Genomic DNA, 57117 nt, shown 5'->3' with positions numbered 1-57117 from the left:
GACACGCGTAGATCAGCTCGGATGCTCAGTCGATTGTTCACCTTACTTTTTGCCACGACCGTTCTGGTAACGGGCTGTAAAAAAGAATCCGAAGTAGCGCCCGACAGTACCCTGCTTGCCGCGGCTGGTGCCGATCAGAACGTTCAGGTTGGCCAACCCGTTACGCTCGACGGAAGCGCATCGGCCGACAATCAGGGCAAACCGCTTACGTTTCAGTGGAACCTCGTCCGCAAACCCGCCAAAAGCAACGTAACGCTGGGTGGCCCGACAACGCCCAAACCCACGTTCACTCCTGACGAAGTTGGCGAATACGAAGTGGAGCTAACCGTTTCGAACGGTACGGCACGCAGCACCGACAAAGTTCTGGTAACCGCATCCGTCGCCGAGCCGCTGGCCATTACCCAGAACATTACGGTTAAAACGGTTTTAACGGACCGCGTCCTCAATCCCGAACTACCTGATTACATCGTCACCAAGAGCGTGGCCGTTACGTCGGAACTGACCATCAATCCAGGCGTAGTGATTGCTTTCGAGCGGGACGCCCGCCTGGACATCAACAGTGAAGGGCTGATTGTAGCGAAAGGCGAAGCCGACAAGAAAATCAAGTTCGTAGGTGTTCAAAAAACCAAAGGCTTCTGGGTCGGCATTATGGTGTATTCGGGCAGCAACGCAAACGTATTCGAGAACATTGAAGTGCATCACGCAGGCAGCCGGGCTTTGCTCAGCAGCGTTAAAGCGGGTATGGCGCTTTTTGGCAACGGCAAAGCGCAGATCGCGCTGAAGAACAGCCTGTTTGCGGATAATGACGGCTACGGTCTGTTCGTCAACGAAGGGGCGATTCTGCGGGAGTTCAGCACCAACTCGTTCAAAAACAACACGGAAGCCGGTATTTTACTGGATGCAGTGAACGTAATAAAACTCGATGCTGCATCCGTATTCACGAGTGGCAATGGACGTAACGTTGTGGAAGTGAGCACGTCAGCTATTCAGGACAGTAAGGATGCCGAAACGGTCTGGACCGGTTTTGCCGACAAAACACCGTACCGGCTAAATGGCGACCTCACCGTGAATACCGGCTGGAAGTTAAACCCGGGCGTTACAATTGAAGTGGGCCGCGACGCAGCTATCCGGATTAACGGCGAGGGCTATCTATCGGCTAAAGGCACCGCAACGGAGAAGATTACGATTACGGGGGCAAGCCGCACGCCCGGTTACTGGAGAGGGCTGATCTGTTACTCAACCAGCCCGCAGAACGTTATCGAATACGCCGAGATCAGCAATGCCGGCAGCAACGCGATTGTATCGGGCAAGAAAACGAACATTGCGGTGTACGGGGCCAAGGCCGCTCTGTCGATTAAAAACACGAAAATCAGCGGCAGCACCGGGCACGGTATCTACGTCGGCTACAACTGCGTACTGAATGCCGACGCAGCGACAATCAATACGTTCGAGGCCAACGGCGCAGCAAATATTATGATTGATAAATAGCCTTTGCAACAACGTACCACGCGCGCAGGCGGTTCGGATTCGGTTCTGAGCCGCCTGTTCGTTTATAGACATCTGAGCGCGCTCTTGTTACGAAAATTGTATTTTGCAGAGATGCTTCCTGCTCAGAGTATCCAAGCGATCCAGCCGAACGAAGCCATGCGAGCAGCCAAACAACAGAGCAATTTTCAGTATTTCCGGATTATCATCACGCGCTGGCGGGATAACGATACGTATGGCCATGTCAATAACATGCTAATACTTGATGAGGATAATACCGGCTTCAATCGACTCGCCAACGGCGAAGCTATTCAGCAGGTCATTAGGTGCTCATTCAAACGATGCAATAGCCAGACTGATCGGGTGCGTTAGAAACTGAGTACGTATTGCACAGTACCCTGTTGTTCACGGATAGGCTGCGGGCCCCGATTAAGCATGGTATTAGCGCTCACCGACAATCGATGCTGAGTTGACAATTGATAGTTGATCGAAAAACTGGTATTCAGCAGAAGATCTACCTGGGTGTAGTCAGTGATCTGCTCAAGACTTTTCAGATAACTGACAGCCAGGCTTATCTCCAGCTTATCATTCTTACCTACCTTCTGGTCAATACTCACCAAGGTGCCGTAGAACATACTGGTGATGGCCTGCATCCTGGTATGAGTATAGCTATAACCAGCGGTTACGTTCAAGCCGGTGGGCAGATGCTGAAAAGAGTACGTCAGGCTATAACTCCAATTCTTGTACTGGTTAGTTTCGGCGGTAAATGAGTTTAGATCCTGCAACTCCTGACACGTAGCCAAGCCGGTTACCGTGTGCACCTGCGTCGGGCCGGTCCAGCTTTTAAACACACTACCCGATATTGTTCGGTTATTTTGGGCCACGCGGATCGTATCGTTCAAGGGCCGGAAACCCGCTCGCTGCGTAATGCCGTGGTTAGACACAGTCAGATCAAGAGTTAAGTCACTGTCTGATACATAGGACGCACTGAACGAGCCAATCATACGGTTCAGGCGAATTTTCTTCTGGTTACACAGATTATCGTGCTGCCAGCCCGCACTGACCTGCACATTGAGCCTCTTTTTAAAAAGTCGCAGCGAAGGAACCACCGTCATACTTTCAATATCCTGCTGAACGGAGTACACACCCATCGATTTATAGCCGGGTTCAATGCGTTTGTATCGTAGTTTCAGATCACCCCATTTCCCCTTGTAACCAAGTGATGTTTGCAAAGCCGTCCGAAAATCCGTCGACGGTCGGACCGCGACAAACTTCTCCAGCCAATTGATCCCTTTCCAACATCCGGATTGACTGCTGGCAAAAGCAGACGTACTAAAGCTATGCGTATCGGTAGTATATGCACTGCTGGCCGCGTCGAGTGTAATCAGCAGTTTTTTATACAACCGTATCCGACCACTTAGGCCCAGCACCGTGTTCTCGGCAGGAGTTAACTGCCCCCAGCTGTCAGGCCTGGCCGATGAGCCATCGTCAGCAGCACGGAGCAGAATCAGATCTATGTAGTTTTCGGTGTTACCAACCCCTACTTTGGCGCTGTAGCCGGTTCGTCGGAACGAAGCCAGTCGGTTAAGGTCGGTATCACTCGCATACACAGCCTTGCCAAACCGTCCCACAATGTATCCAAAGCGAAACAAACCGGGATTCAGTTCGACTCCTATGCCGACTACAGACTGGCCCGCCAGTGTAAAAGGCGAAAATATAAGGCTGCGGTAGCCGCCGTGCAACGTAAGCCAGTCCTTATACTGCGGACTAATACTAATCTGGTTATAGGCTTGTGGCCCCTGACTTCGCTGTGAACTCCCAACGATCTGAAGCGGAATGCGCCAGCCCGAAGGCGCTATCAGCATCAGCACACCGCTTAAATTGCAGGGCGTTAGTTGAGCATGGTCTGTTTCCAGGCCACGCACTGCATAACCTCCCGCCGAGAGACTCAACTCGCCCGCGAACTGCACGGCTGGCTGCTGCAAAAGGGTAGAATCAGGTCGTGTACTGGCGTAGCTCGCGGATGAATCGGGCTGGCAAATCTGAGCCTCAACCGGCCTGGACAACAAAATTAACCAGAAGAGAACGAGGAACCGTAAAGCAACATTCATGGGGTTGGTCATGGTGAAGAACATCACAAAGTTGGCCGCTTCAGCGGGGCAGTTTCAATACCGACTTGTTTGTATTTTATGGCCTTCAGCTCTATGAAATTCACACCATTCTGCACCAGCTCTGTTATGTGTAAGCACGTACAGCCGTTCAGCGATCTGCCCTGAATAAGGTGACTATCGGGCAGGAACCGAAGGGAATCTGTTTACGGCCGGTAAAGGCAACGGCCAGAGCTTCGTGCTCTGGCCGCTCTAAACAATGATCATCTGATTTATTAATTACCCAGCTGCAGGGACTGTGGACCCGACGGCACATAGATCAGGAATTTCAGCGTGTCGGAGGTTGTGGCACCAACCAGGAAATAAAAGACAACATTGGTAAATATATTGCGGCAGGCATACGCTTCTACCCCCCCCGTGTTGGGCGTATTCAGGTATAAATGACTGATATGGGTCACATTGCTCATACAAAGCTCACCCTTGATCGTAGGTCCGCTCAAATACACGTAATTACTGGCTAGTTTATTTGCAGTGATATCGATGGAGGCCCTGACCTTGTACTTAGGTGCACCATCGTCACCTTCAATGTCTGACGAATAGACCGTCACCACTTTCGTTTTCTCGCGGGGATTGTAGGATACCTCCTCGAAGGAGTATTTAACCTGTTGGGCGTAGCCTGAGATTGTAATCAGGCATAGGATTATAATGCTACATGCAACTTTCATTGTACTGGCGATTTTTAAAGGTTGATTAAATTAAGTAGACTGGTACAGACGGAACGTGGTTGGTTCGACTCGCTCTGGACAGCGAGTCGATGCGCTGAAGAAATTACTTGTCTGCCGAAAGCGTCCTGACAGAGCGAACTTAACGAGCAGATTTCCAGGCGTTAAAGTTTTGCTGCGAAATTCTGGATAGGTGGTTTGTACAGGTAAATAATGGGGCTACCACTCTGATCGGGTACGGAAACATAAACAGCCAGGTTCGTGCCGACGCCTTTGTGGATTCGCATACCCGTCGATGTCAAATCACCTGCCTTGCACTGAAACGGAACGGGTGTGGTTAGCATAGCAACTTGGTTCATCAGCCACTTTTTGCCCGTTTTGATTTCTGTAACCACCAGATTGCTTACCTTTTTTGCTGTAAAATCCGCCTTCATTGTAACAGAATAAATCGGATCTCCCTCAGCGTCCGAAATTCCGAGCAGAGGAAGTTCACCGAGTTGCATGACTGGCTGCTTTTCTTCCGGCGTAATGTAATAGATGTTTACGGCGCACTGCCCCTGGCCGACCTGAGCGAATCCTTCAGCCGCAAAGCCGAGCAGAATAGCGAGTATTGCGATGCCTTTTTTCATTGAATTCAATTAGTTTGTTTGGTTTAACTCACGAAAAGGTTTGTCCCTTTGAGCGATACAAAGGTGGGGGTTCAGAAAGGGGAGAATCCATACAAACTAGTTCGTATTTTCAGCGCAATGCCCGTTTTTCTTTTCCCATTACCGGTCACGATTATAGCTGTTTTGTATAGAGCCTGACCGGAGCAGGATAGTAAAAGAGAGGAGTAGGCCCGGCAAAGCGTGTTCAGGAGGAAGCTGTATTGGTTAGCTTACTAGCAGGATAACCTCCTGATTCATTGAGCGATTGAACGACGAAAAATCCGATCGAATACGTTTATACCTGCGCCTGATGATTAAGTATGGTAATTACTCAACCCGCAAAATCTCACGCTCATCGGGCGGATTCGGGCGCTCATCGCCTTTTAGTTTCTGACCTGGCGATCTCATGGCAATTTTGTCTCACCGGCCGCCAATAAGGCCTGCCGGTCGAACGGGATAAACAAATACTTACGTCAAAAAGCCATGAAAAAAGTCTTAATTCTCATGCTGGGCCTGGTAGCCAGTACCGCATCATTCGCTACGGAATCAACGCCACAACCGTCAACCGCTCAGACCCATCTGGTCATGACCTCCGAGCATAAAATCAGGCTATACGTTCAACCGTATCAGACCAAAGGGCAGCTTGCCATTCTGAACGATAAAGGGCAGTCTCTCTACGCATCAAACGTGGCCCTTCAAAAAGGATTGAGCCGCCAGTTCGATTTCTCAAATCTGGCCGCCGGTACGTATCGCCTGACGCTGAAAACCGACAAAGAAACCTTCGTTAAAACGTTTGTTGTGCAGACTGACCCCCACGAAAGCTTTGTTGTTCAGGAATCCTGATGCTCGAAGAGTGGTTGCTGGTTTGGCCAATACGTATTGGCCAAACCATACGAAAAGGCAACTGGTCAGCCAATCCGAATACGACCGGCAACAGTGTCCTGGCTGAACCAACGAACGGTTCGGCCCCTTTTTTCGCACTCAGCAGTAGTAGCCCGTCGGTTGCTTTGCCTTTGACAACGTAGCATGGTCGCAACGCTTACGTACCGACAAAAATGGCAGTTGGCCATTCGGTTACTCGTGCTGTATTCTCCCTTACTGCTTTATATCAACCTGCCTCAGTCGGTTCGCACCCCGGCTAAGCTGGTAGAGCTTTTGCCGTTTATAAGCATTGTTGTTCTGATTGCGCTGGGTTTATACTTTATCTGGATTATCATCACGGATTGGCTGCAACTTCAGCTGTTTCGCCTGTTTGGCGACGATTTTCTACTGGATTTCAACTGGGGAGCGCTCGTAGTGAGCATGATTATCTCGCTCGCACTAGCCCTGCTCTACGCCCAGGTTTTTCAATGGATCATTTTAACGATCTTTTCCTTTATTTTCCAGCCGGATGCCGGTCATCACCAGACGCATACCCCACCGTTCAGCCCGGACGTATTCGCTTATTTGCAGCGGGTGAATAAGGTATTCAACCTTGTTGTGATGTTATCCGCCTTTTACCTGACCATTATCTCCCGCTCCTACCAGCAACTGAAAGAGGTGAAGCTTCGGGCCGAGCAGTCGGAGAAAGAAGCGGCTTTGAGTCAGGTTGAAGCGCTGAAACATCAGCTCAGTCCCCACTTCCTCTTCAACAGCCTGAGTATTCTGATTTCCATGGTACACGAGGACGCGGATCTCTCCGAGAAATACATAAAACAGCTCTCCAGGGTGTACCGCTACATCCTCGAGCAGCGGGATCAGGAACTCGTTTCCCTTAAGACGGAAGTGGAGTTCATTCAGGCCTATACATTTCTGCTGGAGATCCGGTTTGAGCATAAATTCAATGTCTCTATAGAACTGGATCAGGCCCAGCAGGAGCAGTACCGGATCGCGCCCTTGGCCCTTCAGCTATTGCTCGAGAATGCGATCAAACACAATCGAATGTCCATAAAATCGCCCCTGCACATTCGGATCTACTGCCAGGCGGATGTGCTGTTGGTGGAGAATCCGCTGTTACCCCGCGATCAACCCGAAACGTCGACGGGTGTAGGGTTACGAAATATCGTTAACCGCTACGCGCTGCTTACCCCTCGAACCGTGACCTACGGCCAGCAAGACCAATCGTTTTTTGTTAAACTTCCCCTTTTATGATGAACGTCGTCATTATTGAAGATGAAGATCGTAACGCCCGCCAACTGGAGCGACTGCTGAAAAAATACGACCCAACGATCCATATTCTGACTCAGCTCCCTTCGGTAAACGAAGCGGTGGAGTGGTTTACGCACCACCCAATGCCCGATCTGGCGTTTATGGATATTCACCTCGAAGACGGGCTAGCCTTCCGTATTTTTGAACAACTGACGATCAGCCTGCCGGTTATTTTCACGACTGCCTACGACGAGTACGTCCTGAAAGCGTTTAAGGTGAACAGCATCGATTATTTGCTCAAACCGGTCGACTACGACGAGTTAGTAGCCGCTCTTGAAAAATTCAAAGCCCTCCGCAGCCAACCGGCACTGCCAGACCTGACTACATTGCTCCAATATATCCAGAAACCTCCCTCGAATGGTTTTAAAGAGCGGTTTATGGTTAGCCTTGGCACCAAAATACACAGCGTGGAAGTGACCGATGTCGCGTATTTTTTTTCGGAGGAAAAAGCTACGTTTCTGCTTACCAAAGCCGGTCAGTTGCTGCCGCTCGAATACAGCCTCGATCAGTTATCGGATTTGCTGAATCCAACCCATTTTTTTCGGGTGAACCGCCAGTTCATCGTCGCCCGGGCTGCCATCCAGACGGTTCATGCTTATTCAGCCGGAAAACTCAAACTCGATTTGCTGCCTGCATCTCGCCAGGAAGTGTTCGTCAGTATGAGTCGGCTATCGGAGTTCAAAGACTGGCTGGGCCGTTAAGCTACATTTCCTCATTATCCCGAGCACGAACGGACTACGTTACTCAGGCGAGTATGAACCCGGTTGGGTGTGATAGTAGAGGCTTCAGCAATTGGTTACTATTCATTCTAAACCGATCCGCATTACGTTCTTTTATAGCAATTCAGCGTACCACAGCTAGCTCTTCGCTCAGATTTTGACCGAGTGGCTTCGGCTTCGGCTTTGTTTGTAGCCGGAAAGTTGTTGCTTTGCGGCCATGAAACACGTATTGACTGCGCTATTGGTTAGCCTTGCCGCGTCCGCCTTTGGTCAGGCATCGGTGGCCTACTACCCCTTCAACAACCTCATTTCTGTCAGCTCAAATGCTGAACGCGCCCTCTGGCTCGACGCCCGTGTTCAAACGAATACGGTGTTTGGCTCGCTCAGCACCACCTTTTGCCCGATGGTGAACGTAGTCCGTAAAGAACAGGTCAACTACTACACGGGGCTGGGCGTTCGGTTCAATTTCCTGAACAGCATCGACGACCGGGACGTACTGGAAGGGTACTCGCTGCATGTTGGCGTACGTATTAAGCCGATTCCGTTCGTACCGAACCTGCGGGTTGCGTTTGAGCTAGCCCCGTACGCCCGCAAAGACTTCAAGACGGGCAACCTGCAATCGTTTCTGGGACTGGTGTATCAGTTCAGCAAGAAGCAAACGCTCAATTAAACACGTAGAAACAGCGAAGAGCGTGCAGAAAGTAAATTGGTCTACTTTCTGCACGCTCTTCGCTGTTCCGATTCTTCCGGATCTATTTCCGCTCGGTCTGATTGTACGTAAACGTACCGTGTTCGAGCTTGTTAGCCCGGTCGAAGAGCTTCAGGGCCTTCTGATACGTATCATCTACCTCACCGGCAACTTTGAAATACTCGTTGTTCTGACCGGCTTTGTTACTCTTCTGATAAATGTACCGGGCTACCAAGGCTTTCACCTGCGTACGGATGTAATTCTTCGAGCGCTGGAATTCCTTATCGTTGTACTTGATACCCTCGGCCGTAGCGTCTTTCACCAGCCGGGCCAGCAGCTCATCGTTGATGTTTACGGCCTGGTTGAACTCATCGAAGGAAAGTTTGTCGAGCTTCTTCCGGTTGTCGTTCGCATACTCCATCGCAAATTCGCGGATGATGTTCTTGCCGTACAGTTGCAACAGATACGGTGTCTGCCAGCTCGAATCGCGTGGGATAAAATAGTCTGGCGTAATGCCGCCCCCACCGTAAACAACCCGGCCACCGTCGGTCTTAAATTTCAGTTTCGGGTCGTTTTTGATAGAGTCCGCGATGTAGTACTCACCCCGCTTCGAGCGTAGTTCAAGGTCTTTTTCGTAGTCCCCTTCCTGACCGGGTATGTAGGGCTTCTGAATGCTACGTCCGCTCGGCGTGTAATACCGGGAAATGGTCAGGCGTAACTCCGAACCGTCGGAGAGTTGAACCGGCATCTGCACCAGCCCTTTCCCGAACGACCGCCGACCCGCGATCAACGCCCGGTCGTGGTCCTGCAAAGCACCCGCTACAATCTCCGAAGCCGAAGCACTTCCCTCATCCATCAGCACCACCAGTGGCCCTTCTTCAAACTGACCCGTCACCCGCGCGTGCGTCTGGCGATCGTAGCGACTGTCTTTGCCGTTGGTATAGACCAGCAGCTTGTTGCCCGAGATGAACTCGTCGGCTATACTCGTCGCGCGGTCCATGTAGCCACCCGGATTATTCCGCAAATCGAGCATCAGTTGGGTCATGCCCTGTCCCTTTAAGGCGTTTAGCGCCGTCTTAAACTCATCGTAGGTGGTTTCGGAGAAGCGGTTCACCTTAATGTATCCCGTTTTTCCATCGACCATGTAAGCCGCATCAACCGAGTAAGTCGGAATCCGTTCGCGGGTAACGGTAAATACCCTGCCTTCTTTTTCGCCTTTACGGAGAATCGTCATTTTCACCTCCGTACCGCGTTTACCCCGAAGTGCTTTAAACACCGCGCTATTCTCAACTTTTCCACCGGCCAGGGGCGTATCGTTTACTTTAATGATCTTATCCCCGCTCTGAATACCGGCGGCCTCTGATGGGCCACCCGCCAGGGGCGTCACGACGTAAACGGTATCTTTATAAATGTTGAACTCAACCCCGATGCCGTCGAATCCGCCTTCCAGCTGCGACCGCGCTGCTATCGCGTCCTGCGGGTTCATGTAGGCCGTGTGCGGATCGAGCTTATGGAGCATTTTCTCGATCGAGAAATCGACTAATTCATCCGTATTGACCGTATCAACGTAGTTGTTTTCAATCAGTTGCAGAATTTCGCGGTATTTGGCATAGCCACGCCCAATGTTATTAATACTTTTAGCGCCCCCAAAAAATGTGGCACCAACCAGCATACCACCGGCCAAGGTTATCCCCAGCAGCATAGGTAATCGAACCGTTGCTTTATCGTTTTGAATCTGGCTGTTAGCGCCCGGGCGCCCGGTGCCTTTGTGCCCGGCCGATTCATCGTTGACGTGTTGTCCTGCTTCCATTCTGTTCTAGCCCTCCTTACATCAGATAATATCTATCCCCTAAACGAGCAGAAGATAGCGAAATGTTTGCCAGAAGGTCTTGTATGGTATAAAAATTTAATGAATAAATAAACTTGAGGAAATCAGCCTGCATTTCAGCCCATTTCATGTTCGCTGCAGACCTTATTGTTCCATCGAAAATTCCGTGAACTGGTCCAAAGCCGCCGGGTTACGGAGGGTATCTTTGCTGGTCACCAGCGAAGCATCGACGCCCGATAAAATCTTCTTGACCGGTGTTTCGAGTTTCTTGCCGCTGATCGTATACGGGATGTCGCTGACCGGGTAAATCGCGTCGGGAACATGGCGCGGACTGAACTGACTACGTAACGTTTGCTTAATGCGGGTGATGAGGTCGTTGTTTAACGTAAAGCCATCGCGCAAAACCACAAATAAAGGCATGAAATAGCGGCCACCGGGCCGCTCCAGACCCACCACCAGACTATCTGCAATTTCGGGCAACTGCTCCACGGCGCTGTAAATCTCGCTCGTCCCGATCCGAACGCCATCCCGATTCAGGGTAGCATCGGAGCGACCGTAGATGATTACGCCGTTCCGTTCGGTAATGCGTATGTAATCACCGTGCCGCCAGATTCCGGGATACTCCTCAAAATAGCTCTTTCGGTACCGTTCGTTGTTAGGGTCGTTCCAGAAATAAATCGGCATAGACGGCATCGGCTCCAGGATAACCATTTCGCCCAAAGCGCCCCGAACCGGCTTAGCATTTTCATCGAATGCTTCAACTTTACAACCCAGCAGCCGACTCTGAATTTCGCCTTCATAGACTGGCAGCAGCGGATTGCCGCCCACGAAGCCGCTGCACACATCGGTACCGCCACTTAACGAAATCAGCCATACGTTCGACTTAACCGACTCATAAACCCAGCTGAACCCTTCGGGCGGCAGGGGCGAACCCGTGGAGCCGATCGTGCGCAGATACGCCAGCCTGTTTGTCTGGGAAGGTTTTATGCCCGCCCGGTGGCAGGCCAGCAGATAAGCCGCCCCACCCCCAAAATGATTGATTCGGGCTTCGTCGGCCAGGTTCCAGAGCACGTTCAGATCCGGATAGCCCGCAGCGCCGTCGTAGAGCACCAACGTAGCGCCAGCCAGCATCGAGCCAACCGCATAATTCCACATCATCCAGCCCGTCGTCGAATACCAGAAATAGCGGTCGCCCACGCGGACGTCCTGGTGCAGCGCCAGCGCCTTCAGGTGTTCGAGCAGGCAACCGCCAACGCTATGCGTAATGGCTTTGGGTTTGCCGGTTGTGCCCGACGAATACAAAATCCAGATGGGGTGGCTGAACGGTACGGGCTCAAACGTTAATCCATCGGGTGCGGGCGTGTTCAAGACGTCCTGCCAGAGCGTAGCCCGTTCGAGTCGGCTATCGGGGTTCAGGTATGGCACCCACACCACGCGCTGAAGCGTGGGCAGGTTGATTCTCAGCTCACGGGTAGCCTCGGTTTTGTCAATGGCCTTGCCGTTATAGGTGTAGCCATCGGCCGCGATGAGCACTTTAGGCTCGATTTGCTGAAACCGGTCGAGCACGCTGGCGGTACCAAAATCAGGCGAACAACTCGACCAGACGGCCCCGATGGCGTTGGTCGCCAGAAACGCAACAACGGCCTCCGGAATGTTCGGCAACACAGATACGACCCGGTCGCCGATTCCAACACCCTGCAACCGCAGGTACGCAGCCACGGCCGCAACCTGGTCCTCTAGTTCATCCCATTCGATCGCTTCCAGCCGCTGCCGCTCCGACGCGAACAGCAGAGCCGGTGCCCCGTCGGTACGTCCCCCATCCGTTCGACGGGATGTCGATTTATGCCGAAAAATGTGTTCAGCATAGTTGAGCGTTGCACCGGTGAACCATTCGGTACCGATCATCTCCCGGGGATTCGGTTTAAAGAAAACCTGGCGGTACGGTGTATGGCTCTGAACGCCGAAGAACTGCCAGATGCTCTCCCAGAAGTCTTCCAGATCCGTCACCGACCAATCCCAGAGATCGTCGTAATCCCGGAAATACAAGCCTTTTTTTATAAATAACCAGTTAATGTATTGTTTCATTAGCGACTGCTCGATGGCGCGTCGGTCGGGCGTGTATAAAGGCGTCAGAGTTGGGCGAGGCATGATCCAGTTGGGCCGTTGGTTCTAGGTTCGAGTCTCAGGTCAGCACTTGCCGCCGGTACGTCAATCTGATTTGGGCAGGTTAAACCGGTGTGCGGACACGGGAACTCACGAGTTAGTAACGACTTCTGTGGTCTGCGGATTGTTTTTACCCGAAAAAGCGTTGGAGAGACAACGGACATAGTACGGTTCCGGCGAAAAGCCGTAACTTTGCATCCCTTTTGAACTACGCTTCAGCCCACGCACTGATAATCAGCACTTCATAAAAATAAAATAAGACAATTTACTGGATTATTCCATGAATCAGGATTTTGACTCGAACGACAGCCGGGACGGTGATCGTCGTTCATCGGGTCGTCGGGATGACGACCGCAACCGCGGAGAGCGCCGGAACGACGGCCCACGTTTTAACCGGAGCAGCAACACTGACCGCCGGGATGCTTCAGCGCCCCGCTATAACCGGGACAACGACCGCCCCAACCGGCCCACCGATCGCCGGAATGATGGTCCTCGCCCGGACTTTAACCGGAACCGGCCGACTGACAATCGCTCAGGTGGTTCCGACGACCGCCGTCCCCGATTCGACCGGGATACCAGCCGTGGTGGCGATGCGGGCGACAGAGCCCGTCCGCGCTTTAACCGGGACGACAACGACCGGACAGACCGGCGTCCTTCGCGCCCGGGCTTCGACCGGGGCCGTGATGAGAACCGTTCCGGTGATCGTCGTCCTTCTTTCGACAGAAACCGACCTGATGGGGACCGCCCTCGTTTTAACCGCGAACCCCGCTCCGATAATTTTAATTCAGACAAACCCCGGTTCGACCGTGGCACTGACCGTCCCAACCGGGATAGCAGGCCGGGCGACCAGCGGTCGACGAACCGCCGGGACCGCGACGATGAGGCCCGCCCTCGTTTCAACCGGAACGATCGGGGTGATCGTGACCGGAGAGATGATAAACCCCGGTTTGACCGGAACGACCGGCCCCGATTCGAGCGCGATGGAGATCGCCGGGATTCGGACTCTTCCCGTTTCAGCCGTGAGCCTCGTTCCGACAATTCCAATTCAGAAAGACCTCGTTTTAACCGGGATAACGATCGCCCCAACCGGCCTGCCGGGTCACGCGACCGGAACGACCGGCAGGATAAGCCAGCGTTCAAACGGGTAGGTGGTTTTCAGCGCGATGCTGACGAGCGCAACCGATTTGGTGGCGATGACCGTCGCAACTCACGTAACGAGTCCACGCGATTCTCACCCGAACAGCGGAAGGAATCGGGCGAACGGCGCACGGGTTTCTATGCCAAAGCGCCCAACTACGATCTGGAGGAGAAGCGGCATAATGCCCCCATGCAAAGACGGGAGCGCCAGGAAAGCGATCAGCCCAAACGCAAAGCAGCCGATGATGGCCTGACGCGCCTGAACCGCTATATCGCCAACTCAGGCGTTTGTTCCCGCCGGGAAGCCGATGAACTCATTGCCAGAGGTGACATTTCTGTTAACGGCAAAGTCGTGACTGAAATGGGTTATAAAGTAAAAGAAGGCGATACGGTTAAGTATGGCACCAAAACTCTGAACCCCGAACGGTTCGTGTACGTCCTGCTGAACAAACCGAAGGATTACATCACCACTACGGATGATCCCGAAGAACGGAAAACCGTGATGGAACTGGTAGCCGATGCGGGTAACTTCCGGATGTATCCGGTAGGCCGCCTGGATCGCAACACAACGGGGCTGTTGCTGCTGACTAACGACGGAGAACTGGCCGATAAGCTCACCCACCCGTCCCATAACATCCGCAAAATCTATCAGGTTGAGATCGATAAGCCCATTACCGATGAGCACTTCGAAGCGATCCAGCGCGGTATTGAGCTCGAAGACGGTCTGATCAAACCCGATGCGCTAAGCATTGTTACGCCCGATGCACACGTCATTGGCATAGAGATTCACTCGGGTCGCAATCGCATTGTCCGCCGTATTTTTGAGCATCTGGGCTATGAGGTTACCAAACTCGACCGCACTACGTATGCGGGTCTTACCAAAAAAGAACTGCCCCGCGGCAAGTGGCGCTTCCTCGACCCTAAAGAGGTGGTGAAGCTGAAGTACTTTAATTAAAGAGTGAATGAGTGGAAGAGTGAATGAGTGAGAGAGCGTTTACCGTATGGATATTTGAATATTCATTCTTTCACTCATTCGCTCTTTCTCTTTTCTGCATCATGAATCACCTCTTCCCCTATACCGAACGCACACTGCTCCATCCGAACGTAACGCTCAATAAGCAGTACGATGCGCTCGATGAAGTGACACAACTGGGCATGGCCGGGCTAACGGTGGCTCCGTTCTGGGTGAAGAAATTTCGGCGTGAGCTGGGCGACAACCACCCGGTGGCTTTGTCGACGGTCGTTGGTTATCCGTTCGGGTATCAACGTACCGAAGCCAAACAAACCGAAATCGAATGGGCTCTGAAAGACGGTGCCAGCGACATTGAAGTGGTTTTGAATACGTCCGCGCTCTTTTCCCCTGCCTCCGTCTGGCTAAAAATCGAACTGGCCAAGCTCGTTAGTCTTATCCACGCGCAGGAAAAGCTGTTTACAGTCATCCTGGAAACGTCGCTGCTCGATCCGGAGCAAACAACGAAGATGATTAAACTGGCTGCCGATACCGGGGCGGACTTCCTCAAAAACGCAACCGATGCCCTTACTACTTCCTTTTCGCTGGAAGCCGCTTTATCCTTTCGCCAGGACGTACCGAAATCGGTGGGCGTCAAGATCGTCGCCGATGGCGCAACACAGGAGCAGCAGGAACAACTCGTCGCGGCTGGTGTCGAACGGCTCTGCCTGCGTTATGAGCCGAGTTCAGTCCGCTCAATTGATCGATAAGCACGTAATCACCTTTTTCAGCTAATTGTTTACATAATAGCCTTGACAAATAAGATTTTCTCTATCTAATTTGGAGACCTTATTCGTCAACTCATTTATGAAAACCTATCTCTTAGCGTTTCTTTTCTTTTTACAACTTCCGGCATTCAGCCAACAATCTATTTATCAACCCTTCGAGGTCGACACAGCCGCCGAGCCCCGTGGTGGCATGGCGTATTTAACTACCTATTTGCAGGCAAACCTGCGTAAACCCGTCGCGGCCGAAGCTAAAGGGATTGGGGGCCGGGTCATTGTCACGGCTGTGGTCGAGCCAGATGGTCGCCTTACCGACGCTAAAGTTATGCAGGGTTTCCGCCCCGACTGCGACCGGGAAGCGTTACGTGTTTTTAAGGGTTTCAACGCCTGGAAACCCGCTCAGAAAGGAGGGCAAGCCGTTCGGCAGCTCGTCACGATCCCGATTACCTTCAAGCCTAATCCGCCCTTTACGTATGCGAATGGCACGCGGGTAAGTTATTATGATATTGACCGAAAACCTCTTCTGGATAGTAACGAGCGGGTTCGCTACAAGCAAGTCTCACCTGTAGATACAAATGGCTTACCGACGGGTGACGTCTTAATCTTTGAACGAACGAATCGAGGGTGGAAAGAATATAACCGTCTGTCGCTAGTTCGTAGAGCCGAAAGGAATTGGGGTCGGTTCACTGATCAACCCTCTTACTCGCTTGGCTATGTAGGAGCTAATACGGGCGTATGGCAAGGCCTTGTTTACACCATAGGTCAACGGTCCGAAAAGCTGCTACGTCGGTCTTATTACGAAGAGGCATCGCTAAAGGACTCGATTTAACGTATCATGACAATGGGTTAGTCGCTGAACGTAAAGAAGAGTCAAATGACCAATATAGCGTAACTTCCTGGTACGCGAATGGTCAGATCAAGCAAGTAAAAAAAGGTATTGAACCAAGAGGAGGTACGTTGAGGGAGTCGGAGAAGCTTATTGCGTTTTGGGATAGCGCAGGTCGCCAGTTGATAAAAGATGGCACTGGCCGCATCGTTAGCTCAGAAGATGTTACGTCTCGTCTTAATACAATGCTTCGCACCGATGCAGGATTACGGACACAACTCATCGAGCAGGGCACGTACGAGAATGGTCTTAAGCAGGGCGTCTGGACGGGCCGCTATACGGATAAATCATACTTCTACGAGGAGCAGTACGACAAGGGGATTTGTAAAGGTGGTAAAGCCATTCGGGCTGGAGGTGACACACTCCGCTACACGAAGATTGAGCAACAGCCCGAATTTAAAGGAGGAATGGATGCGCTGGGTTTCTTCTTAAGTAAGAACCTGCATTTCCCTGACCAGGCCATACGAGCCAATGTCCAGGGCAAAGTATTCCTCACATTCACTATCGATACGGACGGGGCTATCCAGGATATTTCGGTTCTACGGGGATTAGGTTTTGGTTGCGACGAGGAATCGGTACGAGTTATCAATCAGACTCAGGGTAAATGGATCCCTGGCATTCAACGCGGAGAGCCGATCAAAGTCAGGTATAGCATGCCTATCAACTTTGCATTTAGATAGCTAAGTGTTATCGTCCTAACACTTATTTAGGAGACAAACGAAATTCTTCAACATTCGTAAATAATTTATATTAAAACGATGCCTACTGCTGGAAAGGCTCTGTGTCTGTGTATACTCCTGTTACTTTCGGGGTGCGTCCAAAAGTCACCGCCTTTCGTTACAACGATTACAGGGTACACTATTCAGTTTCCAATCACCTCTGTTGAATTGAAACGAAAATATCCTAATGCAGTTGAATCGCTTGATCATTTGACTGATACAACCAAACAGGCTCAAGTGGTTTGGCGGTTTAACAGTGCAGTTAGTGATCCTCGAAGTCATCCTTATGGCGTTTTAATTACGTTAAAGGATAAGAGCATAAAGTTTGATTCGCTCAAAGCGGCTCTAGGAAAAGAGTTTCAAAAGCCCTTTGAAGCATTATTCAGCCCTGAACACATGGGTGAGTATGAATATTATGAGAAAGACCCTTCACTAGGGGTTCTTCAAGTCACTGATGAGATACAGCTTTCGCTAAGTAAAGGGAAATTTTGGCCGGGTACTACGTATCTGTACAATGATGATATCGTCATTTCATTGTGTTACGGTTTAAGCTCTGCCCAAAAGGAACGGTTTGCTCTAAAACAAGGAGATATTTATCCTCGAGATTGACGCATAAATCAATGGTTACCCCAAAAGTGCAACAATTTCATTGATTGAGCTTTTAAAATACTCGGAGTACAAAAACGGCGTTTGCAAATAGGCCAAAGGGATTAAAGCCGGTTCCGTTCGCGATATAATCGCAAAAAATGCCTGCATTTATTTGGCTAATAGCTTCTTAAATTGACTCGTGTTCCTGCACATTGCTCAATCATCGTCTATGAACATCCGGGTGCTTTTCGTGTGCGTTTGTGTCCTCGTCGTATCGCACACTTTTGCAGTTGCCCAGCATGATAGCGGAAATGCGATTGCCTTCGTGGATCCGTCTTTTTCTGCGTTTTTCAAGGAATACATCAGGAAAAATCAATTAAACGCTCCAACACGGGGAGTTCCCGTATTAATTCTTTCCAGAAGGGGAGCCAACGATTGTGACATTATTCTCACGATGTTTTCGCTTCTTTCTCAGGTTGACGACAATCCGCCAACTAATTATGGCTATGTTGAAAACCGGCTTGTGTTGATTTATGATGGAACGGAGCACCTGCTCAAAAAGCCGAAAGCATGGTTTATCAATTTAAAGAAGGTACTTCAACGTGACCTCTGTGATAACACGCAGTTGGTTACACATTCATCGCAACCAACAGTAATTCCTTGTTCGTTTAAACACGATCCTGAAGCGTGGAAATTAACTTTCAAGAAAGGGAAGTTAGTAGAGAAGCAACCGTTTGTCGGCGAAACGTTCTAGGGTTGTGAATCGGAAAATCCTTCCAATAAACCGGACACGAAGTGCTACATGGGTGACAAACAATGCGAACACGATGCAAAAAGTCAAACCAGTAACCGCTCTTCTTGTTTTTCTGGTATTGACTAAGGGGATTAGCCTGGCTCAGAAGATCAATCAGGCAATTCCTCCGCACCTAAAAACGCAGCGTACTCCGGGCGTAAACCTGTATGCGGGTTTTAGCCAGAAACCTGACAGCGCAACTGTCGTAACGGTTAAATTCAAACTCTCTGAGACGGGCTTTTTAGATACCCTTGTTGTATCGGGTAACGTACCGAAGGGCTACTACGAAACGATTCAAAAACAGTTAATCGACCTAAACGGAACCTGGGTACCACAGCAAAGTCAGGGTAAAGCCGAGAAAAGCAAATGGTTAATTTACCGACAGTACGTAGTGGGCCCGACAAATACAAAAGACGGGGTTTTGGCCGAGGTCGAACAGGCCTACAAAAGGGATTATGAGTTATTCAGGTGCCAGCATAACCCCAAACGCAGAATCGACTGCCTGACTACGTATGTCGAAGGACCTGACTTTTTTCTGTTTCCTCCCGAGTGGTATCCAACATATGATTGATTGCTTTTCCAGTAACGAATCAAGCGCCTGTGCTGAGAGAGGGTCTGGATCAAATTCAGCCTGCCAATCTCTTTCGGGTTTAACGTGCTGACAACGGGCGTTTTCAGACATTTTGGTAAATTTGCGGGATAACCTCCGCGCAGATGTCGCTCAAGCAAGTTCCTCTCCATCACATTCATCAGCAACTAGGCGCGAAGATCGTGCCGTTCGCGGGCTTCGAGATGCCCGTTCGCTATACCTCCGATCTCGACGAACACAACACCGTCCGGAATGGCGTCGGCATGTTCGACGTATCGCACATGGGTGAGTTCATCCTCAAGGGCGAAGGTGCCCTCGACCTCATCCAGCGGGTGTCGGCCAACGATGCCAGTACGCTGTTCGATGGCAAGGTTCAATACAGCTACCTGCCCAACGGCCGGGGCGGCATTGTCGACGATCTGCTGGTATACCGCATCAGCGAAGTCGAGTACATGCTTGTTGTCAACGCGTCGAACATCGATAAAGACTGGGACTGGATTTTGAGCCATAACACCAACGAGGTCGAAATGGTGAATATCTCGGATGGCATGTGTCTGTTTGCCGTTCAGGGACCGCTGGCCGCTAAAGCCCTCGAATCGCTTACCCCCGCCGATTTGGAAATGACGTATTACACCTTCGAGAAAACCGATTTTGCCGGTTACGCGAACGTGATTGTATCGGCAACGGGCTATACGGGCGCGGGTGGTTTCGAAATCTACGTATCGAACCACCAGGCCGAAGGCGTCTGGAACGCCATTATGGAAGCCGGAAAGCCGTACGGCATCAAGCCAATCGGCCTGGGCGCGCGCGATACGTTGCGGCTCGAGATGGGTTATAATTTATACGGTAACGACATCACCGATGAAACTTCGCCCCTGGAAGCCGGTTTAGGCTGGGTAACCAAATTCACGCATAACTTCATTGATGCCGACGTCTTAAAGCAGCAGAAAGAGCAGGGTGTGGCGAATAAGCTCGTCGGCTTCGAGATGATTGATCGGGGTATTCCGCGTGGACACTATCCATTAACCGACGCTGATGGCAACAAGATTGGTGAGGTTACATCAGGTACCCAATCCCCTACCCTCGGCAAAGGCATCGGCTTAGGCTACGTACCGACTGCTGTCAGCAAACCCGGCTCTGAAATTTTTGTAAACGTGCGCGATCGACTCCTCAAAGCGCAGGTTGTTAAGCTTCCTTTCGTAAAAAAATAATCCAGACCGGGATTGAGAGGATTGAATGGATTAACAGGATTTTGTTTATAGCTGCTCGCTTTTATTTAAAGCAAAATCCTGTTAATCCATTCAATCCTCTCAATCCCGGTCTGGACAGCTTCTCATGAAACAAATTGACGTTTGTTTAACGCCTGACCTCCTGCATCTGCATACGGTTGAAAACACCATTGTGGTTGTCGCCGACGTGTTTCGGGCAACATCGTGCATGGTCACGGCCTTTGCGCACGGTGTGAACAGTATTATTCCCGTTGCCACCGTCGACGAGTGTCGGCTCCTGCAGGAGCGCGGTTACCTGGCCGCAGCCGAACGTAACGCCCGCAAAGTAGACGGCTTTGAGCTCGATAACTCGCCGTTCACCTACATGACCGAGCAGATTCGTGGTGCCAACATCGCCATGACCACGACAAACGGTACGCTAGCTATCACTCGCTCGCGGTCGGCGGTAAAGGTGCTGGTCGGCTCATTCCTGAATCTGGACGCGATTGCGCACTACCTGCAAAGCGAACCGTATGATGTAATGGTGCTCTGTGCAGGCTGGAAAGGCCGGGTCAACCTGGAAGATACCCTCTTTGCCGGTGCTCTGGTTGAACGCCTGAAAGATAGTTATGCGATAGCCGAAGACAGCGCCATGATGGCGAAACGACTGTACTGCGACGGAAAGAGCAATCTGGTCGGCTATATGGCCAATGCGTCGCACATTCGGCGTCTTCAGCGGCTGGGCATCCAGAAAGACATTACGTACTGCCTCCAGCATGATCTGTACGATGTCATTCCTGTTCTGCGCGGGAATGCACTGGTCAGCATGGAAGTGCGGTAGTGTACGGCTTTAGTATTCGAAATCAATACCTACCGAATCATTTCCCCTCCTAACCTCCTAGGGGAGGCCGGGAGGGGAACCTACTTGATCTTTACAACAAATTCTCGCCCAGCAACCGCTTCAGTTCCAGTTGATTGAGCAGCAGTTGGTATTTGAAGTTCAGGCGGCCGAGTTCGGCTTCTTCAACGCCGGTTTCAGCACTTTGCAACTCAACGTTGGTGATTACCCCGTTACGTAGGCGAGCGTTGGCTATTTGCAGCGCTTTACGCGCCTGTAACACCTGCGTTTCGAGGTTAGCCAGGCGCGTTTGGTTGCTGCGAATGTCGGCGTTGAGCTGGGCGATACTTTGCCGAAGCTGGGCGTTGGCCGTTTCAACGGCGTAGCGGCTCGCGTTCAGATTCGCCTGCGCGGCCTGATTCTGCAGCTGGTAGCGTTTGCCCGCATACAACGGTATCGACACCGCCACCCCACCGGCGAAGTTAGCCCGTAACTGCTCAACGTTCAGCGGATATCCATTTTTGTACCCCGCATTGGCACTGAACCCAATGTTGGGTTTACCCGCCCGGTTGCTAACCAGAATATCGGTTTCGGCCGACCGAAGGCGATCCTGAGCCAGTTGCACTTCTTTATTACCGGCCAGCACAGCCGACAAATCACCGTCGAGCGTAAAGGGCTGAGTTGTTACGTTGTTTACCGATTCCAGATCAAACTGCTGAATCGCCTGGCTCACATCCGGGTTTGCATTACCGGTCAGAAAAGTCAGCGTAGCTAGTTGCCGTTCCAGCAGGTTCTGAATCTCGATCCGGCGGTTCTGCGCGGTTTTGACACGTACCGCCTGCGTCAATACGTCGTACTCCAGCGCGTCGCCATTTTGCAGACGTGTGGTCAGCAGCCGAACGTTTGCGCCAGCCGTTTTAATAACCGAATCCTGAACGGCCAGACTCCGTTGCAGAAAGCCAATTCCGTAATAGGCCGCGGCTACCTGATAACCCAGATTCTGCTGGGTTATCTCCAGACTCCGACGCAGCACCTGCACATTATCCTGCGCCTGCCGGATAGCAGCTTCGGTGCGGCCAAAGTCGTAAATCGTCTGCCCAACCGCTACGTTGGTATTGATGCTGTTGTTGGGTGCCAGTTTAGCCACGACCTCCTGCCCGTTGAGGGGCACGGCAAACTGCGGCACGGGTGTAATGTAGGTGTAGCTACCGTTGAGGCCAACGTTTGGCCGCATGGCTGTCCGGGCCACATCGACCCGTAGTTCGCTCGACCGAATCTGCTCCTGCTGCTGTTTCAGCACCGGGTAGTTGGTAGTCGCCTGCTGAACGAGCGTCCGTAGGTCATCGGGTACCGTTACTGGCTGGTTCTGCGCCCTGGCCGCGCCAACCGCCAGCAGCGTAACTATAATAAAATGGTTTGATTTCATTGTCAGTGCGTGTTCAGTTCTCTGTATGCGACAGACCTGTACGAAAAGGTCGTTAGGTACATGCCGCTTCAATTTAGTGGGCGGCATCGGCGACAGCCTTAGCGGCCTCCGCATCCATTTTTTTGTTCTTCAGCAAAAACAACAGCGGGAACGTAACGACAAAAAACAGTCCCGCCAGCCGGAACGTATCCAGGTAGGAGATCATCAGGGCCTGCTTTGTGATGATCAGATCGAGGTTTCGGTAAGCGCCCGTTACCGCATCAAAGGCATTTACGCCCCGAGCGGTCAGTCCTTGAGTCAGTGCGTTAAGCCGGTCAGTGAACAGCGGATTTTCCGGGCGTAGGTTCGCCACCAGATCGCCCCGGTGCACGGCTGAACGCTGCGTTACGTACGTACTAGTAATGGCAACCCCGAAGGCACCCCCAATCTGCCGCATCATATTCACGATGGCAATGCCCGTCGGGAGCTGCCGGGGTTCCAGCGTCGACACGGACTGGTTGATGAGCGGTACGTTTAGAAAGGCCAGGCCAATACCCCGTACGATGAGCGCCGTAACGAAATCACCATTCGAGGTGTCCGCGTTATACGTGGACATAGTGAAGCAGAAGACCGCGAAAGCCACGTAGCCGCCGATAACAATCAGCCGGGGCGATACGCCCTTCGCCAACAGTCGACCAACCAGGGCAAACATTGGTAAGGTGACCAGCCCACCGGGCATCAGGAGCTTACCTGTCTGGGTGGCGGTCAGCCCCACAATTCGCTGGGCGAACAACGGATACAGAAGCACCGAGGTAAATAGCCCGTAACCCACCACTACGACCAGTATGGCCCCAATGGCCAGATTGCGGTTCTTCAGCGTTCGGAGGTCAACCACGGGTTCTTTAGTCCCGCGCAACTCCCACCAGATAAACAGCGGAATAGCGATGACGGCGGCTACCGTGAGGTACAAGATGATTGAATCGTCGAACCAGTCGTCAGCCTCGCCCCGCTCCAGTACGTACTGCAGGCTGCCCACGCCAACGGCCAGCAGGAGAATACCAAGCTGGTCGATCGGGATCGCCCTGCGGTTGATGTTAATCTCGTCTTCTTTTTTGTCGATATAGGCCAGGCTAAGCAACACCGCGACAATACCAATCGGTACGTTGATGTAGAACATCCAGCTCCAGTGGTAATTATCGATGATGTACCCGCCGAGTGTTGGCCCCAGCGTTGGTCCGAGCACAATGCCCATGCCAAACAACGCCGACGCTACCGGCCGCTGCGAGGGCGGAAAGGCGTCGTACATCAGCCCCTGCGAAGTGGACAGCAAGGCCCCACCGCCAATTCCCTGTAAGAACCGGAATACGACCAGCGTCCACAGGTTATCTGCAAAGCCACAGCCGTAGGAAGCGATGGTGAAGAGAATAATGGAGCCGATGTAATAGTTTTTCCGCCCGAAGTAGCGCTGCAGAAAGCTCGTCATGGGAATAACAATCACGTTCGCAACGGCATAGGACGTTACTACCCACGATACGTCCTCAATCGTTACGCCGAGGTTACCGGCAATGTCGGTCAGGCCGACGTTGACGATAGACGTGTCGATTAATTCAATAATGGCCGCTGAGATGGCCGTAACGACGACGATCCACCGGCGAAATCCTGTTGGTTGTGCCATAGTTTAGAAGGAGTTAGTCATTAAGAGCGACAAGTGAGAATACAACAGTTAGTTCTTGACTGTAAGAGACATCAGCCATTCCCACTTCCCGCTCCTAACTCCTCATTACTGAACTTTTACTTCCGCATCTACACTAAGGCCTGCCCGAAGTGCGTTCCGGTACTTTTCGGGATTCAGGATCTCGATCTTAACGGGTACCCGCTGGGTGATTTTGACAAAGTTGCCCGATGCGTTATCGGGGGGCAGCAAGGCGAAGCGGGCACCGGTAGCCTCTGACAAGGAAGCGACGCGTCCTTTAATGGCCAGGTCGGGGTAGGCGTCGAGTTTGATGTCTACTTCCTGACCGAGCTTCATGTGTTCGAGCTGGGTTTCCTTGAAGTTTGCCACCACCCAGAAGGTAGAGTCGGCGACAATCGTGAACAAGTTCTGACCGGGCTGTACGTACTGGCCTACCACTACGTTCTTACGGCCAATCTTACCATCGATCGGAGCAGCCAGCCGTGCGTAGCCGACCCGAAGCCTGGCATTATCAATGGCGGCCTGTTTCACTTTCAGTACCGCCTGAATTTTCTGAATGTTGGCCTGGGCTTTGGCAATGCCCGCCTGCGCTACGCCCTGCGACGTTCTGGCCAGATTAATCTGCTCAACGTTTGTGTTGTACTGACGGGCCTGCACGTCGGCCGTATTCCGGGAATCCTCCAGTTGCTTCTGCGTCAGCGACTGCTCCTTGTACAGGTTCTGATCGCGTTGCAAATCGCGCTGGGCTTTGTCGCGACGGGAGGCCTGCACCTCTGCATTCGACTGAGCAACCCGCAGGTTCTGCGCTACGTTCCGGACATTCGCCTGGGCGTTTTGCAGATCAGCCTGGGCATTTTGCAGATCGGCCTGCGTCTGCTGATAATCAGCTTCGGCCTGCGCTAAGGCCACATCGTATTCCTGCGGGTCGATTGTAACCAGCAACTGCCCTTTTTTAACCGTTGCATAATCATCGACGTTTACCGACTGGACGTAGCCAGCTACACGCGCCAGTACCGGTGCCGAATTGCCTTCAATCTGTGCGTTGTCGGTTGATTCGTACTGTTGGCCATGGCGGAAAGCCTGATAACCAAAGTAGCCGCCGACCAGTAAAACGAGCGCAATAATAATACGTGGGAGATATGTCCGAATCCCACTTTTCTCGTCTGTGGTTGCCATTTCTTGTGTTGTCGTTGCCATTTTCAGTAGCGATGAGGTATAGGCCTCTTTTCTAGATGAACAAACCGTGTAGTCAACCTGCTTGACTATGGGTCGGCAAAAGTAAACTTGGTTGACTATAAAGTCAAGAAGGTTGACTATATTTGTACCTTCTTTAACTAAGAATTGTTTTAAGATTTTTTATTTTGCTCTATAATCATGGAAATAGATAACAATTCCTTTGATTTTAACCAGTTCCGGCTCATACGGGAGCGGTCGATAGGGCGTTTGTTCTGGCGGCTTAAACGCTTCACCAGCAACTATATAGAACCGCGGTTGCACGCTCGCGGCTATGCCGATTTTAAGATGAGTTATCTGATGTTTCTGTCGAACATTGATGAGCATGGGATAACTAATAACGAACTGGCCAAGCGGGCCTGCGTAACCAAGCAGATGATGAGTAAGATCGTTGGACTGCTGGAGGAAGAAGGCTATATCTATACGCAAAAGAACCCCACCGATTCCCGGTCGAGCATTATTTTCCTGAATGACCGGGGCAAGCAGTTGTTCGTTGCCCTGGAAGCCTGCATGCAGGAAGCCCGCAATAAGTTCGACGCCATTGTTGGTTACGAACGCATGGAACAGGTTATTGATACGATGTCTCAGTTGGTGATTGAACTGGAAAAAGAAGAACAATAAGAGGGGATCTGGTGTATGAACAGCATAGATCAGTTCAAATCTATAGCCTCATGCCATGTTTACGTCCGTCAATCCATACACGCAGCAGAACATCAACAACTACCGCGCCGACAGTGAAGCTACGGTCGAGCGTAAGTTGCAACAAGCCGACCAGGCCTTCGCGGACTGGTCGGCTTTGTCATTATCAGCCCGCACCGGTTATCTGCGCAAAGTCGGGGCGTATCTAACCACCAGCAAACAACGGTACGGCGAGCTGATTACGACCGAGATGGGAAAACCGCTCAAAGAAGCCATCGCTGAGGTCGAGAAATGTGCCGCAACCTGTACGTTCTACGCCGATCATGCCGGGCGGTTCCTGGCCGACCAATCCATTGAGGCCGATGACCCGAACGGCCCGGCAGCAGGCAGTGTCATTACGTATCAGCCACTGGGCGCGGTACTGGCTATTATGCCGTGGAATTTTCCGTTCTGGCAGGTCATGCGCTTTGCGATTCCGGGTCTGATCGCCGGGAATGTGGGCTTGCTCAAACACGCGCCTAATGTGTTCGGCTGCGCAGAAGCGATCGAAGAAGCCTTCCGCGAAACGGGTGTACCCGAAGGTGTTTTTCAGTCGCTGATCATCGATACGCCCGCCGTGGAAGGACTTTTGAAGGACCGCCGGGTGAAGGCCGTTACGTTAACCGGCAGCGGCCGGGCAGGCGCGTCGGTAGCGAGTATTGCCGGTCGCCAGATCAAGAAATCGGTACTGGAGTTAGGCGGTTCTGATGCGCTTGTCGTTTTAGCAGATGCTGACCTGGAAAAAGCCGCCGAAGTGGCCGTGAAATCCCGAATGCAAAACGCCGGACAAAGCTGCATAGCGGCCAAGCGGTTCATTGTGGAGAAATCAGTCAAAAAATCGTTTACGGAACTGGTTTTTCAGCAGATCCAGCAAATCAGCCAGGGCGATCCGATGGCCGAAGAAACGACGATGGGTCCGCTCGCCCGACTCGATCTGGCCGATACTATCGAACGGCAATGTCGTGAGTCGGTCGCTAAAGGTGCTACGCTCCTAACCGGTGGGCAACGGTCGGGCTGCAACGTTCAGCCAATGCTGCTGGACAACGTAACACCCGGCATGGTGGCATTTGACGAGGAAACCTTTGGCCCACTCGCTGTTTTAATCGAAGCGAAGGATGAGGCCGACGCCATCCGGCTGGCTAATCAGTCGAACTACGGTTTAGGCTCTGCCATCTGGACGCAGGATTTGGACAAAGCCGCCCGGCTCGCGCGCCAGCTTGAAGCCGGTTCGGTATTCGTGAATGGCTTAATGCGGTCCGACGCGCGCGTACCGTTCGGTGGTATCAAAACGTCTGGTTTTGGCCGTGAGCTCTCCGAGGCAGGCATCAAGGAGTTCGTGAACATCAAAACCGTCTGGGTCGAGAAACAGTAAACGAAATTCATCGCCTGATTCACCCTGTTTATCCTGGATTTCAATAGACTGACTCTCGCTTAACGGTATCCGTTTCGGTAAGCATTTAGGTTTGAGACGTGTAAATACGTACTAACCTAGTTACTGCCGCCATGCATTATATTGTCGAACTGCTGTTACCACTGTTTATCCTGAACCTGGGCGTAGCCTTTGGGGCTGGCCTGTATGAGACGAAAATTATTCTTCCCCTGTGGTTTCCTAGATCTGCCGGATCCGGTTATCGGGTCAATACGCAGGTTATGAGCGAAACCGATTCGGGAAGAAAATTCTGGGCGTTTGTCACAACGATACCGCTTACATTGCTTACCCTGGCGAACCTGATTTTTGCGTGGCAGTCGCAACCGCCGGTCCAGGGTTGGTGGATGGCCGCAGCCCTGATCACGCTGCTCGAACGAATTGGCACCTTCACGTTCTTTATTCCCACTGCCATTAAGCTGCAAACGGCCGATCAACTCCCTTCTTCCACAGTCAATCGGCTGGTGAGCTTGTGGCTTGGTTTCAATTACGTACGAAATGCGCTTACGCTACTGGCCTGGCTATGTGCCCTGAGGGCATTTTGGCTGACTACTGCCCTGCACGCCTGAACGAGTCGGTTAATGACTCTTTCGTACATTACTCAGGATCAGATCGGCTACCTGGGTAGTAAGCGCCGGGGCAATCATGTGGCCCATGCCTTCAACCAGCACAAATCGAGCGTTCGGTACGTTCGTTGCTACGTCGCGTCCGGCATCGGGGGTAACGAGCGGATCGATACTACCATGGATCACGAGGGTAGGTACATTAATACGTTGTAATTGACGCTCCCGCCCTGCATAGAAACCCGCCAGCGAAGCGGCTCCCTGCCGACTCAGCCCATCCGGGTAATACGATCGCCGGACATCTGCCTTAGCCAAGGTTTGTGCGGATAAAAAATCCATCGGATAAATGGTGCCACTCAGCACCATCAATGACTTTACTTCGCGCCGGATGTAAGCCGCCGTGTCGGCCGGTGACCCCGGTGCCGGTATACTGGCTAAGACCTCCGGTTTGGCAACCAACGGAAACCCGGCCTTACCGCCACCCGCCATAATACTAGTCAGCGTTACAACCCGCTGGGGATGGTTATAAGTCAGGCGTTGGGCAATCATGCCACCCATCGATACACCGACGACATGAGCCTTGTTAATGGCCAGCGCATCCAGCAGGCCAACCGCATCGTTGGCCATATCATCTAGCGAATAAGGAATCGGTGGCGGCTGGTTAGCCTGCAACGCCTGACCGATAGCCGCCCAATCGGGCAAGCCTGCCTGGGTAAACTTAGTAGAAAGTCCCACGTCGCGATTGTCGAACCGAATAACCTGGTAACCCTGGCGACTCAGATAGTCGCAGAAAGCAGTAGACCAGCCCGTCAACTGACTATTTGTCCCCGCAATCAGTAGAATGGCTTCCTGTTCAGGAGAACCAAAGCGTTCGTAGGCCAAGGTGATGCCGTTGCTGCTGACCAGTCCTGCCTGACGCTGAGACGCCTTATGCCCCTGCTTCAGGGTGCCACACGAGCATAAGCTTACCACCAGGCCCAGAATAAGCCATGTTTTCATGTTCATTAATGGGATGAAAGTTTATTGATTAAACTCATTCAGAATCTTTTCAAGATTTTGCAGCGGCTGTTTAAACTGGTTGTGGTTCTCCTGTCGAATCGCCCAGACACAACTCAGCAGGGATACTAGATAAGTCACAGCCGCTCCGGCTGGATGCTGCAACACTCCCCCTGGCACGAACAGCATAAAGGTCAACCACACGCCAAGGGCCGTACTCAGCGGAACGAGCACGTATTCATAGCTTCGCTTGAACCGGTAAAATGCTGTCAGGCTGTTGTATTGCTGTTGGATACGGGCCTGAACAGAAACGTCTGTATCCGTCTGGACAGGACTGGCCAGGGCAACCCGCTTAAACTGCCGCATCAGCACGATCGTAAAGGGAAGGTAGAGCAGTACCCCGGCCAGGCACAGCCATTGAACGGTCGAAACACCCCAAAATCGGATAAACAGGTGGCTTAGTAAGCCGTAGACAATGATCTGGAGCGTTAGCGATGCCCAGAAATACCGGATGGTACGGTTGACCTGCCGGGCACTTCTCGCCCTGGTGATCGCCAGTAAACCCGCCTGATCATACGGAGCGGATGCCGATGGGCTCGGTGCGTCCGTATTCCACTTCTTCTTCAATTCATCCAGTGTTGCCATCGGTTAGGTTGGTTTATGATTTTGCCGTTAAGCGTGATTCTAATTCTTTCTTGGTACGGACTAGCCGGACGCTCACGTTGACTTTCGACAGTCCGGTGATGCTGGCGATCTCTTCGTAACTCAGGTCATCCAGATACAGCAGCATAATGGCTTTATTGAGGGGTGAGAGCGTAGCAATCGCGTCGAAGAGCCATTGAATTGCCTCCTGCTGGTCATCCGGTGGTGGGTCGGGAACCTGCTCATGGCGAGCCGCTAATGGTTCGTGTTGTCGATTGCGGGCAGTTCGCCGGTCGGCCAAAGCGGTGTTCAGGCAAACGCGATACATCCAGGTCGAAAACTTCGACTGCCCCGTAAAAGACGGATACGACCGCCACAACTGATAAATCATTTCCTGAAGCAGGTCGGCCCGTTCATCTGCGTCGGGCTGATATGCCTGGCTTATTTTGTACGCAATGCCGATGTGCCGGTTGAGGTGTTCAAGAAAGATTTTCTCGGAGGATGTAGCCATTGTGCTGGATTCCGTTTGCTGTTTCTTAGTTAGTAACCGACCCGACTAAAAAACTACAACCGAACGAAAAAAAAGTAGTGATTACCCGTTAACCCGTCAGAGAAGCCCACTTTGTTCGTGTGTTGTAACGTAACATGAGAACGGCCAATTGGATCTGTCACTAGCCTGAGTTGCAGTAACTGTTCACTCGTTTATCCGCTTCACGCTGACCTGCTTATCGCGCCAGGTTGAATGGGGCGAACCAATCCGATGGACTGATTGACAGGTGACACCTTGTTTTTGCCGCCAGAATGCGGTTAGTTTGTTTCAACGTTCTTTGTTTTCCGTCAAACATGCTAATGGTTTCCCTGAGAGGTTCAGGGAATGAAAAAGGAATCGTGTGAGAATCACGAGCAGACGTTGCTACTGTCAGTGACTAGTTAAAAAAGGGTTTGCCCTCGATGTCCATTGTCCCACCAGCGGTTCGCCGTTGCCCTGGGGTGAGAAGGACGGCAGATACCGTCACAAGCCAGGAGACTTGCCTTTAGCGTTGCTGATTACGCCCACACGCGATTGGGTTTCATCACGATTGACTTACTTCATTCCTGCTTCTTTGCGAGGCCGGGTCAGGTGTGTCATGTAGTGTACAGAACAGATCGAGTGGTAGGCGTATGGAGTTCGGCATCGAACGCGATCAACCATTTTATCTTATTTACAACATGATCGCACACAATCTCGGCTATCCACGAATCGGTAGCCACCGCGAACTCAAAAAGGCCTGTGAACAGTTCTGGGCCAACAAAATCACCACTGAGCAGCTTCAGCATGTCGGTCGGCAGCTACGCCGGGACAACTGGCTGACTCAGCAGCAGGCAGGCATCTCGCTGGTTCCCTGCAATGACTTCTCGTTCTACGATCAGGTACTGGATATGTCCCTGACCGTCGGTGCGGTACCGAAGCGATTTCAACCGCTGCTCGACAAACCGGAGCCCGATCATCTGAGTCTTTATTTTGCTATGGCCCGGGGCTACCAGCAGGATGGACTGGATCTGAAAGCGATGGAGATGACAAAATGGTTCGATACGAACTACCATTACATCGTTCCTGAATTTTCGGCCGATCAGTCGTTTTCGCTGCTTTCGGAAAAAGTCTTTACGGACTTCGAAGAAGCTCGGCAAACCCTGACGACCACGCCCAAACCCGTTTTGTTAGGTCCCGTATCGTATTTGCTGCTGGGCAAAGAGAAGGAAGCGGGCTTCGACCGGCTGGACTTACTCGACCGTTTGGTACCGGTTTATGAACAGCTGCTTAGCCGCTTACAGCAACTTGGTGCCACCTGGATTCAGTTCGATGAGCCTTGCCTGTCCCTGGATTTAACAGTGCACCAGCGCGAAATGCTGGATATGGTTTATCGGCGTCTGCGCAATCAATTCCCGGCGCTGAATCTGCTGTTGGCCAGCTATTTTGAATGTTACGGTGCGAACCTGAATCTGGTTCTCCAACTGCCCGTTGACGCGCTGCACCTCGATCTGGTCCGTTGCCCGACCCAGCTGGACGATATTCTAAAAACTGATTTTGTTCACCGGAAAACCGCTTTATCACTGGGCGTTGTCGATGGTCGGAACATCTGGATTAATGACCTGACGACCTCGTTGGCAACGATTCAGCGCGTGGTGACGGCCATTAGTGCCGAGCGGGTTCTGATTGCACCATCCTGCTCGCTACTGCACGTTCCCTGTGACCTGGCGACTGAAACGCAGGAAACAGGCCTGACGAACGATACTAAACAGTGGCTGGCCTTTGCCCGCCAGAAGCTCGACGAAGTTGTTATTTTGACGACGCTTAGCCTGGAGCCAGCGAATCAGAAGGCCACCGACGTACTGGCCGTCAATCAAGCCGCCTTACTGGCTCGCCAGCAGTCAAGTCAGATTAACCGACCAGCAGTGCAGCAACGCTTACGTCAACTCCGTGAGCAGGACGCCAACCGGTCGAATGCCTTTCCCCAGCGTCAGGCCCTGCAACACCAACGGCTGCAGTTGCCGATGTTTCCTACAACGACCATTGGTTCATTTCCGCAGACCGATGCGGTGCGGGCCAATCGGGCTAAGTTCAAAAAAGGCGAAAAAACGCGGGAGGAATACGAAGCCTTCATCCGGGCGGAAACAGAACAGGCCATCCGCTGGCAGGAAGACGTTGGCCTGGACGTACTGGTGCACGGCGAGTTTGAGCGGAATGACATGGTCGAATATTTTGGGGAGTTGCTCGATGGCTTTGCCTTTAGCGAAAACGGCTGGGTACAAAGCTACGGGTCCCGTTGTGTGAAACCTCCGATCATTTATGGCGACGTACAGCGGCCCCAACCCATGACTGTTCGCTGGGCGCAATACGCGCAGTCACTAACCCAGAAACCCGTAAAAGGGATGCTTACGGGACCGGTTACTATTCTGCAATGGTCATTCGTGCGCGACGACCAGCCCCGGCGGGATACGTGTCTGCAAATCGCCCTGGCCATTCATGATGAAGTGGCTGATCTGGAAGCGGCCGGTATCGGCATTATTCAGATTGACGAGCCTGCACTGCGGGAGGGTCTTCCCCTTCGCCGGAAAAACTGGGCGACTTACCTCAACTGGGCGGTTATGGCCTTCCGGATAGCAGCATCGGGTGTGCAGGACCATACCCAGATTCACACCCACATGTGTTACGCGGAGTTCAACGACATTATCGGGGCCATTGCCGATCTGGATGCCGATGTCATTACCATCGAAACATCCCGCTCCCAAATGGAGCTGCTGGATGCCTTCGCCCGCTTTGCGTATCCCAACGAAATTGGACCCGGCGTCTATGATATTCACAGTCCGCGCGTGCCCACGGTGGAAGAAATGGTCGAGCTGCTTCAAAAAGCCTCTACTGTTTTACCCGCCCGCAATTTGTGGGTCAATCCCGATTGTGGGTTGAAAACACGACGGTGGCCGGAAACCACCGAAGCGCTGAAAAACATGGTGCAAGCGGCCCAGGCGGCTCGTGAGGTCGTGGCAGAGTCGGTATAACAGTAGGCGGTCTTCTGCCCAATCCGGCAGAAGACCGTCTTTGCCTTTATTACCCAGTCACCTTTTTCCGGCGAATTTATGATCCCGAAGCATGACCACATGGCCTGTCCACGCTGCCAGCGCATCTTCGAGTGCAAGGTAGGCAGCATCAATCTGTGTCAGTGTCAATCCATCCGGCTGACCGACGCTCAGCAACAGTACGTTAGTTCAATGTATCAGGGCTGCTTGTGTAGCGATTGTTTGTTGACGGTGCGAACCGAGTATAATCAGACGATCCATCAGCAGAACCTAAACCGCTTATTACATGGCCGTTAACGATTTGAAGTCAGTAGCAGAACGAATTGCCGCTGCCGAAACCCGCATTTTCAAAGCTGTTTTCCCCAACACGACCAATCATTACGATACGTTGTTCGGCGGTACGGCGCTGCAACTCATGGACGAGGTTGCCTTTATCACCGCTACCCGCTTCGCCCGCAAGCGGATGGTGACGGTTTCATCCGATAAAATCAATTTTGCCCAGCCTATTCCGGCCGGCACGATCATCGAGCTGGTCGGGCGCGTCGAACACGTTGGCAACACCAGCATACGAATTGGGGTAGAAATCTACGTAGAGGAAATGTACGCCCTGGAACGCCACCGGGCTATTCACGGCTCCTTCACGTTTGTGGCCGTAGACGAATCCCGAACTCCCATCCGCGTTTTAGCATGAGATACAAAGCGTCTGTTCACTTAAAAAAAGCCGATACGTCGGGACGCGTTCCCGCTTCGATTCTGGATGGGTTCGTTCGGGAAGAACTGCTCCAGAAAATCAGCGCAGCCATAAAGCCGCATCTGGTTATTCGGCAGACTGCCTTCACGGACCTCACTCAGTCCGAAACGCAGGCTGACCAGGTAAACTTTACAACTGAACTCATTGTGCTGCCGGGCGATCGCTGGAATCAGTTCCGGGAACAGCTGAGTCAATGGGGTCATCACCTGGCTGCGGATGAATTCCATCACCTACAGGCCCTGCTCGATACTGTCGAGTACAGCACGAAAGGCGTCGGCGGGCCTGTGTAATCAGCCGTGTACGCTACGTATCGTTTTCGCCGGCTACGTTCCGAACGTTACCATCAACGTATAGAGCCCCGAGGAATGAGAAGCAGTAGGTGGTAGACTTGATATAAAGACTTATTTTCGCTGTTGAAACCGGACCTTACGTCGGTCAACAACGCCCTTATGCATTCCTCTCGCTTAACCATACGTCTTGTCTGCCTGCTGCTGTGGGCTGGCTGGCTCGCCGGTTGCCAACAAAACACGGACACCCAACCAACCCCCACCAATCAATACCTGGTCAGCAGTACGTTGCTGGGCGAATACTCCAAGAGCCAGCTGACCAGCCGGTTCACTACCGGTCAGGCCAGTCAGCTTGGTGGCTTTGTTTCATTCCTGCTCAACCACCCCGTAAAGGTCTACAAGCTCGTTTACAAAACCAGGAACACCGACGGAACCGAAGTTCAGGCATCGGGAGCCGTTGTTATTCCCAACCCTGCCGATAAAACCTTAGGCTTTCCGATGGTCAGCGAGCAGCATGGTACCATCCGAGCCGACGCCGATGCGCCGTCTTACAATAACGAAGGCAGTGAAACCTATTTTACGGGTTCGCTGCTGGCCTCCAACGGATTCATCATGGTGCTGCCGGATTTTATCGGCTATGGCGAATCCAAAAACCTGCCCCACCCCTACATACACCGCGCTACGCTGGCCTCGACCTCACTGGATATGATTCGGGCTTCACGGGAGTTTCTCAAGCAGGAAAAGGTGAACTGGAATGAGAAGCTGTTTATTGCCGGTTATTCACTCGGTGGGTATGCGACCATGGCCCTGCAAAAGAAGATCGAAGAGGAAACCGGAACCGAGTTTAACCTCGTTGCTTCCAGCTGCGGAGCCGGGCCTTACCACGTTTCGGCCTTCATGAATACGCTGCTCAACCAGAAAACGCACGGCATTGCGCAGTACAACGGGTTGTATTCAATGGTTTTATCGACGTACAACCGGGTGTATGGTCTTAATCGGCCACTAACCTATTATTTCAACGAACCCTACGCAGCCGCCGTTCAGCGTGACCCGTTTGGCAGCAACATTCCGATCAGTTTCAACGAATCACTCACCGATGGCTTCCGGGCGGGGGTTAATGCCGGGACCGATACACAGTTTCTGAACGCGGTTAAGGACAACGATATTTACGACTGGAAGCCCCGTACGCCAACCCAACTTTACCACGGTGACGCCGATCGGCAGGTATTTTACCTCAATTCCGTCGATGCGAACGATGCTATGAAGAAACGGGGTGCGCCGGTCGAGTTTTTTCCTCTCAAAGGCAAAGATCACGGCGATGGCATCAGCGATTTTCTGTTGGGTACGTATCAATTTTTCAGCGCAAAGCGGTAAGCGGTCGGGCAGTAGTCCTTTCTATTTAGAATTTTTTTGCCGACATCGATGCCTTACTCCGATTCCTCCCGTATTTCGGTTGCGTTAGATTGTATCATTTTTGGGTTTGACGGCGAAACGCTGAAGCTGCTGCTCGTCAAGCGAAACTTCGAACCGGAACGTGGCAACTGGTCACTGATGGGTGGTTTTCTGGATCGGGAAGAGGATCTGGAAGAAGCCGCCCGGCGTATTCTTTTCGAACTTACCGGGCTTGAGAACGTCTACATGGAGCAGTTGCAGACGTTTGGCCGGGTTGACCGCGACCCCGCCGAACGTACGCTCTCCGTCGGCTATTTCGCCCTCATTAATATTGAGCACCATAACGAAGAGCTGGCCCGACGTAACAACGCTTACTGGTTACCCCTGACCGATCACCCCAGGTTGATTTTTGATCACGAAGAGATGGTTTCGGTAGCGCTGCAACGGCTTCGCTACAAAGCGGCTCTCCATCCGATTGGCTTTGAGCTGCTTCCCGAAAAGTTTACGTTACCGCAGCTCCAGAAACTTTACGAAGCCATTTATGATGCGCCCATGGACCGGAGAAATTTCAGCCGAAAAATCCTGTCGACCAACCTGCTCGTCCGGACGGGGGAGAAAGACGACAAATCAGTGACGAAGAAAGGGCTGCTGTATTCATTGGATCAGGAAAAGTACCGCGAACAGCAGCACGCCTTCCTGAACTTTATTTCATCGCCCACACTCGTGTAAGCAACGATCTCCGTTCCGTAAGTACGTTACGTTCGATACAGACCAAACCGGTAGTTGTGGAGCCTGCTTTTCTTTTTAGATTACGTACTGCGGATCAATGGAAAGCTTAAACTCTATGAAAAACAACGGTCTTTATCTGGCCCTGACAAGCCTGCTGCTGGCAGCCGGATCAGCGGAAGCACAGCGGGGCATCCGGCCAGTTAATTTTTCGCAGGTCACAATCTCCGATCAGTTCTGGCGACCACGTATCGAACGGGTGCAAACGGCAACGCTGCCCGTTTGTATTGAACAGACCGAAGGGAAAACCGCCCGCATCCGGAACTTCGAGAAAGCCGCTGCCCGCTCGGGTAAACACGAAGGCATTTACTTCGACGATTCTGATGTGTATAAAGTCATCGAGGGCATGGCATATACACTGAAAACGAACCGCAACGCTGCTCTCGAACAGAAAGCCGACGAATGGATCGATAAGATTGCCTCGGCCCAACTGCCCGACGGTTACCTCAATACGTATTACACCCTCGGCGACCTCAGCAAACGCTGGACTGATATGGAAAAGCACGAGGACTACAATGCCGGGCATCTCTTCGAAGCCGCCGTCGCCTATTACGACGCAACCGGCAAACGTAAGCTGCTGGACGTAGCCACCCGGTTCGCCAATCACATCGACAGTACGTTCCGGTTAGCCAACCGCCCCTGGGTGTCGGGGCATCAGGAAATCGAACTGGCGCTGGTTAAGCTTTATCACGCTACGCACAATGACCGCTATCTGAAGCTTGCTGACTGGTATCTGGAGCAACGCGGCAAAGGCTTTGGCAAAGGAGCCATCTGGGATAATAAGGCGTGGGGACCGCGCTATTGCCAGGACGACGTACCCGTGCGCCAGATCACCGACATCAAAGGCCATGCCGTGCGGGCCATGTATCTGTACACCGGCATGGCCGACGTAGCCGCCGAAACCGGCGACCGGGGGTACATGGAGGCTACTGGGCGCGTTTGGGACGACGTTGTGGGACGTAACATGTACATAACGGGAGGTATTGGCTCCTCGGTACACAACGAAGGGTTCACGGAAGACTATGACCTCCCCAATGAATCGGCCTATTGCGAAACCTGCGCATCGGTGGGGATGGTGCTTTGGAACCAGCGCATGAATCTGTACTCCGGCGACGCCCGCTACATCGACGTACTGGAACGGTCACTCTACAATGCAGCGTTGGCCGGTGTCCAGCTTTCCGGTGAGCTATTCTTTTACGTCAATCCTTTGGCCTCGCCGGGTAATCATCATCGTAAGCCCTGGTACGGAACGGCCTGCTGTCCCAGCAACGTATCGCGCCTGCTTCCTTCGCTGGGCGGTTATGTCTACAACACCTCCAAAGATGCCTTGTGGGTAAACCTGTACGTCAGCAGCGAAACCACCGCCCAGATCAACCGACACCCTGTTCAGATTTCGCAGCAGTCGAACTACCCCTGGGACGGCACTATCAAACTGACAATCAACCCAGACAAGGCTGCCAACTTTGACGTGAAAATGCGTATTCCGGGCTGGTGCAAGAAGTACACAGCCACGTTGAACGGACAAGCCGTAAACGCCAATGTTGACAAAGGCTATCTGGTTGTAAACCGAAAATGGAAGAAAGGCGACGTCGTTACGTTAACGCTCGATATGCCCATAGACGTAGTGGCCGCTGACCCACGCGTTAAGGCCGATGCTGGCAAACGAGCGGTGCAACGAGGTCCACTGGTGTATTGTCTGGAAGAGGCAGATACTAAGGGGGCTGCGTTCGATCAGGCGACACTGTCGGCGCAAACGACCTTTGTGATGCAGAACCGCCCTGATCTGCTGGATGGCATAACTGCCATTCAGGCCCGAAATCAAGCCGGTACGTATACCCTGATTCCGTACTACGCCTGGGATAACCGCCAGCCGGGCCGCATGAAAGTATGGCTCGACTGGAAATAAGCTCCTATACCCGGCTAAACTGCATTTGATCATGAACCCTTCCCGTCGAGAATTTATAAAGCAGTCGGCCCTGGCCACTGCGCTGCCGCTCCTGCCGGTAGACCAAATCATTGCCTCAACTGGCCCCACGGCTGAGATGCCTAAATTCAGCATCTTCTCCAAACACCTTCAATTCTTGGCCTATACCGATGCCGCTTCGGTGGCTGCAGAGCTTGGGTTTGACGGATTAGACTGGACGGTCCGTCCGAATGGCCACGTACTGCCCGACCGAGTCGAGACGGATTTACCTAAAGTGGTCGACGCCGTCAAGAAAGCCGGTCTATCAACCAGCATGATGACGACAGCGGTGGGCGACAGCGCCGACACTACTGACCAGCGCCTGCTCCGAACAGCCGCCGGACTAGGCTTCCGGTATTATCGCATGAACTGGTACCGGTATTTACCTGATAAGTCGATGCCGGAAACGCTCCAGGCGTACGCCCAGAAAATGATTGGCCTGGGCAAACTGAACAAAGAACTGAACTTAGTCGGCTGTTATCAGAACCACTCCGGCGAATTGGTTGGCGGCTCGGTCTGGGAAATCTGGGAGATGCTGAAAAATGCCGATCCGCAACATACGGGTGTGCAATATGACATTCGCCACGCGACCGTTGAAGGGGGCCTTTCCTGGAAAAACGGCTTGCGTTTGCTTGAATCCCGCGTCAAAACCATTGTCCTGAAAGATTTTCGGTGGACAAAGAAAAACGGGCGGTGGGAAGTCGAAAACACGCCCATCGGTGACGGTATGATCGACTTCACTACCTACTTTCAGCTTTTAAAAAAATACCAGATTCAGGTGCCTATATCGGTTCATCTGGAATATCCGCTGGGTGGAGCCGAGAACGGCGCGAACCGCATTACTGTTGACAAAAAATTAGTTTTCGAAGCCATGAAACGTGATTTGGCAAAGCTGAAACAACTCTGGCAGGCCGCTTAATGACTAGTCGACGCTATTAGTCGGCTGTATCTGCAGACTGATCTGCTTAGATGATCCTACAAGGTAACGGTGTCACTTGGTCACACGGCCACTATTTGACTCGCTTTGCGTATCTTTAACCATCCTGTACTGCTGACTATCTGGAATTTCGTTATGCGCCTTTTTTCGCTGGCTACCTTCGTCCTGAGCGTTTGGACGAGCGGCTTTTTGACCATCAGTCCCACCACTCCAACGCCTACCACCCGACACAATTCCGATAAACCCATCCATTCGGGAACCGACTCCACTAAGGCAAAGCGTGAGCCACTTTTCGAAAGCGACGAGCTGCTACAACTCACTCTGCGGACAAACATGCGGGTGCTGCTGAAAGACCGGGGGGATACACCCGTCAACCATTCGGGCGTATTGGTGCATGGCCGCGATGCTGGCGCAGCCAGTTTGCCGGTTAAGCTAAAAGTGCGCGGCAATTTCCGGCGCAACGTTAACAACTGTTCGTTTCCGCCCCTGCTGATTGACTTTCCCAAGAAAAAAGGAAAAAGCACCCTATTCGCGAATCAGAACAGAGTAAAGCTCGTTACGCACTGTCAGAACGAAGACTTTGTTGTTCGTGAATACGTTCTCTATCAGATATATAATCTCTTGACCGACCACAGCTTTAAGGCACGTCTGGCGCAGGTTACCTACGAAGACTCGACCGGCAAACGATCCCCTCAAACCAAATTCGCTTTCCTGCTCGAAGATGCCGCGTCCGTGGCGAAACGAAATGGCACGACCCATATCGAGACAAAAAAGCTCAACATGGCGACTATTGACTCGGTCAACATGGCTACCGTTGCCGTGTTCGAATACATGATCGGCAACACCGACTGGTCCGTGCCGTTTCTGCACAACATTAAGCTGGTTAGAAAGCCAGGCGTTTTGTTACCCATTCCCATTCCGTACGATTTCGACCACGCCGGCATTGTCGAAGCGCCCTATGCCCAGCCTGCCGAGCAACTGAATATTCAGTCCGTTCGGGAGCGGCTGTATCGGGGTTACGTTTATCCGGAAGTGATGTTTCGGCAGGTGTTTGACCGGTTCATTGCCCAGAAGTCGGCCATCTACGCTTTGTACCAGCAGAACAAATACCTCGATAAGACCTATATAAAGCGGACAATCGCGTATCTGGATGATTTTTACCGGCAGATCACGGATAAGGAACGGGTCCAGGCGCAGTTCATTGATCAGGGTAAACTAAACACGCAGCACGTCATTACCATCCGGGGGCTGAATTAATGCCACTGGTACAGAACTAACGTAATCAGGTAACTCAGGATAACTACCGGAAAGCCGTACATGAAAATGGTGTAGGCAATGGTCAGCATGCGGTATTTCCTGGAAAGTACCCGCCCCTGCGCGTAGATGTTGTCGAGCATGGTATTATACATCAACTCCTCGTCGGCGATTAATTCTTTCATGTGAGCCCGGTAACTATCGGCGGATATTGTCAGGTAATCCCCAAAAAAGAGCGGATCAATCTGACTTTGATCAACGGGTGCCTGCAGGTTCTTCTGCGACCGCGTTGTCGGCTTGGTGGCCAGCAGCGCAAACGTGATCGTTACCAGACACACAATCACCATCAGGCTGGTCGGAATAATCAGATAAGGAATTTCGGTAAACTTATTCACCAGAAACGAAGTCATGACCGAAAGCACAATCGAATTGATCGAAATCATCAGTCCCGCTTTCTTATCGGCCATTCCACTTAGTTGAACATGGCTCGACAGCGTGGTGCGAAACATGGTCTCGATGGTTCGGCTGGGTTTTTCCTTCTTGTCTTTCTTTGTTTTTTCTGCGTTCTCCATACGGGTACTTTTTGCGGGTATAATGTAGCAGGATTTTTAGAATTCAGGGCACTGCGAGCCCGTCCAATTCCGCAATAAAGTCCAGGAGTACGTCCATAAAATAACATACGCTTGTTTTACGCAGACAAACCGCCAGGTAATAGTTTACGTATAGAACTCTTTCAACCTCAGCGTTAAACTATGCTAACTGACGCCCCTCCCCGCGCCGAGCGACCCGACCCGCTGCCGCCAACCCAATCCATTACGTTAACCATTAACGGCCAACAAAAGCAACTTACGGTTGCGCCCTGGACAACCCTGCTCGATGCCTTACGGGAATACTGCAACCTGACCGGCACCAAGAAAGGCTGTGATCATGGGCAATGCGGAGCCTGTACGGTGCTGGTGAACGACAAACGTATCAATGCCTGCATGACGCTGGCCATTATGCAGGAAGATTACGAAATCACGACCATAGAGGGCCTGACTCCGGATGACAATGGGCCGCTTCATCCTGTACAGCAGGCGTTTATCGATCACGATGCGTTTCAGTGCGGGTATTGCACCCCAGGGCAGATCTGCTCGGCGGTGGGAATGATCAGTGAGGGGCAGGTGAAAACGGTGGCTGATGTGCGTGAACTGATGAGTGGCAACATCTGCCGCTGTGGAGCCTATCCGCACATTGTCGACGCCATTTGTGAGGTAATGCAACTAAACCAGACCCCATCCGAGCCATGAACCCATTCACCTATACTCGTCCGAAAGGAGTCGACGCGGCCGTTAGCGAGCTCGTTACTGAGTCGATGGAGCACGATGGACAAATCAGAATCATCGCCGGGGGTACCAACCTCATCGACCTGATGAAAGAGAATGTGGAGCGGCCCAACAAGCTTGTCGACATTAACCGGTTGCCATTAGCGACCGTTGATGAGCTGGAGAATGGGGGCCTGCGGCTTGGCGCACTGGTCACCAATGCCGATACGGCCTACCACCCGCTCGTTCAGCAGCGCTACCCGTTACTGTCACAAACCATTCTGGCGGGGGCATCGGCCCAGCTACGTAACATGGCAACCAACGGGGGCAATCTGTTCCAGCGCACGCGTTGCTATTATTTTTATGATACCGCCATGCCCTGCAACAAGCGGCAACCCGGCTCGGGCTGTGGGGCACTGGGCGGCTATAACCGCATTCATGCCATTCTGGGCACCAGCGAACACTGCATCGCAACCCACCCCTCGGATATGGCCGTGGCCCTGGCTGCCCTCGAAGCAGTTATCCGGATCACCGGGCCAGATGGCGAACGTACCGTATCCATTGCGGACTTCCACCGGCTGCCGGGCGATCAACCACAGTACGATAATACGTTAGGACCGGGCGAACTGGTAACCGCTATTGATTTACCCCCGAAAGGCTTTCCCGATCACCACATGTACCTTAAGGTACGCGACCGCGCTTCTTATGCTTTTGCGCTGGTATCGGTAGCTGCGGCCCTGGAGTTAGATGACAATAAAATCATTACCGATGCCCGGATAGCCCTGGGGGGCGTAGCGCACAAGCCCTGGCGCAAACCCGAGGCCGAAGCTCTACTAATTGATAAACCCGCCACGAACGAAACCTTTCGACTGGCTGCCGACGCCTTGCTGGCAGGCGCTCGCGGGTACGGGCACAACGATTTCAAGATTGAACTGGCCAAACGGGCCATTGTCCGGGCATTGGGCCAGGCGGCTAAACTCGAACCAACCGAATAAACTCAACGGTATGAGCAACGTAGTAGGAAAACCCATTAACCGCGTCGACGGCCGGGCCAAAGTCACGGGCGAAGCGAAATATGCCGCGGAGTTCAACGTACCGAATCTGGCGTATGGCGTAGTTGTCTCCGGTACCATAACGAAAGGCAAAATCACCAGCATTGATACCCGCGAAGCCCTCGCGCTGGAAGGCGTAGTACAGGTGTTTACGCATGAGAACCGTCCAGATCTTGCCTGGTTCGATATGAACTACAAAGATCTGGATGCCCCACCGGGCTCGCCGTTCCGGCCGCTGCACGACGAAAAAATCAAGTATAACGGTCAGCCAGTCGCCCTGGTAGTGGCCGAAACCTTCGAGTTGGCCCGCTACGCGTCGACGTTGGTTCGCGTTGACTACGAAGAAGAAAAACACGAAACAGACCTGCAACAACACGAAGACAAAGCCAGAAAACCTGCAACGGGCCTAGCTACGCTTCTGAAGCCACCGCCACCAAAGCCTCGCGGTAATTTCAAAGAAGCCTTCGCCCAATCCCCCGTCAAGCTTTCGGTTGCCTATAACCACGGATTTGAACACCATAACCCAATGGAGCTGTTTGCCTCCACGGTCGTGTATGAGCCGGATGGCAAACTCACCATCTACGACAAAACCCAGGGTGCGCCCAACAGCCAGCTTTACGTAGCGCAGGTATTTGGCATACCCTTTAAAGATGTACGGGTCATTTCGCCTTACGTCGGGGGGGGCTTTGGATCGGGTTTACGGCCGCAGTATCAGTTGTTTATGGCCGTGATGGCGGCTCGGGAGTTGAAACGCTCGGTTCGGGTGTCGCTTACTCGTCAGCAAATGTTCACGTTTGGCCATCGCCCGGTCACACTTCAGACGGTGGAGCTTGGCGCTCAGTCCGATGGTTCGCTCGATGCATTACGCCATGAAGCGATTGCTGAAACATCGAAGTTTGAAGACTACATTGAGACGGTAGTAAACTGGTCGACGGGCTTATACTACTCGCCAAACACGCTGACTGGCTATAAAGTCGTTCCCTTAGATGTATACACTCCGCTCGACATGCGGGCACCAGGGGGCGTAACGGGGGTAACGGCCATTGAGTGTGCTATGGACGAGCTGTCGTATAAGCTTGGTATCGACCCACTCGAACTCCGTTTAAAAAATTACACCGAAACCGATCCCGACGAAAAGCGGCCATTTTCGAGTAAGCAGCTTCGGGAGTGCTACCGACAGGCTGCCGAACGGTTTGGCTGGGCGGCACGGAATCCGGAGCCCCGGTCCATGCGCAACGGCCATAACCTGATTGGCTGGGGCATGGCTACCGGGGTATGGGATGCGAACCAGCTACCGGCGCGGGCCGAAGCCGTGCTGACGGTGAATGGGAAGCTGCGCGTAAGCAGCGCCACCGCCGATATTGGTACGGGTACGTACACGATCATGACGCAGATAGCCGCCCAAACGCTCGGCTTCCCCCTCGAAGATGTCATATTCAGGCTTGGGGATACCGAGATGCCACTGGCTCCGTTCCAGGGCGGGTCGCTCACGGCTGGTACGGTTGGTTCGGCGGTGAAAATCGTTTGCGAAGAGCTGGGTAAGACTTTACTGAAGATGGCACAGAAAATACCCGGCTCTCCGTTTGTCAAAGCCAGCTTCGAGGACGTCATTTTCATTGACAAGCAGATTCGCCTGAAGCAAAACCCGTCGGTATCGATTCCGGTACAGACAATCGTCGATCAGAACGGCGGGCGGGCGATTACCGAAACAGCAACCTCCTTTACAAACACGCTGAAACAGGCCAAATACACCCGTTACGCGCATTCGGCGGTGTTTGTTGAAGTACAGGTTGATGAAGACCTGGGTACGGTGAAGGTAACGAGAGCCGTTACGTCGGTTGCGGCCGGACGTATTCTGAACCCCAAAACCGCCCGCAGTCAGATCATCGGCGGTATGGTGTGGGGTATCAGTAAAGCCCTTGAAGAAGAAAGCGTTATGGACCATCGCTTCGGCCGGATCATGAACCATAATCTGGCTGAGTATCACGTACCGGTATGTGCCGATATACATGACCTGGATGTCATCTTCGTAGAAGAATACGACGACATAGTTAACCCGCTTGGCATTAAGGGAGTAGGCGAAATTGGTATCGTAGGCATGCCAGCCGCCATTGCCAACGCCATTTACCATGCAACAGGCAAACGAGTGCGAGAGCTGCCTATCCAGTTGAACAAGCTGCTGTGAGCGACTCAATTATTTTGACACCCCGGCTAAAGAAGTGATTACTTTAGCCGGGGTGTCTTGTTTATTCTCAGTTGAGTTAACGTGCATAATGGGCAGAAAGACAGGTGCCTCTCCAGCAGCACACTACACTAACGTAAATTATAAAAGGCTGTGCGCCAGCAGGCCGTTGTTTGCTAATGCATTTACTTAGGTTTGACCTAGTACTCACGTTAAGTTATCGGCGACTCAACCTTTACTCCTACCACACGTGCTGCCGCTGCTTCTGTTCTCTACAATTATGCTGGCAGAATAGCGATCCACAAGCCGTTACTCACATTGATGTGAAAATAGTGTTAGTTTCCACTAATTTATAGGTAATCGAGGATGCTTGTAACGAGTACCTTTGGTGAAAAATTGGCAGATCATATAAAGGCAAAAGCTATGCATGTACCCGTCAAATGGGAAGGCGTTTACCCAGCGCTGTTGACTCCGTTTACCGCTGATGATGCGCTTGACATCCCGCTCTTTGAGAAAAACCTTCGTGCCCAGCTCGAAGCCGGCGTCCACGGCTTTATCATCGGCGGCTCACTGGGAGAAGCCAGTACCCTGCTGAATCAGGAGAAGATTCAGTTGCTCACCTCAGCACTAACGGTTTCGGCGGGTAACGTACCCGTGCTGGTCAACATTGCCGAGCAGGCGACCAAACAAGCAATAGCCTATGCCCAGGAAGCTGAATCAAATGGTGCCGACGGCCTGATGTTGTTGCCGCCCATGCGCTATCCGGCCGACGCCCGCGAAACGGTTACGTTCTTCAAAGCGGTAGCCAGCAAAACCTCGTTACCGATCATGATCTATAACAATCCCTACGATTATAAAATCATGACGACCGTTGCTATGTTCGAGGAACTGGCCGAACTGCCCAATATTCAGGCGGTGAAGGAGTCAACCCGTGACATAACCAACGTAACGCGTATGCGTAACGCCTTTGGCGACCGCTTCAAGCTACTGGGTGGTGTCGATACGTTGGCGCTGGAATGTCTTTTGCTGGGTTGCGATGGCTGGGTCGGCGGTTTGGTAGACGCCTTTCCGCAGGAAACGGTTGCCATTTATGAACTGGCTAAAGCCGGTCAGGTTGCCGAAGCGCTGGAAATCTACCGCTGGTTTATGCCACTACTGGAGTTGGATATTCATCCTAAACTGGTACAATACATCAAACTAGCCGCCACCGCAACGGGTCTCGGTTCAGAATACGTACGGGCACCTCGTTTGCCGCTCGAGGGCGCAGAACGCGATCAGGTCCTGAACATTATTGAAACGGCATTAGCGAAACGGCCGGTAGTGAACGTTTAATTGATGACAAGCACACAACCGGGTGTGCTCACTTATCTACTCGTCTTATCCTTCATTCAACCACTTCCAATGGCTGAATACCATTTCTTTTGTATTGATGCCCACACCTGCGGCAACCCGGTTCGGGTGGTAACGGGTGGTAGTATTCCGTTTTTGCAGGGGGCAACCATGAGCGAGAAGCGCCAGCATTTCCTCCGTGAATACGACTGGATCAGGACCGGTTTGATGTTCGAGCCGCGCGGACACGATATGATGTCGGGCAGTATTTTGTACCCGCCTACCGACCCGGCCAACGATGCGGGTGTGTTGTTCATTGAAACATCGGGTTGTCTGCCCATGTGCGGCCACGGCACCATCGGCACCGTTACGGTAGCCATTGAGCAAAACCTGATTCGGCCCAAAACGCCGGGTGTCCTAAACCTGGAAGTGCCCGCGGGGCTGGTTCGGGCAGAATATGTACAGGAGGGCAAGAAAGTCACGTCGGTAAAGATCACGAACATCAAGTCATACCTGGCAGCCGAAAACCTGACAGTCGACTGTCCTGACTTGGGCACACTCACCGTAGACGTATCGTATGGCGGCAACTTCTACGCGATCGTAGATCCGCAGCCAAACTTCCCGGGATTGGAGCATTATAAAGCTGAACAGCTCATTGGCTGGGCACGCGTCATGCGTCAGCGACTCAACGAACAATACAGCTTCGTGCATCCCGAAAACCCGACCATTAATGGCTTAAGCCATATCCTCTGGACGGGGAAACCGTTGAAAGAGACCTCAACGGCACGTAACGCGGTGTTCTACGGCGATAAAGCCATCGACCGCTCCCCCTGCGGTACGGGTACGTCGGCACGTCTGGCACAGTGGTACGCCAAAGGAAGGTTGAAGCCGGGCGATGTGTTTGTTCACGAGAGCATCATTGGCTCGATCTTCAACGGACGTATTGAAGCGGAGACGGAGTTGGCAGGCAAACCAGCGATCATTCCCAGCATTGAAGGCTGGGCCCGCATCCACGGATATAACCACATCCTGCTTGACGAAGAAGACCCATACGTTCATGGCTTTCAGGTCATATAAATGAGCTGGAGACCTGTTTAAAACGATTCACTCCTGCGCCTGTCTTCTTAAAACCCATACCGAAAAGGTGGGAATGGTTGAAAACCAATTTCACTCTTTCGCTCATTCACTCCGCTTCGGCGACGGTCCGCCGTTGCGGTCCGATTTCACTCTTTAGCAAAATGGCACACGTTGGAATTGTTGGCGGAGGCATTGTCGGACTGTGTTCGGCTTATTACCTGCACAAAGCGGGGCATCGGGTAACCGTGTTCGACCAGGGGCCTATTGCCGACGGTTGTTCGTTTGGTAACGCCGGCATGATCGTGCCCAGCCACATCATTCCCCTGGCGCAGCCCGGTATGATTGCCAAAGGCATGCGGTGGATGCTGAAATCGACCAGTCCATTCTACGTTAAACCACGACTCAATATGGACCTCATGCGCTGGGGCTGGCTTTTCTACCGCCATGCGACCGCCGAACACGTCGAACGCTCGATACCGGTCCTGCGCGACCTTAGTCTGTTAAGCAAACGGCTTTTCCAGGACTTAGCGGCCAACGGCGATTTATCCTTTGAATGGCAGGAGCGCGGCCTTTTGATGCTTTACAAAACCGTTTCGGCTGAACACGAGATGGCCGAAGAAGCTGATGTAGCCAACCGAGCCGGGGTCGAAGCGCGGGTACTCAATGGCCAGCAGGTGCAGGACCTGGAACCAGCCACGCGAGTCGACGTACGCGGGGGTGTGTTATATCCGGGTGATGCGCACATCAATCCTGGCGAGCTGGTCCGCTCACTAGTAGGTTATCTCCGTAAGAATGACGTAACGATCCTGGAAAATCATTCGGTTACGGGGTTTAGCAAATCAGGTGCTCACCTTACAGCCATTGAAACGGCTCAAGGCGCTTTCCCGGTCGACGCGGTGGTGATTGCCGGAGGAGCCTGGTCACCCGTCATTGCTCAACAACTGGGCTTAAATCTGTCATTGCAAGGAGGCAAGGGCTATAGCTTCATGCTTCGGAACGTAGCGAAAAACGTTCGTATACCCGCCATCATGCTCGAAGCGCGGGCCACCGCTACGCCTATGGGCCAGGATTTACGCTTTGCCGGCACGCTCGAAGTAGCCGGTACAGACATGACCATCAATATGAACCGGGTTCGCGGCATTGCTCAGTCGATCAACCAGTATTATCCAGAGCTACCGGTTGAGCTACCGGCGGTGGACAAAGTCTGGCGCGGTTTACGTCCGTGCTCACCCGACGGACTACCCTACATTGGCCGTTCTGATCGCTTCGACAACGTAGTGCTGGCTACCGGCCACGGCATGATGGGTTTGAGTTTGGGACCTGCCACGGGCAAACTGGTCAGCGAAGTCATTGATCAGAATGTCTCCAGCCTGGATATCGCCCCCTTTAGTCCGAGTCGGTTTTAACCAGAGGCTAAAACCCCATCACCTCATAAGCCGTCCGAGCCGTAATCGCATAAGCAATGATCCTTATGGCAGGTGCCGAACGTTGACGTAATAATTGGCGTCAACGTTCAGCGAAGTTGCTTTCTTAGCCGGAAACGTACGCCAGGAAGTGGTAGGCTGCAGGTTTTGATAGGTAGAAGATTCGTCCAGGCAAATGCGAACCGGCATGTCAAATCCTGCGACGCAGTTAGCCCAGCGGTACTCAACCAATCCATTTTTCAACCGGTATTCTAAAGTCGGAATGCGCACATCGCGTAGGTACTGATCGAAGATTTTAGCCAGGTTCCGTCCCGACTGGCGGCTCATGTAGGTTTCGATCTGCTGCGTCGTGACGGTCTGATGATAGAACGTCTTGTTCATGCCTCGCAGCAGTTGACGCCACTTAGCGTCGTCGTTGACAATCTGCCGGATGGTGTGCAGCATGTTGCCGCCTTTATAGTACATATCGCCCGACCCCGACTTATTGACGTTGTAATACCCAATAATTGGACTGTCGTTACGAATATTATTGCGGCACCCGATCACGTACTGCGCCCCCGCTTCTTTGCCATAATAGTATTCCACGAACAGGTTCTCCGAGTAGTTCGTAAAACTCTCGTGAATCCACATGTCGGCCACATCGCGGTACGTAATGTTGTTGGCAAACCACTCGTGCCCCGATTCATGTACAATGATAAAGTCCCATAAAAGCCCCCAGCCGGTTTTGGACAGATCGCGTCCTAAATACCCGTTTCTGAACTTATTTCCGTACGTAACCGAACTCTGGTGCTCCATACCCAGGTACGGCGTCTGCACGAGTTTGTAGCCATCTTCGTAAAACGGATACGGACCAAACCAATGTTCAAACGCCTTCAGCATCAGCGGAACCTGCTTGAACTGAGCGCGCGCCCGTTCCTCATCCTGCGGCAACGCATAGAAGTTTAGGGCAAGTTTCCCTTTCTCACCCGCGTAGGAATCGGACCAGTGGACGTACTGGGCGGCATTTATGTTGACGCCGTAGTTGTTAATGGGGTTGGCGACAAACCAGTCGAAGGTTCGTGTACCGTCATCGTTTTTCACCGTTCGGCGTAGCTTTCCGTTCGAAACGTCCATAAGCGGCTCCGGCACGGTTATGCTGATGAGCATACTGTCGGGCTCATCGTACATGTGATCCTTACAGGGCCACCACGAGCTGGCGCCTAACCCCTGGCAGGCTGTGGCAATGAACCATTGTTTCGTCGTGTCGCGCGCCCAGACGAACCCACCACTCCAGGGCGGATTTTTTGCGACCCGGGGTTTGCCTTCGTAATGAACCGTTACGCGCTCGGTTGCGCCGGGTTGCTGTTTCTTTTTGAGCATAACAAAATACGCATCCCCATCTTGCCGAAAAGTCAGCGGCTGACCGTCCTGCTCAATTTTTGACACCCGTAATGGCCGCTGTAAATCAACCTGAAGTACCTGACTCGGTTTCAGCACCTTATACGTAATGGCGGTACTGCCACTGATGGTACTATCGGCGGGTTTGACCCGAACACTCAGGTGGTAAAAGGTCAAGTCCCACCACACCCGCTCGGGGGTAATAGAGCCCCGTAACGTATCGTCATGCGTAAACTCGTACCGTTGGGCACGAACAACGCAGGGCAGCAGTAAGACAAGCGCAAAGCAAAGAATACGATTCATGCAGGGTAATATTGATAAACTCGAAACCACCCGATAGGTGTCTATCGTGCACCGGGAGGGCAGTGCTGCGTTAGGTATTTTGTGTACAACGTGCGGAGGTGTTCCGTCGTACCCGCCCCTTCCGAAATGCCGTGACTGCGGTTCGGATAGGGCATCACCTGAAACTGCTTATTGTGCTTAATCAGCTCATTGATAAGCTGCTCAGCGTTAGCATAATGCACGTTATCGTCGCCGGTACCGTGGATGTACAGCAAGTTACCCCGGAGATTTTTAGCGTAGGTAATCGGAGAGCCAGCCACGAAATCCTCCCGGTTTTCCTGCGGCAAACCCATGTATCGCTCCTGATAAATGTTATCGTATAGCAGCTGATTACCGACAGCAGCAACGGCGATACCTGTCTTGTAAATATCCGGATACTGAAACAGCAGATGCAGGGTGGTTGAGCCGCCCCCGCTCCATCCCCAAACGGCCACGCGGCTCGTATCGAGATAGCTATGCTGCTGCATCAGTTTCTTGGCGGCCATAGCCTGATCGCGAACATTCAACCGGCCAATCTGACGGTAAATGGACTTACGCCATGCCGCCCCTTTCAGCGTTGGGGTTCCCCGGTTGTCGACAGCGATATAGCAGTATCCAGCCTTGGCCATATCGCCAGCGAACAGACTATTCATACCGGTCGAAAAGACGTCGTTTGTCGTCGTGCTGGCAGGTTCGCCATATACGTAGAATAAAACCGGGTATTTTTTGGTGCTGTCGAAATCGGTTGGTTTCGCCATCCACGCGTCCAGCGTTACGCCTTCGTCGGTGGTGACGGCGAAAAACTGTAGATTCGGCCGATTGACGGGTTTAGCCGCAACGGCTCCGTCTGTTACTGCTGCCGGTTTATGATCGGGAAGCCGAAGCCACTCCCGCGAGGTTGGTATCGTATGGCTGGTCAATGAGTGCAGCGCCCACTGACCGTTTGGCGACAGGTCGTAGTCGTGCGTGCCCACCTGTTCGGTTGGCGTGATGCGTTCCAGTTTACCCTTGCCATCCATGCGGACGCGGTGCAGATACCGCTGCGTCGGATTCTGGGGCGAAGCCAGGAAATAGACGTATCCGCCCTTCTCGTCAATCAGCTCTATATTGGCAATATCGTATTGACCGGGCGTTAACAGGGTCTCGCGACTATCTAAACCTATGCGGTACAAGTGCCGCCAACCGTCTTTTTCAGATACCCACAGGAACGCTTTTCCACCGTTGACCCACTCCCAGCCCGACGGATCGCCCCCGTTCCACGCATCTTTGCAGTCAACCCAGGCCTTATCGGTTTCGCTGTGAATAGGCCGGGGAGCCGCACCGCTGGCCGGGCAGATAAAGATGGTGCTCTGGTTCTGCTTCCGATTCAGTTGCTGCACGATTAGTTCTGGCGAATTGGGCAACCACTCCATCCGCACCAGATAATGCTGCTTCGGATCGCCGGGTATGGGCAGCCAGGTGGTGACCCCGCCCCCAATGTTAACTACGCCCAGGCGCGCTGGGGATGGTGCTTCCCCTACTTTGGGATATTCCACCGGTATCGTGAAGGAGTACGTCGAATCGGTGTTATTTAGCATCAAATAATCCCGGATGCCCGTTGCATCGACCTGCCAGTACGCAATCTGTTTACCGTCGGGACTCCACCGGAACCCATCGCGACAACCAAATTCTTCTTCGTACGCCCAGTCGAACGTACCGTTGATCCGCTTGCGGGTGCCGTCGGTGGTCAGTTGCCGGGCCTGGCCAGTCGCTACGTCCTCTACGAATAAGTTATGTTCACTGACATACGCCACCTGCCGACCGTCGGGCGACAGCTTCGCAAACATAAGCGACTTCGCCGGCCTATCTTTGCCTACCTGACGCACCTGCTTGTCGCTCATTCTCACGACGTAATAATCACCACGGGTATTCTGTCGCCAAACGCGGGCGGTGTTCGTATACACCAGCATTACCGATCGATCCGCTGACAGATCATAGTTGGCGATTTGAATGGGTTGGCTCGTAGCCGGATTGATGAGTATCTCTTTGGGTACAACAACGGTTGTTTGTCCGGTCGCCATTGCCGTTTGAACGAGGCTGCCGTCCTTAATAGAGAGGTAACTGTTCCCGTTATCCGTCCAGCGAACGGCGCGCAGCCGTTGCGCCGACACCAGCGTACTACCCGATAAAACGAGAAGAATAAGAATAAATCGAAGCATGAAAAACAAACTGTTTGCTGACTAGTACCCTACGGGGCCGTTCCATCAGCAAGATAGCCAGAGACCGTCTAAAAATTACGTTACTAGCTCAACTTACCGTTTCGGTGTCTTCATAATACCATGAATCGATGAGGAGGTTTTCGCATACAGTATCGATTGATCACAAACGAGTTGACTGACTCGCTATGTATTGCTGACGTGTAGCTCTGAGCGGAGTCGAAGAGCTACACGTCAGCCGTTTACATCAGTTCAGGTATTTGTCGTAGGTCGGTCGGTAACCTACCAGCCGCGCTACCGGCGATAAGACGCCAAACAAGACATTTTGAACGGCGGGAGATGGTTTAGCCAGTCGAAAAACACTCGAAAAACGCCGGGCAATCAGTGCCGTCTGCAATAAAGGCGGTACGCCTGTAGACCCCGCTTTCCCATCATTAGCCAGTCCGGTAAGCGTTTCAAAAAAAAACTCACTGTCTAAAGCAGGCCGAACCTGCCAATTCACGACCGTCTCCGCTCCCGATGCATTCCACATCGAATGAACCGTATTGGGCGGTACGTGTAGTTTATCGCCCGGTTTAAAAATCGTTACTCGGCCGTTTATCCGAACCGTTAATTCGCCAGATAGAATAGTGAAATCTTCGGCCTGCTGCGGGTGGAAGTGGGGCGCAGGTTCGCTGCTATTTGGCTGGTAAGCTGACTCCATTTCCAGTAGTTGTCCGTTGGTATCCTGAGCCGTTTTCAAAAACCGGAACGACTGGCCGGTTAAAGTGTTGCGAATGAATTTGTTCTGGAAAGCCATAGCGTAGTGTGTTGTTTACCCGATAAAGTTGCCGGGTGCCTATAGGCTATTCCAAATAGTATCCCTACGAAACGGAAGAAACAACCGATCAAACGGCCATCGTCCGGAAATGAACAGAACCCGGCCACGTAACATTACGGCTGCCGAAGCAGGGGCAACGTAACGGTAAAATATTGGGCATCGGAGCACACTAAAGAAGCCAACCGCTATAAGTTTAATGTATACAGCCCCGGTGATCGGAATCGAATTGGTGCGGGTGACATCGGCAAACCAGATGATAAATGCCTGCAACGAGGACGTAATGAGTAAGTAGCCGACAAACGTGATCAATACCCGTCGGCGGGTTTGCTGAATCCCCGTATCTCGTCGCCGGACGTAGAGTAGCCACCGCATCGAAATCTCCCACATCAGTAGCTCATAGGCAATGCCACCTGCCGACCAGATCAGATACCCGGCCAGCGTAAAGGGTTCATCGGCAAGAAAAAGCAGGTTGACCACCAGAATTATCAGCGGCAAAAAAAAGCACGAAGCCATCTATCATTCGGGTGTCCCAGCCAGGGAGACAATCAGGCGTTGGCCAGAAGCACAAACCTATTTGCAATATACGGTACCGGGCAAGATCAGGCAACCTCAACCGCCATTATGCCGTTACGCTCCCTATTAGCCCAAATCCGATTCGTATGCAAACAGGAAATGCCTTCACCAGCTCAACCACTGCCGAAAGCTGGCTGGTCGGCGGTCGATGCAACTGTAGTACATGGCAACCAGCGCATTGACGGCAATGCCAGTACACAGTATTGACGCTAAGCCCCTATGGTTTGTGGCTCCAAGTGCTACGACCAACGTAATGCCCCAGATCAGGATCATCATCATTGCTGTCAATGTCTTCTTAAGCTTACTCATGTTTCGCTCTGTACGATGGCCACCCACGAGGCAGCCCGACCGATAACTCATTCGTCAACAAAGCTAGCCAATTCCTTTATTACCTTGGCTATCAATGTCATTTGCCAGTTGAGACAAACGCTAAACCATCTTCTAATTCATGAAAACGCTACACTGCCGCGACGCCGGTTTCGACTGCGAAGGCGTCATCCGGGCCACTACCGACGCCGACGTATTAACTCAGGCCGCAGAGCATGCCCAGACAGTTCACGGCGTAACGGTCAGCCCGGAAATGGCCGGCCAACTTAAAGGGTTAATTCGGGACGAATAACCAACTAAGGGAAGGGGACCAGCCGAAGTGACGGACTGGTCCCCTTTTAGAGTAACGTAGTGCTATAATCTGACCTACTAACCGGTAATGTCAACAATCACTGGCATTTTGAGTTGCGTTAACGAATCTTTCATTACGTACGCATGCGACTCTATTTGTTGATTTGTTTTGGACTTGCTAGCTGGGTAGTTTCACTACGGCCCGCTACGGCTCAGGGTACCGACTCAATGCCCTACCCGTATCCGGTTAGTTATCTTGCCCTAACCCTTGAAGCGGAACCAGTCCAAATGGCGTACATGGATGTAAAACCGGCAAGGCCTAACGGGCATACGGCTCTGTTACTGCACGGCAAAAACTTCAACGGGTATTACTGGACGAATGTCATTCAATGGCTGAGCAAACGCGGCTACCGCGTGATTGTACCCGATCAGGTCGGTTGGGGTAAATCGTCGCACCCCAACTTACATTACAGCTTTCACCAGTTAGCGGCCAACACAAAGCATCTACTCGATACACTGGGCATCAAACAGGTTTTCGTACTGGCGCATTCGATGGGTGGCATGCTGGCCACTCGCTTCACGCTCATGTATCCCGAACGGGTAGCCCGTCTAGTTCTTGAAAACCCAATTGGTCTCGAAGATTACAAGACCTTCGTCCCTTATCAGACTATCGAGCAGCAGTACCAGAAAGAACGGAAGGCGACGTATGCCTCCTACAAACAGTACCAGCAAAGTTATTACCCCGTCTGGAAACCAGAATACGAAGCCCTCGTAAAGGTTCAGGCCAGCGACTTACAAAAGTCGGATTTTAACGACATCGCCTGGGCGAATGCCGTTACGTATCAGATGATTTATGAGCAGCCCGTCTGTTACGAGTTCAACCGGATTACCGTTCCCACGCTATTGATCATTGGACAGGCCGACCGAACGGTGGTCGGTAAAGCACTGTTGCCCAGGGAGCAGCAAAATCAATATGGCCAGTACCCCGCCCTGGGCAAACGTACCGCCCAGCAGATAAAATTGAGCAAGCTCGTGGAGTTACCCGGCGTAGGCCACATCCCCCATATTCAGGTACCCGATCACTATATTGGGGCGCTGGCAGACTTCCTGCCCTAACGAGAATCCATGACAAACAGGAAGCTCCAACCGGGTTAAAAGTTGATTAAATTCTGTTCAAACGAAATTCGTTCAAACAAATATTAGTTGTCTTTTTAGATGGCTCTATACGGCTATGGAAAAGCAATTTCGCAACGAATATCATTATCTGATCGCCAATCTGCACAAGACGGATGGCTATATCTTCAATTACTTCGGCCAGAAGTTAGCGCCGTTTGATTTATCCGTTCAACAATACATTGTTCTTCGTCTGTTATCAAAAGTATACCCCGACCCCCTCACGGCGGGGCAGTTGAAAGAGAAGATGACGGATATAAATCCAGACTTAACCCGGCTCATGGATCGTCTGGTGGCGAAGCAGTTGATCGTGCGCGAAGTGGATCCGCAGAACCGACGGCGTGTGAACCTGCGGCTAACGGAAGAATCGAATCGGTTTGTGGAAACGGTGGCGGTTGAGTTCAACGACTTTGAATCCATCGTGAGTCACCTGACCGAAGACGAAGTACGAACATTGAATACACTCCTGGATAAAATCAGAACTAAATAAAATGAAAAAGTCTCTAGTAGGGCTTGCCTTGTGGGGTCTCGGTTTCGGTGGGGTATCCGCTCAGACCACTCCTACAAACCTGCCCCTGGATCAGGCCATTCAACTGGCGTTGAAAAACAACAAAGGCATTAAACTAGCCGATTCGCGTACGCTGGCGGCCGAAGCCCGCGCTCAGGAAGCGAAAGATCGTGGCCTGCCGCAGGCGAATGCGTCGTTGGCATATTCCCGCTACAGCTTAACGGGACCGTTTGCGTTTGGTGAAGGCACAGACGGTAAACCGCTCTTCGGCATTCCCGCTGGTGCCTTTAATACGATTATGGGCGGGGCAACCGTCAGTAAGGAAGTCTTTGGTGGCTTTGCCGAAAAGTCGGCGCGGCTGTCGGCTGATCTGTTAGCGAGAGCTAGTCAGTTAGACGCCCGGCGCAACCGGCAGGAACTGGTTTATACTGTGACCGATGCGTATTACAACATTGTCAAACTGATCCGGTCGACCCGCGTCATTGACCAGAACATCCGGCAGTTCGACGAGCGCGAACGGGAAGCCAGAAACCTGGAGAAAGAAGGGATTGTAACGGCCAACGA

Annotated in this window: 54 protein-coding genes and 1 riboswitch (2 of these 55 running past the window's edge); of the genes, 37 read left to right on the top strand and 17 right to left on the bottom strand. The window is 52.4% G+C overall.

All coding sequences use genetic code 11. The features are described 5' to 3' along the window. Both ACYVBJ_RS14110 and ACYVBJ_RS14105 read left to right on the top strand, forming a co-directional pair. Positions 1-1488: the 3' portion of a PKD domain-containing protein gene (locus ACYVBJ_RS14110; RefSeq protein ID WP_460982948.1), read on the top strand. Its footprint begins 33 nt before the window's first position; 1488 of the gene's 1521 nt are visible here — the last part of the coding sequence; its start codon lies beyond the left edge, outside the window; it ends in the stop codon at positions 1486-1488. A gap of 111 nt (positions 1489-1599) precedes the next feature. Next, the gene (locus ACYVBJ_RS14105) at positions 1600-1857 is read left to right on the top strand and encodes a hypothetical protein (RefSeq protein ID WP_460982947.1); all 258 of its coding nucleotides are present in this window, start codon (positions 1600-1602) and stop codon (positions 1855-1857) included. Here ACYVBJ_RS14105 and ACYVBJ_RS14100 read toward each other — a convergent pair. The 3 genes from ACYVBJ_RS14100 to ACYVBJ_RS14090 all read right to left on the bottom strand — a co-directional run bounded on the left by ACYVBJ_RS14100 (position 1854) and on the right by ACYVBJ_RS14090 (position 4944). Further along, on the bottom strand, positions 1854-3596 hold the full coding sequence (locus ACYVBJ_RS14100) for a hypothetical protein (protein WP_460982946.1): 1743 nt from the start codon (positions 3594-3596) through the stop codon (positions 1854-1856). The genes ACYVBJ_RS14105 and ACYVBJ_RS14100 overlap by 4 nt on opposite strands. Before the next feature lie 272 nt (positions 3597-3868). Next, positions 3869-4318 carry a hypothetical protein gene (locus ACYVBJ_RS14095; protein WP_460982945.1) on the bottom strand — a complete coding sequence of 150 codons (450 nt, stop codon included), beginning with the start codon at positions 4316-4318 and terminating at the stop codon, positions 3869-3871. Positions 4319-4479: 161 nt separating this feature from the next. Further along, positions 4480-4944, bottom strand: a complete 465-nt coding sequence (locus ACYVBJ_RS14090) for a hypothetical protein (RefSeq protein WP_460982944.1) — start codon at positions 4942-4944, stop codon at positions 4480-4482. Positions 4945-5445: 501 nt separating this feature from the next. Here ACYVBJ_RS14090 and ACYVBJ_RS14085 point away from each other — a divergent pair. The 4 genes from ACYVBJ_RS14085 (at position 5446) to ACYVBJ_RS14070 (ending at position 8538) form a co-directional block, all read left to right on the top strand. Next, complete coding sequence (locus ACYVBJ_RS14085) at positions 5446-5805, top strand: T9SS type A sorting domain-containing protein (RefSeq protein ID WP_460982943.1); 360 nt, start codon at positions 5446-5448, stop codon at positions 5803-5805. Between the two features lie 183 nt (positions 5806-5988). Continuing rightward, a complete protein-coding gene (locus ACYVBJ_RS14080) occupies positions 5989-7092 on the top strand; it encodes a sensor histidine kinase (RefSeq protein WP_460982942.1) in 1104 nt (367 codons plus the stop codon). Continuing rightward, entirely contained in the window at positions 7092-7850 is a 759-nt protein-coding gene (locus tag ACYVBJ_RS14075; RefSeq protein WP_460982967.1) for a LytR/AlgR family response regulator transcription factor, read from the top strand. The genes ACYVBJ_RS14080 and ACYVBJ_RS14075 overlap by 1 nt, the downstream gene beginning before the upstream one ends. A 235-nt stretch (positions 7851-8085) precedes the next feature. After that, positions 8086-8538 carry a hypothetical protein gene (locus tag ACYVBJ_RS14070; RefSeq protein ID WP_460982941.1) on the top strand — a complete coding sequence of 151 codons (453 nt, stop codon included), beginning with the start codon at positions 8086-8088 and terminating at the stop codon, positions 8536-8538. 82 nt (positions 8539-8620) lie between these two features. Here ACYVBJ_RS14070 and ACYVBJ_RS14065 read toward each other — a convergent pair whose 3' ends face one another. Beyond that, positions 8621-10258 carry a S41 family peptidase gene (locus tag ACYVBJ_RS14065; RefSeq protein WP_460982966.1) on the bottom strand — a complete coding sequence of 546 codons (1638 nt, stop codon included), beginning with the start codon at positions 10256-10258 and terminating at the stop codon, positions 8621-8623. 270 nt (positions 10259-10528) lie between these two features. Next, positions 10529-12532: an acetoacetate--CoA ligase gene (locus ACYVBJ_RS14060; protein ID WP_460982940.1), complete on the bottom strand. Its 2004-nt coding sequence runs from the start codon at positions 12530-12532 to the stop codon at positions 10529-10531. Between the two features lie 295 nt (positions 12533-12827). On the opposite strand from ACYVBJ_RS14060, the gene ACYVBJ_RS14055 reads away from it, so the two are divergent. The 9 genes from ACYVBJ_RS14055 (at position 12828) to ACYVBJ_RS14015 (ending at position 21042) form a co-directional block, all read left to right on the top strand. Further along, a complete protein-coding gene (locus ACYVBJ_RS14055; protein ID WP_460982939.1) occupies positions 12828-14639 on the top strand; it encodes a pseudouridine synthase in 1812 nt (603 codons plus the stop codon). Positions 14640-14740: 101 nt separating this feature from the next. Continuing rightward, on the top strand, positions 14741-15403 hold the full coding sequence (locus tag ACYVBJ_RS14050; RefSeq protein ID WP_460982938.1) for a deoxyribose-phosphate aldolase: 663 nt from the start codon (positions 14741-14743) through the stop codon (positions 15401-15403). A gap of 97 nt (positions 15404-15500) precedes the next feature. Then, the gene (locus tag ACYVBJ_RS14045; RefSeq protein ID WP_460982937.1) at positions 15501-16247 is read left to right on the top strand and encodes an energy transducer TonB; all 747 of its coding nucleotides are present in this window, start codon (positions 15501-15503) and stop codon (positions 16245-16247) included. Next, positions 16154-16984, top strand: a complete 831-nt coding sequence (locus tag ACYVBJ_RS14040) for an energy transducer TonB (RefSeq protein WP_460982936.1) — start codon at positions 16154-16156, stop codon at positions 16982-16984. Before ACYVBJ_RS14045 ends, ACYVBJ_RS14040 begins: the two co-directional genes overlap by 94 nt. Positions 16985-17191: 207 nt before the next feature. After that, positions 17192-17632 carry a hypothetical protein gene (locus ACYVBJ_RS14035; protein WP_460982935.1) on the top strand — a complete coding sequence of 147 codons (441 nt, stop codon included), beginning with the start codon at positions 17192-17194 and terminating at the stop codon, positions 17630-17632. Positions 17633-17840: 208 nt separating this feature from the next. Then, a complete protein-coding gene (locus tag ACYVBJ_RS14030; protein WP_460982934.1) occupies positions 17841-18365 on the top strand; it encodes a hypothetical protein in 525 nt (174 codons plus the stop codon). 73 nt (positions 18366-18438) lie between these two features. Further along, on the top strand, positions 18439-18975 hold the full coding sequence (locus tag ACYVBJ_RS14025) for a hypothetical protein (protein WP_460982933.1): 537 nt from the start codon (positions 18439-18441) through the stop codon (positions 18973-18975). A 143-nt stretch (positions 18976-19118) separates the two neighbouring features. Beyond that, a complete protein-coding gene (gene gcvT / locus ACYVBJ_RS14020; RefSeq protein WP_460982932.1) occupies positions 19119-20204 on the top strand; it encodes a glycine cleavage system aminomethyltransferase GcvT in 1086 nt (361 codons plus the stop codon). A 124-nt stretch (positions 20205-20328) separates the two neighbouring features. After that, entirely contained in the window at positions 20329-21042 is a 714-nt protein-coding gene (locus ACYVBJ_RS14015; protein WP_460982931.1) for a 2-phosphosulfolactate phosphatase, read from the top strand. A gap of 91 nt (positions 21043-21133) precedes the next feature. Here ACYVBJ_RS14015 and ACYVBJ_RS14010 read toward each other — a convergent pair whose 3' ends face one another. From ACYVBJ_RS14010 to ACYVBJ_RS14000, 3 genes are all read right to left on the bottom strand, one after another. Beyond that, positions 21134-22465, bottom strand: coding sequence for a TolC family protein (locus ACYVBJ_RS14010; protein ID WP_460982930.1), 1332 nt, complete (start codon positions 22463-22465; stop codon positions 21134-21136). A gap of 73 nt (positions 22466-22538) precedes the next feature. Next, positions 22539-24119 carry a DHA2 family efflux MFS transporter permease subunit gene (locus ACYVBJ_RS14005; RefSeq protein WP_460982929.1) on the bottom strand — a complete coding sequence of 527 codons (1581 nt, stop codon included), beginning with the start codon at positions 24117-24119 and terminating at the stop codon, positions 22539-22541. Between the two features lie 105 nt (positions 24120-24224). Next, positions 24225-25334 carry an HlyD family secretion protein gene (locus ACYVBJ_RS14000; RefSeq protein ID WP_460982928.1) on the bottom strand — a complete coding sequence of 370 codons (1110 nt, stop codon included), beginning with the start codon at positions 25332-25334 and terminating at the stop codon, positions 24225-24227. 177 nt (positions 25335-25511) lie between these two features. Here ACYVBJ_RS14000 and ACYVBJ_RS13995 point away from each other — a divergent pair, with 177 nt between their 5' ends. The 3 genes from ACYVBJ_RS13995 (at position 25512) to ACYVBJ_RS13985 (ending at position 28043) form a co-directional block, all read left to right on the top strand. Beyond that, entirely contained in the window at positions 25512-25991 is a 480-nt protein-coding gene (locus tag ACYVBJ_RS13995; protein WP_460982927.1) for a MarR family winged helix-turn-helix transcriptional regulator, read from the top strand. A gap of 55 nt (positions 25992-26046) precedes the next feature. Next, positions 26047-27420, top strand: a complete 1374-nt coding sequence (locus ACYVBJ_RS13990; protein ID WP_460982926.1) for an NAD-dependent succinate-semialdehyde dehydrogenase — start codon at positions 26047-26049, stop codon at positions 27418-27420. Between the two features lie 131 nt (positions 27421-27551). Then, complete coding sequence (locus ACYVBJ_RS13985) at positions 27552-28043, top strand: DUF1772 domain-containing protein (RefSeq protein WP_460982925.1); 492 nt, start codon at positions 27552-27554, stop codon at positions 28041-28043. 9 nt (positions 28044-28052) lie between these two features. Here ACYVBJ_RS13985 and ACYVBJ_RS13980 read toward each other — a convergent pair whose 3' ends face one another. From ACYVBJ_RS13980 to ACYVBJ_RS13970, 3 genes are read right to left on the bottom strand one after another with little or no spacing between them, the layout of a single operon-like run. Continuing rightward, entirely contained in the window at positions 28053-29036 is a 984-nt protein-coding gene (locus ACYVBJ_RS13980) for an alpha/beta fold hydrolase (protein WP_460982924.1), read from the bottom strand. 21 nt (positions 29037-29057) lie between these two features. Continuing rightward, positions 29058-29678: a hypothetical protein gene (locus tag ACYVBJ_RS13975; protein ID WP_460982923.1), complete on the bottom strand. Its 621-nt coding sequence runs from the start codon at positions 29676-29678 to the stop codon at positions 29058-29060. Positions 29679-29691: 13 nt separating this feature from the next. Next, on the bottom strand, positions 29692-30186 hold the full coding sequence (locus ACYVBJ_RS13970) for an RNA polymerase sigma factor (protein WP_460982922.1): 495 nt from the start codon (positions 30184-30186) through the stop codon (positions 29692-29694). Between the two features lie 322 nt (positions 30187-30508). Next, positions 30509-30725, top strand: a riboswitch (cobalamin riboswitch). Between the two features lie 159 nt (positions 30726-30884). Between ACYVBJ_RS13970 and metE the strand changes: the two genes are divergently transcribed. From metE to ACYVBJ_RS13925, 9 genes are all read left to right on the top strand, one after another. Then, positions 30885-33212, top strand: coding sequence for a 5-methyltetrahydropteroyltriglutamate--homocysteine S-methyltransferase (metE, locus tag ACYVBJ_RS13965; protein ID WP_460982921.1), 2328 nt, complete (start codon positions 30885-30887; stop codon positions 33210-33212). Between the two features lie 78 nt (positions 33213-33290). After that, positions 33291-33527: a cysteine-rich CWC family protein gene (locus tag ACYVBJ_RS13960; RefSeq protein WP_460982920.1), complete on the top strand. Its 237-nt coding sequence runs from the start codon at positions 33291-33293 to the stop codon at positions 33525-33527. Continuing rightward, a complete protein-coding gene (locus ACYVBJ_RS13955) occupies positions 33517-33921 on the top strand; it encodes an acyl-CoA thioesterase (RefSeq protein ID WP_460982919.1) in 405 nt (134 codons plus the stop codon). The genes ACYVBJ_RS13960 and ACYVBJ_RS13955 overlap by 11 nt, the downstream gene beginning before the upstream one ends. Then, a complete protein-coding gene (locus tag ACYVBJ_RS13950) occupies positions 33918-34271 on the top strand; it encodes a hypothetical protein (RefSeq protein ID WP_460982918.1) in 354 nt (117 codons plus the stop codon). The genes ACYVBJ_RS13955 and ACYVBJ_RS13950 overlap by 4 nt, the downstream gene beginning before the upstream one ends. 159 nt (positions 34272-34430) lie before the next feature. Beyond that, complete coding sequence (locus ACYVBJ_RS13945) at positions 34431-35642, top strand: alpha/beta hydrolase family protein (protein ID WP_460982917.1); 1212 nt, start codon at positions 34431-34433, stop codon at positions 35640-35642. A gap of 48 nt (positions 35643-35690) precedes the next feature. Beyond that, complete coding sequence (locus ACYVBJ_RS13940) at positions 35691-36389, top strand: NUDIX hydrolase (RefSeq protein ID WP_460978473.1); 699 nt, start codon at positions 35691-35693, stop codon at positions 36387-36389. A gap of 115 nt (positions 36390-36504) precedes the next feature. Then, the gene (locus tag ACYVBJ_RS13935) at positions 36505-38352 is read left to right on the top strand and encodes a glycoside hydrolase family 127 protein (RefSeq protein WP_460982916.1); all 1848 of its coding nucleotides are present in this window, start codon (positions 36505-36507) and stop codon (positions 38350-38352) included. 31 nt (positions 38353-38383) lie between these two features. Continuing rightward, the gene (locus tag ACYVBJ_RS13930) at positions 38384-39328 is read left to right on the top strand and encodes a sugar phosphate isomerase/epimerase family protein (protein WP_460982915.1); all 945 of its coding nucleotides are present in this window, start codon (positions 38384-38386) and stop codon (positions 39326-39328) included. Positions 39329-39481: 153 nt separating this feature from the next. Next, positions 39482-40603, top strand: a complete 1122-nt coding sequence (locus tag ACYVBJ_RS13925) for a hypothetical protein (protein ID WP_460982914.1) — start codon at positions 39482-39484, stop codon at positions 40601-40603. On the opposite strand, the gene ACYVBJ_RS13920 is transcribed toward ACYVBJ_RS13925, so the two are convergent. Continuing rightward, on the bottom strand, positions 40600-41172 hold the full coding sequence (locus tag ACYVBJ_RS13920) for a Pycsar system effector family protein (RefSeq protein WP_460982913.1): 573 nt from the start codon (positions 41170-41172) through the stop codon (positions 40600-40602). The genes ACYVBJ_RS13925 and ACYVBJ_RS13920 overlap by 4 nt on opposite strands. Before the next feature lie 180 nt (positions 41173-41352). Here ACYVBJ_RS13920 and ACYVBJ_RS13915 point away from each other — a divergent pair, with 180 nt between their 5' ends. The 6 genes from ACYVBJ_RS13915 to ACYVBJ_RS13890 all read left to right on the top strand — a co-directional run bounded on the left by ACYVBJ_RS13915 (position 41353) and on the right by ACYVBJ_RS13890 (position 48950). Continuing rightward, complete coding sequence (locus tag ACYVBJ_RS13915) at positions 41353-41889, top strand: (2Fe-2S)-binding protein (protein ID WP_460982912.1); 537 nt, start codon at positions 41353-41355, stop codon at positions 41887-41889. Further along, the gene (locus tag ACYVBJ_RS13910; RefSeq protein ID WP_460982911.1) at positions 41886-42899 is read left to right on the top strand and encodes an FAD binding domain-containing protein; all 1014 of its coding nucleotides are present in this window, start codon (positions 41886-41888) and stop codon (positions 42897-42899) included. Before ACYVBJ_RS13915 ends, ACYVBJ_RS13910 begins: the two co-directional genes overlap by 4 nt. Positions 42900-42909: 10 nt before the next feature. Continuing rightward, positions 42910-45141 carry a xanthine dehydrogenase family protein molybdopterin-binding subunit gene (locus ACYVBJ_RS13905; protein WP_460982910.1) on the top strand — a complete coding sequence of 744 codons (2232 nt, stop codon included), beginning with the start codon at positions 42910-42912 and terminating at the stop codon, positions 45139-45141. Between the two features lie 420 nt (positions 45142-45561). Further along, complete coding sequence (locus ACYVBJ_RS13900; RefSeq protein ID WP_460982909.1) at positions 45562-46470, top strand: dihydrodipicolinate synthase family protein; 909 nt, start codon at positions 45562-45564, stop codon at positions 46468-46470. Between the two features lie 69 nt (positions 46471-46539). Next, positions 46540-47544 (top strand): 4-hydroxyproline epimerase, encoded by a 1005-nt coding sequence (locus ACYVBJ_RS13895; protein WP_460982908.1) that lies wholly within the window; start codon positions 46540-46542, stop codon positions 47542-47544. A gap of 161 nt (positions 47545-47705) precedes the next feature. Further along, a complete protein-coding gene (locus ACYVBJ_RS13890) occupies positions 47706-48950 on the top strand; it encodes an NAD(P)/FAD-dependent oxidoreductase (protein WP_460982907.1) in 1245 nt (414 codons plus the stop codon). A gap of 63 nt (positions 48951-49013) precedes the next feature. Here the strand turns inward: ACYVBJ_RS13890 and ACYVBJ_RS13885 are convergent, their stop codons facing one another. The 5 genes from ACYVBJ_RS13885 to ACYVBJ_RS13865 all read right to left on the bottom strand — a co-directional run bounded on the left by ACYVBJ_RS13885 (position 49014) and on the right by ACYVBJ_RS13865 (position 54563). Then, positions 49014-50648, bottom strand: a complete 1635-nt coding sequence (locus ACYVBJ_RS13885) for a M1 family metallopeptidase (protein ID WP_460982906.1) — start codon at positions 50646-50648, stop codon at positions 49014-49016. Positions 50649-50689: 41 nt separating this feature from the next. Further along, on the bottom strand, positions 50690-52864 hold the full coding sequence (locus ACYVBJ_RS13880; protein WP_460982905.1) for a S9 family peptidase: 2175 nt from the start codon (positions 52862-52864) through the stop codon (positions 50690-50692). A gap of 244 nt (positions 52865-53108) precedes the next feature. Beyond that, positions 53109-53660 carry a cupin domain-containing protein gene (locus ACYVBJ_RS13875; RefSeq protein WP_460982904.1) on the bottom strand — a complete coding sequence of 184 codons (552 nt, stop codon included), beginning with the start codon at positions 53658-53660 and terminating at the stop codon, positions 53109-53111. Positions 53661-53699: 39 nt separating this feature from the next. Further along, positions 53700-54194, bottom strand: a complete 495-nt coding sequence (locus ACYVBJ_RS13870) for a hypothetical protein (RefSeq protein WP_460982903.1) — start codon at positions 54192-54194, stop codon at positions 53700-53702. Between the two features lie 165 nt (positions 54195-54359). After that, a complete protein-coding gene (locus tag ACYVBJ_RS13865) occupies positions 54360-54563 on the bottom strand; it encodes a hypothetical protein (RefSeq protein ID WP_460982902.1) in 204 nt (67 codons plus the stop codon). A gap of 139 nt (positions 54564-54702) precedes the next feature. On the opposite strand from ACYVBJ_RS13865, the gene ACYVBJ_RS13860 reads away from it, so the two are divergent. The 4 genes from ACYVBJ_RS13860 to ACYVBJ_RS13845 form a co-directional block, all read left to right on the top strand. Beyond that, positions 54703-54873 carry a DUF1059 domain-containing protein gene (locus ACYVBJ_RS13860; RefSeq protein ID WP_460982901.1) on the top strand — a complete coding sequence of 57 codons (171 nt, stop codon included), beginning with the start codon at positions 54703-54705 and terminating at the stop codon, positions 54871-54873. A gap of 143 nt (positions 54874-55016) precedes the next feature. Then, positions 55017-55988, top strand: coding sequence for an alpha/beta fold hydrolase (locus ACYVBJ_RS13855; protein WP_460982900.1), 972 nt, complete (start codon positions 55017-55019; stop codon positions 55986-55988). 115 nt (positions 55989-56103) lie between these two features. After that, positions 56104-56535 carry a MarR family winged helix-turn-helix transcriptional regulator gene (locus tag ACYVBJ_RS13850; RefSeq protein WP_460982899.1) on the top strand — a complete coding sequence of 144 codons (432 nt, stop codon included), beginning with the start codon at positions 56104-56106 and terminating at the stop codon, positions 56533-56535. Position 56536: 1 nt separating this feature from the next. Next, positions 56537-57117, top strand: partial view of a TolC family protein gene (locus ACYVBJ_RS13845; RefSeq protein ID WP_460982898.1) — the 5' end (the start) only. 748 nt of this gene lie beyond the right edge of the window; 581 of the gene's 1329 nt are visible here — the first part of the coding sequence; its start codon is at positions 56537-56539; its stop codon lies off the right edge, out of view.

Source organism: Spirosoma fluminis (assembly GCF_054778895.1).
The sequence above is the reverse complement of the archived record's forward strand: the minus strand, read 5'-3'. Positions and strand labels throughout refer to the sequence as shown.

Excerpts from the sequence above, each read along its gene's own strand:
- ACYVBJ_RS14080 (WP_460982942.1), top strand. The coding sequence starts at position 5,989 with ATGGTCGCAACGCTTACGTACCGACAAAAATGGCAGTTGGCCATTCGG.
- ACYVBJ_RS13855 (WP_460982900.1), top strand. The coding sequence starts at position 55,017 with ATGCGACTCTATTTGTTGATTTGTTTTGGACTTGCTAGCTGGGTAGTT.
- ACYVBJ_RS13950 (WP_460982918.1), top strand. The coding sequence starts at position 33,918 with ATGAGATACAAAGCGTCTGTTCACTTAAAAAAAGCCGATACGTCGGGA.
- metE (WP_460982921.1), top strand. The coding sequence starts at position 30,885 with ATGATCGCACACAATCTCGGCTATCCACGAATCGGTAGCCACCGCGAA.
- ACYVBJ_RS13850 (WP_460982899.1), top strand. The coding sequence starts at position 56,104 with ATGGAAAAGCAATTTCGCAACGAATATCATTATCTGATCGCCAATCTG.
- ACYVBJ_RS13945 (WP_460982917.1), top strand. The coding sequence starts at position 34,431 with ATGCATTCCTCTCGCTTAACCATACGTCTTGTCTGCCTGCTGCTGTGG.
- ACYVBJ_RS13925 (WP_460982914.1), top strand. The coding sequence starts at position 39,482 with ATGCGCCTTTTTTCGCTGGCTACCTTCGTCCTGAGCGTTTGGACGAGC.
- ACYVBJ_RS14050 (WP_460982938.1), top strand. The coding sequence starts at position 14,741 with ATGAATCACCTCTTCCCCTATACCGAACGCACACTGCTCCATCCGAAC.
- ACYVBJ_RS14055 (WP_460982939.1), top strand. The coding sequence starts at position 12,828 with ATGAATCAGGATTTTGACTCGAACGACAGCCGGGACGGTGATCGTCGT.
- ACYVBJ_RS14000 (WP_460982928.1), bottom strand. The coding sequence starts at position 25,334 with ATGGCAACGACAACACAAGAAATGGCAACCACAGACGAGAAAAGTGGG.
- ACYVBJ_RS13920 (WP_460982913.1), bottom strand. The coding sequence starts at position 41,172 with ATGGAGAACGCAGAAAAAACAAAGAAAGACAAGAAGGAAAAACCCAGC.
- ACYVBJ_RS13885 (WP_460982906.1), bottom strand. The coding sequence starts at position 50,648 with ATGAATCGTATTCTTTGCTTTGCGCTTGTCTTACTGCTGCCCTGCGTT.
- ACYVBJ_RS13985 (WP_460982925.1), top strand. The coding sequence starts at position 27,552 with ATGCATTATATTGTCGAACTGCTGTTACCACTGTTTATCCTGAACCTG.
- ACYVBJ_RS13960 (WP_460982920.1), top strand. The coding sequence starts at position 33,291 with ATGATCCCGAAGCATGACCACATGGCCTGTCCACGCTGCCAGCGCATC.
- ACYVBJ_RS14095 (WP_460982945.1), bottom strand. The coding sequence starts at position 4,318 with ATGAAAGTTGCATGTAGCATTATAATCCTATGCCTGATTACAATCTCA.
- ACYVBJ_RS14090 (WP_460982944.1), bottom strand. The coding sequence starts at position 4,944 with ATGAAAAAAGGCATCGCAATACTCGCTATTCTGCTCGGCTTTGCGGCT.
- ACYVBJ_RS13880 (WP_460982905.1), bottom strand. The coding sequence starts at position 52,864 with ATGCTTCGATTTATTCTTATTCTTCTCGTTTTATCGGGTAGTACGCTG.
- ACYVBJ_RS14010 (WP_460982930.1), bottom strand. The coding sequence starts at position 22,465 with ATGAAATCAAACCATTTTATTATAGTTACGCTGCTGGCGGTTGGCGCG.
- ACYVBJ_RS14045 (WP_460982937.1), top strand. The coding sequence starts at position 15,501 with ATGAAAACCTATCTCTTAGCGTTTCTTTTCTTTTTACAACTTCCGGCA.
- ACYVBJ_RS13915 (WP_460982912.1), top strand. The coding sequence starts at position 41,353 with ATGCTAACTGACGCCCCTCCCCGCGCCGAGCGACCCGACCCGCTGCCG.
- ACYVBJ_RS14040 (WP_460982936.1), top strand. The coding sequence starts at position 16,154 with ATGGCAAGGCCTTGTTTACACCATAGGTCAACGGTCCGAAAAGCTGCT.
- ACYVBJ_RS13955 (WP_460982919.1), top strand. The coding sequence starts at position 33,517 with ATGGCCGTTAACGATTTGAAGTCAGTAGCAGAACGAATTGCCGCTGCC.
- ACYVBJ_RS13900 (WP_460982909.1), top strand. The coding sequence starts at position 45,562 with ATGCATGTACCCGTCAAATGGGAAGGCGTTTACCCAGCGCTGTTGACT.
- ACYVBJ_RS13935 (WP_460982916.1), top strand. The coding sequence starts at position 36,505 with ATGAAAAACAACGGTCTTTATCTGGCCCTGACAAGCCTGCTGCTGGCA.
- ACYVBJ_RS13905 (WP_460982910.1), top strand. The coding sequence starts at position 42,910 with ATGAGCAACGTAGTAGGAAAACCCATTAACCGCGTCGACGGCCGGGCC.
- ACYVBJ_RS13910 (WP_460982911.1), top strand. The coding sequence starts at position 41,886 with ATGAACCCATTCACCTATACTCGTCCGAAAGGAGTCGACGCGGCCGTT.
- ACYVBJ_RS14015 (WP_460982931.1), top strand. The coding sequence starts at position 20,329 with ATGAAACAAATTGACGTTTGTTTAACGCCTGACCTCCTGCATCTGCAT.
- ACYVBJ_RS13970 (WP_460982922.1), bottom strand. The coding sequence starts at position 30,186 with ATGGCTACATCCTCCGAGAAAATCTTTCTTGAACACCTCAACCGGCAC.
- ACYVBJ_RS13940 (WP_460978473.1), top strand. The coding sequence starts at position 35,691 with ATGCCTTACTCCGATTCCTCCCGTATTTCGGTTGCGTTAGATTGTATC.
- ACYVBJ_RS13975 (WP_460982923.1), bottom strand. The coding sequence starts at position 29,678 with ATGGCAACACTGGATGAATTGAAGAAGAAGTGGAATACGGACGCACCG.
- ACYVBJ_RS13990 (WP_460982926.1), top strand. The coding sequence starts at position 26,047 with ATGTTTACGTCCGTCAATCCATACACGCAGCAGAACATCAACAACTAC.
- ACYVBJ_RS14005 (WP_460982929.1), bottom strand. The coding sequence starts at position 24,119 with ATGGCACAACCAACAGGATTTCGCCGGTGGATCGTCGTCGTTACGGCC.
- ACYVBJ_RS14075 (WP_460982967.1), top strand. The coding sequence starts at position 7,092 with ATGAACGTCGTCATTATTGAAGATGAAGATCGTAACGCCCGCCAACTG.
- ACYVBJ_RS14085 (WP_460982943.1), top strand. The coding sequence starts at position 5,446 with ATGAAAAAAGTCTTAATTCTCATGCTGGGCCTGGTAGCCAGTACCGCA.
- gcvT (WP_460982932.1), top strand. The coding sequence starts at position 19,119 with ATGTCGCTCAAGCAAGTTCCTCTCCATCACATTCATCAGCAACTAGGC.
- ACYVBJ_RS14030 (WP_460982934.1), top strand. The coding sequence starts at position 17,841 with ATGAACATCCGGGTGCTTTTCGTGTGCGTTTGTGTCCTCGTCGTATCG.
- ACYVBJ_RS13890 (WP_460982907.1), top strand. The coding sequence starts at position 47,706 with ATGGCACACGTTGGAATTGTTGGCGGAGGCATTGTCGGACTGTGTTCG.
- ACYVBJ_RS13865 (WP_460982902.1), bottom strand. The coding sequence starts at position 54,563 with ATGAGTAAGCTTAAGAAGACATTGACAGCAATGATGATGATCCTGATC.
- ACYVBJ_RS13995 (WP_460982927.1), top strand. The coding sequence starts at position 25,512 with ATGGAAATAGATAACAATTCCTTTGATTTTAACCAGTTCCGGCTCATA.
- ACYVBJ_RS14065 (WP_460982966.1), bottom strand. The coding sequence starts at position 10,258 with ATGCTGCTGGGGATAACCTTGGCCGGTGGTATGCTGGTTGGTGCCACA.
- ACYVBJ_RS13870 (WP_460982903.1), bottom strand. The coding sequence starts at position 54,194 with ATGGCTTCGTGCTTTTTTTTGCCGCTGATAATTCTGGTGGTCAACCTG.
- ACYVBJ_RS13875 (WP_460982904.1), bottom strand. The coding sequence starts at position 53,660 with ATGGCTTTCCAGAACAAATTCATTCGCAACACTTTAACCGGCCAGTCG.
- ACYVBJ_RS14070 (WP_460982941.1), top strand. The coding sequence starts at position 8,086 with ATGAAACACGTATTGACTGCGCTATTGGTTAGCCTTGCCGCGTCCGCC.
- ACYVBJ_RS14105 (WP_460982947.1), top strand. The coding sequence starts at position 1,600 with ATGCTTCCTGCTCAGAGTATCCAAGCGATCCAGCCGAACGAAGCCATG.
- ACYVBJ_RS13930 (WP_460982915.1), top strand. The coding sequence starts at position 38,384 with ATGAACCCTTCCCGTCGAGAATTTATAAAGCAGTCGGCCCTGGCCACT.
- ACYVBJ_RS13860 (WP_460982901.1), top strand. The coding sequence starts at position 54,703 with ATGAAAACGCTACACTGCCGCGACGCCGGTTTCGACTGCGAAGGCGTC.
- ACYVBJ_RS14025 (WP_460982933.1), top strand. The coding sequence starts at position 18,439 with ATGCAAAAAGTCAAACCAGTAACCGCTCTTCTTGTTTTTCTGGTATTG.
- ACYVBJ_RS13980 (WP_460982924.1), bottom strand. The coding sequence starts at position 29,036 with ATGAAAACATGGCTTATTCTGGGCCTGGTGGTAAGCTTATGCTCGTGT.
- ACYVBJ_RS14060 (WP_460982940.1), bottom strand. The coding sequence starts at position 12,532 with ATGCCTCGCCCAACTCTGACGCCTTTATACACGCCCGACCGACGCGCC.
- ACYVBJ_RS14100 (WP_460982946.1), bottom strand. The coding sequence starts at position 3,596 with ATGAATGTTGCTTTACGGTTCCTCGTTCTCTTCTGGTTAATTTTGTTG.
- ACYVBJ_RS13895 (WP_460982908.1), top strand. The coding sequence starts at position 46,540 with ATGGCTGAATACCATTTCTTTTGTATTGATGCCCACACCTGCGGCAAC.